Raw genomic sequence first — 57,671 nt, 5'->3', positions numbered from 1 at the left:
ACACCTACGACATCGGCACCAACTCCGCCGAGGGCCACAACTGGCTGATGCAGGCCGACAACCCGGAGTACACCGAGTCCTCGGCCGGCGAGTACGAGCGCAGCTACGACACCGAGGACGACGCCCTGGGCCACCAGCGCTCCGGCTTCCTGTGGACGGGCGCGCAGGCGGCGGGCAGGACGGTGCGCGACTTCGGGGAGTTCCACCAGTTCCTGGACAAGCCGGCCGACGCCACCTGGCAGAACCTGTACTGCGACTCCAAGGCGATGGACGAGACCGGACAGGACAGCGCCTACGCCCTGAAGTCCTCCTCGCCGATCCCCTCGCTGAACAGCGTCTCGGTGCCCGGCTTCCCCAGGTTCGACACCGACGTACCGGACCTGTACCGGTACCAGATCTGGAAGCAGGACTTCGAGCGGAACGGCCCGGCGAACCTCAACATGCTGTGGCTGTCCAGCGACCACACCGGCGGTCCGGCGAGCCCGGCCGCGCAGGTCGCCGACAACGACCTCGCGACCGGCAGGATCGTCGACGAGATCACCCACAGCGAGTACTGGAAGGACTCGGCGATCTTCGTCGTCGAGGACGACTCCCAGGCCGGTCTGGACCACGTGGACGGCCACCGGGCACCGATCCAGATCATCAGCCCCTGGGCGCAGCACGGCGCCGTGGACAGCCGCTACTACTCGCAGATCACCATGATCCGCACCATCGAGCAGATCCTCGGGATCAAGCCGATGAACCAGAAGGACAGCGCGGCCAGCCCGATGACCGGGGCCTTCACCGACCGGCCGGACTACACGCCGTTCACCGCGGTGCCCAACCGGACCTCGCTGACCGACGGTCTGAAGACGCCGCCCTCCTGCGGCCTCGACGTGCCCGGGGCGCAGGACCTGCGGGCGGCGGCGGTGCCGGCCACCACCGCGCCGCCGGCCGCGGAGCGGGCCGTCGCGGCCCAGTGGGACACCTGGAAGTCCCAGCAGAGGCTGACCGGCCCGAACGCGGCGCCGGACCGCGCCAACCCGGCGCAGATGGAGCACCTGGTCTGGTACCAGGCGCACAACTGGACCACGCCGTACCCGGGCGAGAACGCGATCCTCGCGCCGAACGACGTGCCCGGCGCGTTCCTGCCCCCGGCGGAGACCGACGGCTGATCCCGTTCCCGTTCCGGTTCCGGTTCCGGGCCCCGGGTCGCTTCGGCGCTCCGGGGCCCGTCCGTTGCCCGCCGGGCCCCGTCTGGACCTGCCGGACTGCGCACCCGGGGCGGTCGGCCCGAGGCTGGACACCGAGCCCGGTGACGGCGGACCACCGACCGGTGCGATCCTCCGCCGCCGTCGAGTCGAGGAGGAGACATGGCCGACCGGTCTGAGGGCAGGGGCCGCATCGTGGTCGGGGTGGACGGCTCGGAGTCGTCCGAGCGGGCGCTGCGCTGGGCGGTGCGCCAGGCGGAGCTCACCGGCAGCGCGGTGGTGGCGGTGATCGCCTGGGAGTACCCGACGTACCACGGGGCCCGGGGCTGGTTCCCCCCGGCGGCCACCGACGAGGCGGTGCTGGAGGGCCGGGCGCGCCAGGAGGTCGCCCGGGCCGTCGAGCAGGCGGTGGGAGCCACGCCGCCGGTCGAGGTGCGCACCGAGGTGCGCTACGGCACCCCGGCCGGGGCCCTGGTCGAGGCGGCCCGGGGAGCGGAGCTGCTGGTGGTCGGCAGTCGGGGGCTCGGGGGCTTCTCGGGGATGCTGCTGGGCTCGGTGGCCCAGCACTGCACCCGGCACGCCACCGTCCCGGTCGTGGTGGTCCGGGACGAGGAGAGGTGAGCGGCGCGGCGCCGGCCGCCGCCGTCAGGCGAACAGGACGGTGGACGGCGCCGGGACGGCCAGCGAGCCCGCCGGGCGGGGGACGCCGGTGGCGCCGTCCACGTCGAACCAGGTGACGTCACCCGAGCGCTTGTTCGCCACGTACAGCCGGGTGCCCGAGGGGTCCGGTACCAGGTCGCGCGGCCCGTGGCCGCCGCAGGGCACCGAGGCGACGACGTGGGCCCGCTCGCCCGTCCCGTCGAGGGCGAGCACCACGATGCTGTCGGTGCCACGCACCGCCACCCAGAGGAACCGGCCGTCGGAGGAGACCACCGGGGCCGACGGGGAGACCGGGCCGTCGGAGCCCTCGGCCCCCTCGGTTCCTCCGGTGAGCAGCGGGACCTCCGCGACCGGTTCGAGCGCCCCGGCCGCCGCGTCCCAGCGGCAGACCGTCACGACGGGGCGCAGCTCGCCGAGCACGTAGACGTGGCGGCCGGAGGGGTGGAAGGCCAGGTGCCGGGGGCCGGTGCCGGGCGGCAGCGCCGTCTCCGCGTGCACGGTCAGCGTGCCGGTCGCCGGGTCCAGGGCGCAGACCCGCACCGAGTCGGTGCCGAGGTCGACGCTGAGCACCCAGCGCCCCGACGGGTCGGGGAGCACCTGGTGGGCGTGCCCGGCCCGCTGGCGCTCCGGGTGCGGCCCGCTGCCCTCGTGGCGCAGCACCTGGCTCGGGGCCTGCGGGGCACCGTCGGCGGCGAGCGGCAGCACGCTGACGCTGCCGGAGCCGTAGTTGGCGGTCAGCAGGTGCCCCCGGGTGACGCTCAGGTGGGTGGGCTCGTCCCCGTTCACCGGCACCGGGTCGCCGAGCGGGCGGGGCACCGGGCCGGCGACGTCGTAGGCGGTGACCGCGCCCGGCGCCACCTCGGAGACCGCGTAGAGCACCGGACCGCCGTCGGCCCGCCCGAGGGCGAGGTAGGACGGGTTGGTGGCGGCGACGGTGCCGGCGGCGGTGAGCGCTCCGGTGCGCGGATCCACCGACGCGACCAGGATCCCGGGCCCGCCCGCCGAGGTGAACGACCCGATGAAGGCCCGTGCCACGTCGTCCCTGTCCACCACTGCAACCTCCACTGCTCCCGCCGGTACGCGGTCAGACGCTAGCAGCCGCGCCCGGCGGGGCCACGCGGGCACGGGGACGTGCGGGGCCGGAGCGTTTTTCACTGGAAAGCACCGCTGCCGCAGCGGCCGGATCGCGCGGCGGCGCCGTTCCCGGGAAGGTGGGACCCGTTGGCCGCGCGGCCGGGCACCGGCCGCCGGGGCGGGGAGGGCGCCGCATCGATCCGCACCGCCGCCGCGGTGGTGCGAGGGCAGGAAGGACGAGCCAGTGAAGGCCTTCGTGATGAAGGAGATCGGGCGGGTCGGCTTCCTGGAGAAGCCCGTCCCCCGGCCCGGCCCGAACGACGCCGTGGTGCGGACCACCAGGGCGCTCATCTGCACCTCGGACTCCCACACCGTCCGGGGCGGTATCGGCCCCCGGGAGGACCTGACCCTCGGGCACGAGGCGGTGGGCGTGGTGCACGAGGTCGGCGGCGAGGTGAGGGACTTCAAACCCGGCGACCGGGTGCTGGTCGGCGCCATCACGCCCGACTGGGGCGACCCGTCCTCCCAGAACGGCCACCCCTCGCAGTCCGGCGGGCCGCTCGGCGGCTTCAAGTTCGCGAACCTGAAGGACGGGGTCTTCGCCGAGTACTTCCACGTCAACGACGCCGACGCCAACCTCGCGAAGATCCCCGCGTCCATCTCCGACGCCGACGCGGTCTACTGCGCCGACATGCTCTCCACCGGCTTCATGGGCGCCGAGCACGGCAACATCCCGATCGGCGGGACGGTGGCCGTCGTCGCCCAGGGGCCGGTCGGCCTGATGGCGACGGCCGGTGCCCGGCTGCGCGGCGCCGGCCTGGTCATCGGCGTCGAGTCGGTGCCCAGCCGGCAGAAGCTCGCCCGGACGTACGGGGCGGACGAGATCGTGGACTTCACCAAGGAGGACGTGGTCGAGCGGATCACGGAGCTGACCGGGGGCCTGGGCGTCGACACCGCCATCGAGGCGCTCGGCGCGGACGCGACCTTCCAGACCTGCGTCAAGGTCACCAAACCCGGCGGCACCATCTCCAACACCGGCTACTTCGGCGAGGGCGAGTTCGTCCGCATCCCGCGCGTCGAGTGGGGCGTCGGCATGGCGGACAAGACGATCGCGACCGGGCTCTGTCCGGGCGGCCGGCTGCGGATGGAGCGGCTGCTCCGGGTGCTGGCGGGCGGACGCGTGGACCCCTCGCACCTGACCACCCACGAATTCCGATTCGACGACATGGAACGGGCCTTCGAGGTGTCGGACAAGAAGCTGGAGGACGTCGTGAAGGTGATGATCACCTTCTAGCGGGCCCGCTCCCGGCGACGTCCCGTCCGATCGACTCCCCTCCGGCACCGAGGAAACGAGGCGGCATGTACGACCCCGACCCACCGTTCCGGCCGGTCCGCAGGCGGCAGGGCTACCTCCCGCTGGAGGACCTCGGCCTGATCGGCAACGGCACCACCACCGCGCTGGTCGGCCTGGACGGCACCATCCCGTGGCTGTGCCTGCCCCGGTTCGACTCGGAGCCGCTGTTCTGCGGCCTGCTGGACCACGCGCGGGGCGGGCACTTCACCCTCGCGCCGGAGGACCTGGTGGAAGCCCGCCAGCGCTACGAGCCGGACACCGGCGTGCTGACCACCGAACTGCGCGGCCCCACCGGCCTGGTGCGGGTCACCGACGCGCTGACGGTGCGCTCCGGCGCCGACCTCACCGACGACTCCCCGGCCGACCGAGGCGAACTCGTCCGCTCGGCCGTGGTGCTGGACGGCACCGTCCGGCTCCGCGCGGAGCTGGAGCCCCGCGGCGGGGCCGGGGCGCAGGCCCTGTTCAGCGGACTGGAGGTGCGCCCGCACCGGCGCCCGGACCTGCGCCTCCACCTGCGCTCCAACCGTCCGCTGCCCGGCCTGCGCAGCACCCACGAACTGCGCCAGGGCGAACGCCTGGACCTGGTGCTGTCCTGGGGCCGCTTCCACCGGCACCACCGGTTCGACGCCGACGCGACCCTGAAGGGCACCGCCGAGGCCTGGCGCCGCTGGATGCGGCACTTCGACTACGCCGGCCCCGAGGAACCCCTGGTGCGGCGGGCCGCGATCACCCTCAAGCTCTGCGACGACTGGGCCAACGGCTCGCTGGTCGCGGCGCCCACCTCCTCACTGCCCGCGCCGGTCGGCGGCGTCCGCAACTGGGACTACCGCTACAGCTGGATCCGCGACGCGGCGTTCGCCGTGTTCGCGCTGCGCCGGATCGGCTTCCGCGGCGAGGCCGACGCCTTCCTCGGCTGGGTCCTGGACGCCTTCGAGGCCAGCCGGCGGCCCCGGATCATGTACGACCTGCGGGGCGGCCTGGTGCCGGACGAGATCGAGGACGGCGAGCTGGAGGGCTACCGGCGCTCCGCCCCGGTGCGCTGGGGCAACGGCGCGGCCGACCAGCGCCAGCACGACGTCTACGGCGAGATCCTGGACTGCGCCGACCAGTGGCTGCGGGCCGGCGGCGAGATCCAGCCGGGGCTGTGGGCCAGCCTGGCCGGCCTGGCCGACTCCGCCGAGCAGGCCTGGCGGCAGCCGGACCAGGGGATCTGGGAAGTGCGCAGCGAGGGCCGGGTGTTCACCTACTCGGCCGGGCTCTGCCAGGTCGCCCTGGACCGGGCCGCGCAGATCGGCGACCGGCTCGGGCTGCCGACCGGGACCGACCGGTGGCGGGCCTCGGCCGAGCGGCTGCGCCGGCTCATCCTGGAGCAGTCCTGGGACGAGGACGCGAAGACCCTCAGCGCCCACCTGGACGGCGGCGGCACGCTGGACGCGAGCCTGCTGGCGCTCCCGCTGCGCCAGGTGGTGCCGGCCGGCCACCCGCGGATGGTGGCGACCGCCAGGGCCGTCGCCGAGCGGCTGTCGGCGGGAGGCGGACTGCTCTACCGCTACCTGCACGAGGAGTCCCCGGACGGCCTGCCCGGCGACGAGGGCGCCTTCGTGCTGTGCAGCTTCTGGCTGGTCGACAACCTGATCGGCCAGGGCCGGATCGATGAGGCCGAGGAGCTGTACACCTCGCTGTGCTCCCGGGCGAGCCCGCTGGGGCTGATGTCCGAACAGATCGACCCGTCCACAGGAGAGTTCATGGGCAACTTCCCCCAGGCGTTCAGCCACATCGGGATCATCGCCGGCGGCGTGAGCCTGGCCCGGGCGAAGGCGGGTGGGCGGTCATGATCGAGCGACTCGCCGTACTCGGCGCGACGGGCGACCTCACCGCCCGCTTCCTGCTGCCGGCGCTGGCCGCCCTGCGGGCGGCGGGGCAGGTCGGCGACCACCTGGAGGTGACCGGGGCGAGCCGGGAGGACTGGCCCACCGAGCACTACCGGGAGTGGGCCGCCACCCAGCTGGAGCGGCACGGCGGTGACCACCCGGCGGCGGCCCGGGAGGCGGTGGTGGCCTCGCTGACCTACCTGCGGGCCGATGTCACCAGCCCCGCCGAGGTGGCCGCCGTGGTCGCCGGGGAGGGGCCGGTCGCCGTCTACCTCGCGCTGCCGCCGGCGCTCTTCCCGTCCGTGATCACCGCGCTGCACGCGGCGGGCCTGCCGGCCGGCAGCCGGATCGTGCTGGAGAAGCCCTTCGGCGAGGACCTGGCCGGCGCGCAGCGGCTGAACGGGCTGCTCGCCGACCTGCTGCCGGAGCAGGCGGTGTTCCGGGTCGACCACTTCCTGGCCATGGCGACCGTCCAGAACGTCCTGGGCAGCCGGCTGGCGAACCGGGTGCTGGAGCCGATCTGGAACAGCACCCACATCGAGCGGGTGGACATCGTCTGGGACGAGACCCTGGCGCTGGAAGGGCGGGCCGGGTACTACGACCACGTCGGCGCGCTCAAGGACATGGTGCAGAACCACCTCCTCCAGCTGCTCTGCCTGGTCGCCATGGAGCCGCCGATCACCCTCGGCGAACGGGACCTGCGGGACCGGAAGGTGGACGTGCTGCGCTCCGTGCGGCCGCTGGCCGAGCAGGACGCGGTGCGGCGCACCCGGCGGGCGCGCTACCTGCCCGGCCGGATCGGGGACCGGGAGGTGCCCGCGTACGTCGACGAGGAGGGGGTGGCCCCGAAACGCCGCACCGAGACCTTCGCCGAGGTGGAGCTGGAGCTGGACAGCTGGCGCTGGTCCGGGACGCTGTTCCGGCTGCGCAGCGGCAAGGCGCTCGGGACGGACCGCAAGGAGGTCGCGGTGCACTTCCGGCCGGTGCCCCACCTGCCGTTCGGCCACCACGGGGAGGCGCTGCCCAACGTGCTGCGCTTCGAGCTGGAGCCGGAGGGGCTGGTCCTGGACGTGACGGGCATCGGCGCCCGCGCCCACGAGCTGGCGCCGGTCTCGCTGACCGCGCGGATGGAACCGCAGGAGCTGCCCGCCTACGGCCGGCTGCTGCTGGACGTGCTGAACGGGGACCCGGCGCTGTCCATCCGGGGGGACGAGGCCGAGGAGGCGTGGCGGGTCCTGGAGCCGGTGCTGGCCGCCTGGGACCGGGACCTGGTGCCCCTGGAGGAGTACCCGGCGGGCTCGCAGGGGCCGCCGCCCCGGCAGCGGTAGGGGCGGCCGATGTCGCGCGGGACGGACCGTCCGTACGTCGTGGTGATGGGGGTCGCCGGCACCGGCAAGTCGACGGTGGCGCGGCTGCTCGCGGAGCGTCTCGCGGTCCCCTTCGCCGACGGGGACGACTTCCACCGGCCGGACTCCATCGCCCGGATGGCGGCCGGCATCCCGCTCGACGACGCCCGGCGCCAACCCTGGCTGCGGGCGATCGGGCGGTGGCTGCGTGATCGGGAGGCGGCGGGCACCGGCGGTGTGGTGACCTGCTCGGCGCTGAAGCGGCGCTACCGGGAAACCCTGCGGGAGTCCTCTCCGGACGCCTTCTTCCTGCACCTGACGGGTGACCACGACCTGCTGGCGGAGCGGCTCGGCGGGCGCACCGGCCACTTCATGCCGGTCTCGCTGCTGGACTCGCAGCTCGCGGCGCTGGAGGCGCTGGAGCCGGACGAGCGGGGCGCGGCGCTGGACGTCGGCCCGGCTCCCGAGCTGATCGTCGACGCGGCGACGGGGTTGCTGACGTCCGGGAGCTGATCCCACTCCTGTCGCTTTCCGGCACGGGAATCACAGCTGTCACAGGTGTCCGGGAAATCACTCGAACATTTCCACGAATGCCTGTTCGACATGTTCGGAAGATGTGAACGTCACAGTTTCGGCCAAAGAAATTCTCATCTTCCCCGGGTGCTCCAGGCGTGCTCAGGAGTCGCACCTGGGATTTTGTGGTTCCGATTACCTTGGAAGTCGTGGGCGGTCGCTTTCCGTTCAATCGGAAGGGGTTGCGATCGGCTGACCCGGCGGTGAAGACTGTTGCGCGTTCGCCGTCCTGGCGCTCGTCGTTCAGGCGTTCGGATGGCGCGGATTGTGCAAAAGGGGGAAGGACATGCCGGGGACGGCAGCCACGCAGGTCGGGGCCGGGACAGCGGCCGGTCGGCGGGGGTCGGGATTCTGTCCGGCCGCACCGGCGGGGTAGGCTTTTTCGACCGTTCGCGGGTCACCGTACGGCGTTCCCGGACCTGCCGAAGTTCGAACGGCGTGGAATTCCGGTCGCATTCGCACCGTCCGTTCCGGACGCGTGGGAGCGGGGTCGAACGGCTCCGTGCCGCCCGGCGCTCCGGTCGATTCCGTGCGCGCCGACCCCGCGCCGCACGACGACCATGACCGGGAATTCTCCCGTCGCGTCGTACTCCGATCCTCAATTCCGCCGCGGGCGCCCGCGCGCCGGCGGCACAGAACCAGTCAACGGGAGCTTCCGCCCATGCCGTACCCCAGCTCGGCGCCCGCCCGTGTGCGGGCGCCGCTCCTCCTCCTGCGCGACGAACTGCAGGAACGGCTCGACACGCTCGCGCGCGCCCACCGGGTGCCCGGTGCCCAACTGGTGCTGGACACCGGCTCGGAGACCGTCGCCCTGCACACCGGGGTGGCCGACACCGGCACCGGGGAGCACCTCCGCGCCGACACCGCCGTACCGGTGGGATCGCTCACCAAGCCCTACACGGCCGCGCTGGTGATGCTGCTCGCCGAGGACGGCGACCTCGACCTCGACGAACCGGCCGCCGAGCACCTGCCGGAACTCCGGCAGTTGCCCGAAGTAACGATTCGCCACCTCCTTGGCCACACCGGCGGACTGCCCACCGGACCTGACTCCGACGCCGCCGCCCGGACCACCGCGGCGCGCTACCTGGCCGCCGTGTGCACCGCCGAGGACGCCCTCTTCCCGCCCGGGACGGACTTCTCCTACTCCAACGCCGGCTACGTCGCCGCCGGGCGCCTGGTGGAGACGGTCACCGGGATGTCCTGGCACGAGGCGGTGCGCGCCCTGCTGCTCGAACCCTTCGGCACCGGGCCGGTGTTCGTCGACACGGCCGCCCCCGAGCGCCCCGTCGCCGCCGGACACGCGCTCAACGCGGCGACCGGCCGGGCCCGGGCGGTGCGGCAGAACCTGGCCCCGCTGGAGGCCCCGGCCGGTGCCCTGCTGGCGAGCGCCACCGACCTCGCGGCGCTCGGCGCCGCCCTGGCCGGCCGGGCCAAGGCGCTGCCCCCGGACCTCGCCGAGCAGATGCGCCGGCCCCAGCCCGGCGCCCGCCCGGGCGCGCTCGCCGACGGCTGGGGCGCCGGGGTCGCCCTCTACCGGCACGGCGGCCAGTGGTGGTGCGGCCACGACGGCAACGCCATGGGCACCTCCTGTCACCTGCGGGCCGACCCGGACAGCGGCCTGGTGGTGGCCTTCACCGGCAACGCCGGCGCCGCCACCGCGCTCTGGCGCGAACTCGCGGCCGAACTGGAGGAGTTGGCCGGAGTGCGGGTGCCCGCCGCGATCGCGCCGGTCGGCGCGGGCGAGAGCGTCGCACCGCCCGGATGCGCGGGAGAGTACCGCAACGGCTCCCTCCGCTACCGGGTCGAAGCGGCCGGCGACGGACCGGCCACCCTCTCCGTGGACGGCGACCCGCCGATCCCGCTGCGCTGCTACGCCGACCTCTCCTACGACCTGGTCGCCCCCGACACCGGCCGCCCCGAGCCGGGCGGGAGCTTCCGCCGGGACCCGGCCACCGGCCGGATCGACCGGGTGCAGGTCTCCGGACGCACGGCCCGGCGGACCGGCTCCGGCTGAGCCGTCCGCGCCCACCGCACCGCCGTCACATCCACTCCCCGGACCCGGGGGCCGGCCACCGCCCGCCCCGGCGTCCCGTCGTCGCCCCCATCGGAAGGACCTTCCGCCATGGCCGACCGGCCTGCCCAGTCCGTACGCCCGTCCGCTCCGCCGCAGGCCGGCGGCACCGCCGCGACGCCCGAGCGCCGGACGCTCGACGCGCTGTTCGCCGCCCAGGCGGCCCGCACCCCGCGCGCGCCCGCGGTGACCGACGGCCGGCGCACCTGGACCTACCGGGAGCTGGCCGAACGGGCCGACCGGCTGGCCCGTGACCTGAGGCGGCGCGGCGCCGGGCCGGAGCGCACGGTGGCGCTGGTCCTGCCGCGCTCGATGGAGCTGGTCGCCGCCGAGCTCGCCGTCGTCCGGGCCGGGGCCGCCTTCCTGCCCGTGGACCCGGCCTACCCCGCCGAGCGCCGGGCCCTGATGCTCACCGACGCCGCCCCCGCGATCGTCCTGGACGACCCGGCCGCCGTCCGCGAGGTCCTGGAGACGGCCGGGCCCGCCGACCCGGTCACCGCGGCCGGAGCCGACCCGGGCACCGAGGCCGCGGCGGGCCCGGACCACCCGGCGTACGTGATCTACACCTCGGGCTCCACCGGGACGCCCAAGGGCGTGGTGGTCACCCACCGGGGGATCGCCGGCTTCACCGAGGCGGCCGTCGAGAACTACGCGGTGCGGCCCGGCGACCGGGTCCTCCAGTTCTCCTCGCCCAGCTTCGACGCCTCCGTCCTGGAGCTGTTCGTCTCCGTCCTGACCGGCGCCACCCTGGTGATCCCGCCGGACGGCCCCTGGCTGGGCGAGGAACTCGCCGCCGTCCTGGACGAGCACCGCATCACCCACACCCTGATCCCGCCCGCCGCCCTGGCCACCGTGCCCGCCGGCGCGGGCCGCCACCTGCGCACCCTGATCGTCGGGGCCGAGGCCTGCCCCGCCGAGCTGGTCGACCGCTGGGCGCCCGGCCGGCGCATGATCAACTCCTACGGCCCCACCGAAGCCACCATCGTCGCCACCTGGACCGGCCCGCTCGCCGCCGGCACCGGCTCGCCCACCATCGGCGACGCCCTGCCGCACGCCCGGGTGCACGTGCTCGACGAGGCCATGCGGCCCCAGCCGCCCGGCACCGACGGCGAGCTGTACCTCGGCGGCGACGGCGTCGCCCGCGGCTACCTGCGCCGCCCCGGCCTGACCGCCGCGCGCTTCGTCGCCGACCCCTTCGGCCCGCCCGGCGCCCGGCTCTACCGCACCGGCGACCGGGCCCGGTGGAACGCCGACGGGGAACTGGAGTTCCTCGGCCGGCTCGACCGGCAGGTCAAGGTCCGCGGCTTCCGCATCGAGCCGGGCGAGGTCGAGGCCGCGCTGCGCGCCCACCCCGCCGTCGACCAGGCCGTCGTGGTGGTCCGCGAGGACGAACCCGGCCACGCCCGGCTGGTCGGCTACGCCACGCCCGCCGACCCGACGGCGGCCCCGGACCCGGCCGAGCTGCGCACCGCCCTGGCCGCCGCCCTGCCCGCCCACCTGGTGCCCGCCGCCGTCGTCGTCCTGGACGCGCTGCCGCTCACCCCGCAGCTCAAGGTCGACCAGCGGGCCCTGCCCGCGCCCGCCCGGCAGAGCGCCGCCGGACACCTCGCCCCGCGCACCGAGCGGGAACGCGCCCTGGCCGGCATCTGGGCCGAGGTCCTCGGCCTCGACGCGGTGGGCGCCGGCGACGACTTCTTCGACCTGGGCGGCGACTCCATCCTCGCCGCCCGCACCCTGGCCCGGATCACCGAGCGGCTGGGCGTCCGGCTCACCCTGCGGGACGTCTTCACCGCCCGCACCGTCGCCGACCTCGCCCCGCTGCTCGACCGGCCGCCCACCGCCGCGCCGCCGCAGCCGATCCCGCCCGCCCCGCGCGGCGAGCCGCTGCCGCTCTCCAGCGCCCAGCGCCGCCTCTGGTTCCTGGAGGACCTCGACCCCGGCGGCACCGAGAACAACACCGGCGTGGCGCTGCGGCTGCACGGCCCGGTGGACCAGGAGGCCCTCGGCCGAGCGCTGAACCGGCTCGCCGCCCGCCACGACTCGCTGCGCACCACCGTGGCCACCGCCGACGGGCAGCTCGTCCAGCACGTCGCCGAGCGGGCCGAACTGCCGCTGCGCACCGAGGACCTGGGCGCGCTGGCGCCCGAGGAGCGCGCCCAGGCCGCCGAACGCCTGCTGGCCGAAGAGCTGGAACGGCCCTACGACCTGGCCCGGGGCCCGCTCACCCGGGCACTGCTGATCCGGCTGGGCGCGGACGACCACCTGCTGCTGCTGGCCCAGCACCACATCGTCACCGACGGCTGGTCGGTGGGCGTGCTCACCCGCGAACTGGCCGCGCTGCACCGGGCGGAGACCACCGGCGAGCCCGACGCGCTGCCCGAACCCGCCCTCCAGTACCCCGACTTCGCCCGATGGGAACAGCACGGCCGAGCCGACCACGCGGCCGACCTCGGGTACTGGAAGCGCACCCTGGCCGGCCTGCCGACCCTGCGGCTGCCCACCGACCGCCCCCGGCCCGCCCAGCGCACCACCCACGGCGCGGCGCACCGCCACCACCTCCCGGCCGAGCTGGTGGACCGGCTGCGCCACCTCGCGGCGGGCCGCGGCACCACCGTCTTCACCCTCCTCGCCGGGGCGTCCGCGCTGCTGCTCTCCCGCTACTCCGGCCAGCGGGACGTGGCCTTCGGCACCGTCACCAACGGACGCGAGCGGCGGGACCTGGAGGAGGTGACCGGCTTCTTCGTCAACACCGTGGTGCTGCGCGGCGACGTGGACGAACGGGCCACCGTGGACGGCTTCGTGGAGAGCATGCGGGCCACCCTGCTGGACGCCTTCGCCCATGCCGGGGTGCCCTTCGACCGGGTGGTCGAGGAGCTGGCCCCGCCCCGCGACCCCAGCCGGACCCCGCTGGTCCAGGTCGCGGTCGTCCAGCAGACCCCCGCCGCCCCGGCGCCCGCCGGCGGCCTGCGCTTCGCGGACCACCCGCTGCCCCGCCCGGCCGCCCGCTTCGACCTGGTGCTGGAGTTCACCCCGTGGGAGGACCACGGCTGCACGCTGACCGTGGAGTACAACACCGACCTGTTCGACCGGCGGACGGTGGCCGCGCTGGCGGCCCACCTGCACCGGCTGCTGGCCGGGATGGCGGACGGGCCGCAGCGCACCCTCGCCGAACTGCCGATGATCCCGGAGGAGGAGCAGCGCGCGCTGCTCGACTCCTGGCGGGCGCCCGCGACCGGCGGCCGGGGCTACGTCCTCGACCGCGCCCTGCGCCCCCAACCCGTCGGTGTGCCGGGGGAGTTGTACCTCCCGAGTGAAGGCCCGGGGCGGGCGGGGGAGATCGCCGACCCGTACGGCGCGTCGGGGGAGCGGCTGTACCCGACCGGGGAACTGGTGCGGTGGACGGCCGACGGCGAGCTGGAGCACCTCGGGCCGGTGGCCGACCCGGACGAGGCGGCGCGGGCGCCGCGGCCCGACCCCGGGCCGGCCGTACCCGCCGTCGTCCGCCACGTCGCCCCCCGCACCCCCGCCGAGCGCGCGCTCGCCGGCATCTGGGCGGACGTCCTGCGGCTGGAGCGGGTCGGCGCGGACGACAACTTCTTCGACCTCGGCGGCGACTCCATCCTCGGCATCCAGGTGGTGGCCCGCTCCCGGCAGGCCGGACTGCCGGTGACCTCCCGGGACCTCTACCGGCACCAGACGGTCGCCGCCCTCGCCCGGGCCGCCGAGGACGCCGAGACCCCGGCGGCGCCCGCACCGGTCGCCGCGACCGGCGAGGCCGTGCCGACCCCGATCCAGCGCTGGTGGCTGGAACGGGCCGCCGGGCGGGCCGGGCACTTCGGCCAGGCGCTCTCCCTGCTGCTGCCCGAGGACCTGGACCGGGCGGCCCTGGAGGCGGCCCTCGGCGACCTGGTCGCCCACCACGACGCGCTGCGCTCGGCCTTCACCGGCCTCGACGGCGACGGCGCCGCCCGGTGGCGGATCGCCGAGCCCGGCCCCCGGACCGCCCTCACCCGGCACACCGGTCCGGACGGGGACACCCCGCACTTCGGCCCGTACGACCTGGGCGGCGGCGAGCCGCTGCTGCGCGCCGTGCTGCACGAGCGCGCCGAGGGGGCGGCGCCGGTCCTGCACCTGGCCGCCCACCACCTGGTGGTCGACGGGGTCTCCTGGCGGGTGCTGCTGGAGGACCTCGACACCGCCTACCGGGCCCGCCGCGACGGCCGCGACGGGGCCGGCGCCCTGCCGGCCAGGTCCACGCCGCTGCGCCAGTGGGCCGAGCGGCTGAGCGGCTTCGCCGCCGGGGGCGGCTTCGAGGACGAGAGCGCGTACTGGGCGCGGGCGATCCCGGCGCGGCCCGCCGCGGAGCCCTTCGCCGCCGAACCCGTCCCCGCCGAGCCCTTCGCCGCCGAGCCTGTCCCCGCTGAGCCCTTCGCCGCCGACCTCGCGGGCCCGAACAGCTACGCCACCGAAGCCTCCGTCACCGTCCGGCTGAGCGCCGCCGACACCGCCGCCCTGCTGCGCACCCTGCCCGACACCTACCGCACCCAGGCCAACGACGTGCTGCTCAGCGCCCTCGGCCGGGCCCTGTGCGGAGCGAGCGGGCTGGAGCACGTCGTGGTGGACGTCGAGGGGCACGGCCGCGAGGAGCTCTTCGCCGACCTCGACCTCAGCCGTACGGTCGGCTGGTTCACCACCCGCCACCCCGTCGCCCTGGCCGTGCCCGCCGGAGCCGACTGGGACACCGTCCTCAAGCGGGTCAAGGAGCAGCTGCGCGCCGTCCCCCGGCGCGGCCTCGGCTTCGAGGCGCTGAGCCACCTCGGCCGCCCCGGCACGGCGCCCGAGGCCTCGCCCGCCCGGATCAGCTTCAACTACCTGGGCCGGATCGCCCTCCCGGACGACCCGGACGGTCTGTTCCGCGGCACCTTCCGGCCGCTGGAACTGGACGCCGACCCGCGCACCGAGCGCCCCCACCCCCTGGAGGTGGTCGGCCGGCTCGACGGCGACGCGCTGGAGTTCACCTGGTTCCACTCCGCCGCCGTCCACCACGGCGCGACCGTCGAGGCACTGGCCCGGCGCTTCGCCGAGGAACTGGCCGACCTCGCCCGCCACGCGGCCCGCCCCGGCGCCGCCGGCCGCACCCCGTCGGACTTCCCGCTGGCCCGGCTCGACCAGGCGGCGGTGGACCGGATCACCGGCACGGACCCGGCCGCGGTCGAGGACGTGCTGCCGCTCACCCCGACCCAGTCCGGCATGCTCTTCCACGGCCTCGCCGAGGAGGACAGCGGCGCCTACTTCCAGCAGCTGGACTTCGTCCTGGACGGCGTGCCCGACCCGGCGCGCCTGGCCGCCGCCTGGCAGTGGGTCACCGACCGGACGGAACTGCTGCGCGCCCACGTCCGCTGGCAGCAGGTGCCCGAGCCGCTGCTGGTGGTGCACCGGCGGGCGGCCGTGCCGGTCAGCCACCTGGACTGGCGCGAACTGCCCGAGGAGGAGCGCCGCGACCGACTGGCCGAACTGCTGGACCGCGACCGGGCCCGGGGCCTGGACCTCGCGGCGGCCCCGCTCCAGCGGCTGGTGCTGATCCGGCTCCCGGAGGGCCGGGTGCGGGTGCTGTGGTCGTTCCACCACCTGATCCTGGACGGCTGGAGCCTGTTCCAGGTGCTCTCCGACGTCTTCGCCGTGCACGCCGCCCTCGGGCGCTCCGGGGCGGACGGCTCCTCGGTACCGGACGCCTCCTCGGTGCCGGAGGTGCCGGAGGTGCCGGACGTGCCGTACGGCACCGTGCCGGAGCGCCGGCCGTACCGCGAGTACCTGGCCTGGCTGGGCGAGCGCGACCACACGGAGGCGCAGCGGTACTGGGACGGCAGGCTCGCCGGACTCACCGAGGCGACGCCGCTGCCGTACGACCGCGAGCCGGTGGGCAACCACCGCGCGGAGTCGACCCGGGCCGTGCCGTTCACGCTGCCCGCCGCCGCCACCAAGGCGCTGGAGGACCTCGCGCGCGGCTCGGGGCTGACCCTCAACACCCTGGTCCAGGGCGCCTGGGCGCTGCTGCTGGGCCGCCAGGCCGGGCGGGCCGAGGTGGTGTTCGGCACCACCTCCTCCGGGCGGCCGCCCGAGCTGCCCGGCGTCGAGGCGATGACCGGCCTGTTCATCACCACCCTGCCGACCCGCACCACGGTGCCCGCCGAGGGCACCCTGCCGGACTGGCTGCGCGCGGTGCAGCGGGAGCAGAGCGAGGACCGGCGGTACGGCTTCGTCCCGCTGACCCGGATGCGGGCCGGCACCGGACTGCCCGAGCAGGGCGCCCTGTTCGACAGCCTGGTGGTCTTCGAGAACTACCCGGTCGACGAGGAGGCGGCGGGCGCGCACGGCCTGCGGCTGAGCGACCTGGACGGGATCGAGACCACCAACTACCCGCTCGCCCTGCTCGCCTACCCGGGCCCGGAGCTGTCCCTGCGGCTCTGCTACGACCCGAGGCTGTTCGACGAGTCCACCGTGCGGCGGCTGGCCCGGCAGCTCACCGCCGTGCTGGCCGGCCTGCCCGAGGGCGCCCACCGCCCGCCCGCGCGGCTGCCGCTGCTGACCGGGGAGGAGCGCCGCCGCGTCCTGGTCGACTGGAACGCCACCGCCGTCGAGCAGCCCGCCGCCGACATCGCCGAACTCTTCGCCGAGCAGGTGCTCCGCACCCCCGGCGCGGTCGCCCTGGAAGCCGCCTCGGAGCGTCTGACCTACCGCGAACTCGACGCCCTGGCAGCCGGGTTGGCCGGGCGGCTGGCCGCGCTCGGGGTCCGGGTGGAGCAGCCGGTCGGGGTGCTGATGGAGCGCTCCGTCGACCTGGTCGTCGCCCAGCTGGCGCTGGTGCGCACCGGCGGGGTCTACGTCCCGCTGGACGGGCGGGCGCCGCGCGAGCGGCTGCACCGGATGCTCACCGAGGCGGGCGCGGAGCTGCTGCTCACCGACGCCCACTGGGCCGGCACGGCGGCCGGACTGCGCGACGCGGGGCGGGTGGTGCGGGTCGACGAGCCGGACCGCCGGCCGCCGGGCGCGGCGGCCCCGGCGCCCGACGCGGCCCGTGGCGCGGTGCCTGTCGCGGCCCGTGTCGCGGCGCCTGTCGTGGCGCCTGTCGTGGCGCCTGTCGTGGCGCCTGTCGTGGCGCCTGTCGTGGCGGCCGTCCACCCCGACAACGTCCAGTACCTGATGTTCACCTCCGGCTCCACCGGCACCCCCAAGGGCGTCGCGGTGCGCCGCCGGGACGTCGCCGCGCTCGCCCTGGACCGCGCCTTCGCCGGCCACGACCGGGTGCTGGTGCACTCCCCGCACGCCTTCGACGCCGCCACCTACGAGCTGTGGGTGCCGCTGCTGCGCGGCGGCACCGCCGTCCTGGCCCCGCCGCGGGACCTGGACGCCGCCGCCGTCCGGCACGCCGTCACCGAGCGGGGCGTGCGCTGCCTGTGGCTGACCGCCGGGCTGTTCCGGCTGCTCGCCCAGGAGGACCCGGGCTGCCTGCGCGGCGTCCGGGAGGTGTGGACCGGCGGCGAGGCGGTGCCCGGCGCGGTCGTCCGCAAGGTCCTGGCGGCCTGCCCCGGCCTCACCGTGGTCGACGGCTACGGCCCGACCGAGACCACCACCTTCGCCACCCGGCGGGCCTTCCGCGCCGGTGACGAGCTGCCCGCCGTGCTGCCGATCGGCCGCCCGCTGGACAACACCCGGGCGTACGTCCTGGACGGCTCGCTCCAGCCGCAGCCCCCGGGCATCACCGGTGAGCTGTACCTCGCCGGAGCCGGGCTCGCCCGGGGCTACGCGGGCCGCCCCGGCGAGACCGCCGCCCGCTACCTCGCCGACCCGTTCGGCCCGCCCGGGGCCCGGATGTACCGCACCGGCGACACCGCCCGCTGGAGCGAGGACGGCGAACTCCACTTCGTCGGCCGCGCGGACGACCAGATCAAGATCCGCGGCTTCCGGATCGAGCCCGCCGAGATCGAGGCCCGGCTCACCGCCCACCCGGCCGTCGCCGAGGCGGTGGTCTCGCTGCACCAGGACGCGATAGGCAAGCGACTGCTTGCCTATCTGGTGCTGGCCGAGGCCGAGCCGCCCACCGCCGCCGACCTGCGCGCCCACCTGGCCGCCGACCTGCCCGACTACATGCTGCCCGCCGCCTTCGTCACCCTGCCCGAACTCCCGCTCACCGCCAACGGCAAGGTGGACCGCAGGCGGCTGCCCGCCCCCGAGCGGTCGGCGGGCAACGGCGACCGCCCCCACCGCGCCCCCGGCACCGAGCGCGAGCGCCTGCTCGCCGCGATCTGGGCGGAGCTGCTCGGGGTGGAGCGGGTCGGGCTGGACGACGACTTCTTCCTGCTCGGCGGCGACTCCATCCTGAGCATCCAGGTCGTCTCCCGGGCCCGCGCCGCGGGCCTCGCGCTCTCCCCGCGCGACCTGTTCCGCCACCCCACCGTCGCCGCGCTGGCCGCGGCCGCCGGCAGCGCCGTCACCGTGGCCGGCACCGAACCGGTCAGCGGTGACGTCGCCCTGACCCCGATCCAGCACTGGTTCCTCGACCCGAACCCGCCGTACGCCGGGCAGTTCGACCAGTCCGTCCTGGTGGAGGCCCCCGGCACCGTCGACCCCCAGGCGCTGCGCCGCGCCCTGGCCGCCCTGTGGGGCCACCACGACGCGCTGCGCTCCCGCTTCACACGGGCCGCGGACGGCACCTGGCGGCAGCACTGCGCCCCCGCCGACGAGGCCGCGCCCGAACTGCTGGAGGTCCGCGAGCCGGGCGCCCCGGAGGAGCCCGGGGACCGCGCGTACCGGCTGGACGGCGGCCCGCTGCTCACCGCCCGGCTGCTGACCGGCGGCGGCGCCCGGCCTGACCGGCTGCTGCTGGCCGTCCACCACCTGGCCGTCGACGGCGTCTCCTGGCGGGTGCTGCTGGAGGACCTGGAGACCGCCTACCGGCAGGCCGTCGAGGGCCGCCCACTGCGACTGCCCGCCCGCACCACCTCCGTCGGGGCGTGGGCGCGCCGGCTGGCCGAGCACACCGCCGCCGGCGGCTTCGCCGGGCAGCGCGACCACTGGGCGGCCGCCGCCCGGGCCTGCGCCGAGCCGCTGCCGGTGGACGGCGAGGGCGGCAACACCGCCGCCGACCTGCGCGAGGTGACCGTCCGGCTGGACCGCGACCGCACCGACGCGCTGCTGCGCCACGTCCCCGGGGTCTACCGCACCCGGATCGACGACGTGCTGCTCACCGCCCTCGGCCGGGTGCTCGCCGAGTGGACCGGGCGGTCCACCGTCGCCGTCGGCCTGGAGGGGCACGGCCGCGAGGACCGGCTGTTCGACGCCCTCGACCTGTCCCGTACCGTCGGCTGGTTCACCTCGCTCCACCCCGTCGCCCTCGACGTCCCGGCGGGCGACTGGGGCACCGCGCTGAAGGCCGTCAAGGAACAGCTGCGGGCGGTGCCGGACCGAGGCCTCGGCTACGGCGCGCTGCGCTACCTCGCCCGGGACGGGGCGCTCGCCGACGCGCCCGCCCCCGGCATCAGCTTCAACTACCTGGGCCGCTTCGACTGGTCCGCCGACGGGGCCGCCCTGGTCCGCGCCGTCCCCGGCGGCCTCGGCGGCACGGAGGCGCCCGGCACCGAGCGCCCGCACCTGCTGGACGTGGTCGCCCGGGTCGAGGACGGCAGGCTGGAGATCGGCTGGTACCACAGCGCCGGCCGGCACCGCCCGGAGACCGTCACCGGGCTCGCCGAGGCCATGCTGCGCGCGCTGGAGGAGATCGTCGCCCACTGCGCCGAGCCCGGCGCCGGCGGCCGCACCCCGTCGGACTTCCCGCTGGCCCGGCTCGACCAGGCGGCGGTGGACCGGGTCGCCGGGGACGGGCGCGGCGTCGCCGACGTCTACCCGCTGACGCCGATGCAGGCCGGGATGCTCTTCCACAGCCTGCTGGACCCGGACGGCGACACCTACGTCAACCAGGTGCGGCTGGTGCTCACCGGCGTCACCGACCCGCACGCGCTCGCCGAGGCCTGGCAGCGGACCGCCGACGCCAACGCCATCCTGCGCACCCGGCTCAGCTGGCAGGACGGCGCCGAACCGCTCCAGGTCGTCCAGCACCGGGCCGTCCTGCCGGTGGCCCACCACGACTGGACCGGCCGCCCCACCGAGCAGGTCGAACGGGACACCGCCCGGCTGCTCGCCGAGGACCGGGCCGCCGGGATCGACCTGGCGGGCGCCCCGCTGCTGCGGCTCACCCTGATCCGGCTGACCCCGACCAGCGTGCGGCTGGTGTGGACCTTCCACCACGTGCTGCTGGACGGCTGGAGCGCCGCCCAGGTCTTCGACGAGGTCTGCGAGCACTACGCCGCGCTGACCTCCGGCCGCCGGCCCGTCCCCGTCGAGCGGGCACCCTACGCCGACTACCTGCGCTGGCTGGCCGGCCAGGACCGGGCGGAGGTCGAACGCTACTGGCGCGCCGCCCTGGCCGGCTTCCCCGCCCCCACCGAACTGCCCCGGGACCGCCGCCCGGCCGGCGCCCACCGCGCCTCCTCCTCGGCCACGGTGCGGGTCGCCCTCGGCCCCGAGCTGTCCGAACGGCTGCGCACCACCGCCCGGCAGGCCGGGCTGACCGTCAACACCGTGCTCCAGGGCGCCTGGGCGCTGCTGCTCTCCCGCTACGGCGGCGGGGACGACGTGGTGTTCGGCACCATCGTCTCCGGCCGGCCCGCCGAACTGCCCGGCGTCACCTCGATGGTGGGGCTGTTCATCAACGCCCTGCCGACCCGGGTCCGGATCGACGGCCGGCGCCCGCTGCTGGACTGGCTGCGCGAGGTGCAGGACGCCCAGTCCGAGGCCCGGCGGCACGACGCCGTCTCGCTGGCCCAGCTCCAGAACTGGAGCGAACTGCCCGGCGGCACCGCCCTGTTCGACAGTATCGTGGTCTTCGAGAACTACCCCTTCGACGCCGACTCGCCGACCCGGTACGGCCTCGGCGTGGAGACCGAGAGCGTGCTGGAGCCGACCAGCTACCCGCTCAGCGTGGTGGTGGCCCCCGGCGCCGACATCGAGGTCAGCCTCGACCACGACCCGGCCGCCTTCGACGCCGCCACCGTCGAGGGACTGGGGGAGAGCCTGCGCACCCTGCTGGCGGGCATGGCGGCCGGCCTCGACCGGCCGGCGGGCGAACTGCCGCTGCTGGCGCCGGAAGCGGGACGCGACCTGCTGGAACGCCTCGCCGGCGCGAGGGTGACGCCGGGCTCCGGCGGTACCCTGCCCGAGGCCTTCGCCCGGCAGGCCGCCCGCACCCCCGACGCCCCGGCGGTCCGCTCCGGCCGCGACCTGCTGAGCTACCGGGAGCTGGACGAACGGTCCAACCGGCTGGCCCGGCTGCTGATCGAGGCCGGGGCCGGCCCCGAGCGCTTCGTCGCGCTCGCGCTGCCCCGCACCGCCGACCTGGCCGTCGCCCTGCTCGCGGTGCTCAAGAGCGGCGCCGGGTACCTGCCGGTCGACCCCGGGTACCCGGCCGAACGGATCGCCTACCTCTTCGAGGACGTCCGGCCCGACGCCGTGATCACCGACGCCGCCTCCCAGGAGCGGCTGCCGGACGGCCCGTTCACCCGGATCCTGCCGGACGACCCGGCCTGCCGGGACCGGCTGGCCGCCGCCCGCGCCGACGCCGTCCGCGACGAGGAGCGGCGCGCCGCCCTGCGGCCGGAGCACCCCGCGTACGTCATCCACACCTCCGGCTCCACCGGCCTCCCCAAGGGCGTCGTGGTCGCCCACGCCTCGGTGCTCGCCCTGACCGACTGGGCCGCCGCCGAGTTCGCCGGCCACGGCCTGGAGCACGTGGTCGCCGCCACCTCGCTCAACTTCGACGTGTCGGTGTTCGAGATCTTCGCGCCGCTGCTCTCCGGGGGCTGCGTGGAACTCGTGCGGGACCTGCTGGCCCTGGCCGAGCGCCCCGGAGCCTGGCAGGCCGGGCTGCTCAGCGCGGTGCCCTCGGCCCTCGGCGGGCTGCTCGCCGACGGCGCCGTGCGCCTCGCCGCCGACACCGTGGTCCTGGCGGGCGAGGGGTTGCCCGCCCGTACCGTGCGCCAGGTCCGCGAAGCCGTCCCCGGATGCCGGGTGCTGAACATCTACGGGCCCACCGAGGCCACCGTCTACGCCACCGCCCACCCCTGCGACCCGGCCGACCCGGACCGCGACCCGCCGATCGGCCGGCCGGTCGGCGGCGCCCGGGCCTACGTCCTGGACGAGCGGCTGCGCCCGGTGCCGGTCGGCGCGCCCGGGGAGCTGTACCTGGCCGGCACCGGCGTGGCGCGCGGCTATCTGCGCCGCCCCGGGCTGACCGCCGGGCGCTTCCTGCCCGACCCGTTCGGCCCGCCCGGAGCCCGGATGTACCGCACCGGCGACCGGGTGCGCTGGAGCGCCGACGGTGACCTCCACTACCTCGGCCGGGCCGACGACCAGGTCAAGGTGCGCGGCTTCCGGATCGAACTCGGCGAGGTCGAGGCCGCGCTGGCCCGGCACCCGCGGGTCGCGGCGGCCGCCGCCCGGGTGGTCGACCAGGACGGCCACAAGCGGCTGGTCGGCTACGCGGTGCCCCGCGAGGGCGCCCTGCCCGACCCGGCCGAGTGGCGGGCCTTCCTCGGTCGCACCCTCCCCGACCACCTGGTGCCCGCCCTGGTGGTGCCGCTGGAGCGGCTGCCGCTCGGCGCCACCGGCAAGCTCGACCGGCGCGCGCTGCCCGCACCGGTGTGGACCGCCACGGCCACCGGCGGCGACCGGCCGCCGCGCACCGAGGCCGAACACGCCCTGGCCGCGATCTGGCGCGAGGTGCTCGGCGTGCCCGAAGTCAGCGCGGACGACAACTACTTCGCGCTCGGCGGGGACTCCATCCTCGGCATCCAGGTCGTCTCGGCGGCCCGTCGGGCCGGTCTGGCGCTGACCCCCCGGCACCTGTTCGCCCACCAGACCCTGGCCGAACTCGCCCGCGCCGCCGAGCGGTCACCGCGCCCCGAACCCGCCGCCGAACAGGGCGCGGTGGTCGGCGAGGCCCCGCTCACCCCGGTCCAGCACTGGCTGCTGGACACCCTCGACGGGGACCCGGCCGCGCTCACCCAGTCCGTCTCCTTCACCCTCGCCCCCGACACCGAGGAGCGCACGCTGCGGGCCGCGCTGGCCGCCGTCCTGGAGCACCACGACGCGCTGCGGCTGCGCTTCGAACCGCTCGCCGACGGCCGGTGGCGCCAGCACGGCACCGCACCCGGCCAGGCGCCCGAACTGCGCCCGCACCACCTGCCCGCCGCCGAGGGCGAGGAGCGCGAGACGGTTCTGCGCCGGCTGTCCGACCGGCTCGCCGAAGGCTTCGACCTGGCCGCCGGACCGCTGCTGCGGGCCGCCCTCTGCCGCTTCGACGGCGAACCCCGCCCGGTGCTGCTGCTGGCCGCGCACCACCTGGTGGTCGACGCGGTGTCCTGGCGGATCCTGCTGGAGGACCTGGAGCGCGCCCACCGCGCGCTGCGCGCCGGCGAGCGGCCCGACCTCGGCGCCAAGAGCAGCTCCTTCCGGGCCTGGGCCGAACGGCTCGCCGGGCACACCGCCTCCGGCGGCTTCGACGACGAACTCCCCTACTGGCAGGGGCTGGTGGACGAAGGCCTGCCCGTCGACCTGGACGGCGCCAACACCGCCGACACCGAGGAGTCGCTGACCTTCACCCTCGGCGCCGAGGACACCCGCCGACTGCTCCAGGACGTCCCGGAGGCCTACCGCACCCGGGTCAACGACGTCCTGCTCTGCGCCCTCGGCCGGGTGCTGGCCCGTTGGACCGGACGGGACCGGGTCGTCGTCGCCCTGGAGGGCCACGGCCGGGAGGAACTCTTCGACGGCCTCGACCTGTCCCGCACCGTCGGCTGGTTCACCACGCTCCACCCCGTCGCCCTGGACGTGCCCCGGGACGCCGACACCGGCACCGCCCTGAAGGCCGTCAAGGAGGGCCTGCGGGCCGTCCCGCACGGCGGCCTCGGCCACGGCGCCCTGCGCCACCTGCGGCCCGCCCCGGAGCTGGAGCTGCCGCAGCTCGGCTTCAACTACCTGGGCCGGCAGGACCGGACCGCCACCCCCGGCGGCCTGCTGCACGCCCCGGCCGGCCCGCTCGCCGGCGGCATGGACCGCACCGCCCGGCGCCCGCACCTGCTGGACGTGCTCGGCGTCGTCGCCGAGGGCCGGCTCTCCTTCACCTGGTCCTACTCCCACGCGGTGCACCACCGCGGCACGGTCGCCCGGCTGGCCGCCGAACTGCTGGACGAGCTGCGGGAGATCGTCCGCCACTGCGCCGAACCCGGCGCCGGCGGCCGCACCCCGTCGGACTTCCCGCTGGCCGGCCTCGACCAGGCGGCCGTCGACCGGCTGGCCGGCACCGGACGGGAGGTGACGGAGATCCAGCCGCTCACCCCCACCCAGACCGGCATGGTGCTGCACGGCCTGGACGAGGCCGAACACGGCCTGTACGTCGAGCAGATCACCTTCGTCCTGGACGGCGCCCGGGACGCCGGACTGCTGGCCGCCGCCTGGCAGCACGTCGTGGACCGCACCCCGGTGCTGCGCACCTCGGTGGTCCTGCGCCAGGTGCCGGTGCCGCTCCAGGTGGTCCACCGGGAGGCGGCGCTCCCGGTCGCCGAGCACGACTGGAGCCCCCTGACCGCGCCCGAGCGCGAAGCCCGGCTGGAGGAACTGCTCGCCGAGCAGCGGGCCCGCCCGCTGCCGCTGGACCGGGCGCCGCTGCTGAAGCTCGACCTGGTCCGGCTCGGCCCGGACGCGGTGCGGGTGGTCTGGGCCTTCCACCACGTGCTGCTGGACGGCTGGAGCGTCTTCCACGTCCTCGCCGACGTGCTGGCCGCCCACGCCGCGCTCGCCCGCGGCGAGCGGCCCGCCCTGCCCGAGCGCCGGCCCTTCGCCGACTACGTCGGCTGGCTCGCCGCCCGCGACACCGGCGCGGCCGTCGAGCACTGGCGCGCCGCGCTGGCCGACCTCGCCGCCCCCACCGCGCTGCCCTACGACCGCCGGCCCGCCCAGGGCGACACCGCCCGCTCCGGGACCTGGCTCTCGCACCGGCTGGACGAGGCCGCCACCGAGCGGATCCAGGAGTTCGCCCGCCGCCACCGGCTCACCCTCAACACCGTGGTGCAGGGCGCCTGGGCGCTGCTGCTGTCCCGCTGGAGCGGGGAGGAGCGGGTCTGCTTCGGCACCACCGTCTCCGGGCGGCCCGCCGACCTTCCCGGCTCCGACGGCATCGTCGGCCTGTTCATCACCACCCTGCCCGCCCGGGTCGCCGTCGACGGCCGGCAGCCGTGCGCCGACTGGCTGCGCACCCTCCAGGAGGAGCAGGCCGAGGACCGCCGGTTCGACCACCTGCCGCTGGCGCGGATGCACGGGCTCAGCCGACTCCCGCCGGGCACCGAGCTGTTCGACAGCCTGGTGGTCTTCGAGAACTACCCGGTCGGCGACGCCACCGCCGGTGCCCACGGCCTGCTGGTGCGCGAACTGGACGCCCGGGAGGCGACCAACTACCCGCTCACCGTGGTCGTCTCGCCGGGCGAGCGGCTCGCCGTGGAACTCGGCCACGACCCCCGCTTCCTCGACCGGGAGACCGCCGAAGGGCTGGCCGCCCAACTGCTGCACACCCTGTCCGCACTGGCCGACTCGGACGGCGGAGCCCGGCTGGACGAGCTGGACCTGCTGCCGCCCGGCGAACGGCAGCGGCTGCTGCGCGGCCCGGCCCGCCCGGCGCTCGCCCCGCCGCCCCCGGCCACCCTGCCCGCCCTGGTCGAGGCCGCCGCGGACCGGTGGCCCCGGGCCGTCGCCCTGAGCGCCGCCGGACGGGATCTCACCTACGCCGAGGCCGAGGCCCACGCCAACCGCCTCGCCCACCGGATGATCGCGCGCGGCGCCGGCCCCGGGCGGACCGTCGCCCTGCTGCTGCCCCGCTCGGCCGACATGGTGCTCGCCGAACTGGCGGTGGCCAAGACCGGCGCCGCCTTCCTGCCCGTCGACCCGCACTACCCCGAGCAGCGGATCGAGGCGATGCTGCGCGACGCGGCCCCCGCGCTGACCCTGGACGCCAAGGAGGTGGCGGACCTGCTGGCCGCCGATCCGCACGGCGCACCCGGCCACCGCCCCACCGACGCCGACCGCACCCGCCCGCTGGACGTGGACGACCCCGCCTACGTCATCTTCACCTCCGGCTCCACCGGCACCCCCAAGGGCGTCGTGGTCACCCACCGCGGCCTGGCCGGCTTCGCCGCCGCCGAGGCCGAGCACTACCGAGTGGCCCCGGGAGACCGGGTGTTGGCCTTCGCCACCCCCAGCTTCGACGCCTCGGTGCTGGAACTGTGCCTGGCCCTGCCGCACGGCGCCCGGCTGGTGGTGCCCGAGCCCGGACCGCTGCTCGGCGCCCGGCTGGCCGAACTGCTCCGGGACCAGCGGATCACCCACACCCTGCTGCCGCCCGCCGCGCTGGCCACCCTGCCGGCCGACACCCCCGGCAGCCTGCCCGCGCTGAAGACCCTGATCGTCGGCGCCGAGGCCTGCGGCGCCGACCTGGTCGCCCGCTGGGCCCCGCACCACCGGATGGTCAACTCCTACGGGCCCACCGAGGCCACCGTGGTCGCCACCTGGTCGGCGCCGCTGACCGCGGACGGCACCGCCCCGCCGATCGGCCGCCCGCTGCCCGGCACCGGCGCGTACGTCCTGGACGCCCGGCTGCGGCCGGTGCCCGACGGCGTCCCCGGCGAGCTGTGGCTGAGCGGACCGGCCCTGGCCCGCGGCTACCTCGGCCGCCCCGGCCTGACCGCCACCCGGTTCACCGCCGACCCGTACGGGCCGCCCGGCGGCCGGATGTACCGCACCGGGGACCTGGTGCGCCGCGACCGTCATGGCGAACTGCACTACCTGGGCCGCGCCGACCACCAGCTGAAGCTGCGCGGCCACCGGATCGAGGCGGGCGAGGTGGAAGCGGTGCTGGTGCGCCACCCGGCCGTGCTGGACGCCGTGGTGAGCGTCCGGGAGGACGAGCCCGGGCTGCCCCGGCTGGTCGCCCACCTGCTCGCCGCCCCCGGCGCCGAACCGCCGACCGGCGCCGAGCTGCGCGCCCTGGCCGCCCGCTCGCTGCCCGGCCACATGGTGCCCTCGGCCTTCGCCGTGCTCGACTGCTTCCCGCTCACCGCGAGCGGCAAGACCGACCGCGCGGCACTGCCCGCCCCGGGCCCGGGCGAGTCCGAGCCCGCCGAACGGGTGGCGCCCCGCACACCCACCGAGGAGGCCGTGGCGGAGATCTGGGCCGAGACCCTGCACACCGCCGTCGGCGCCACCGACGACTTCTTCCAGCTGGGCGGCGACTCGATGCGGGCCCTGCTGATCGCCTCCCGGGCCAACGACGCCTTCGGCGTCACCCTCACCCCCCGCGACGTGCTGGTCTCCCGCACCGTGGCCGCCCTGGCGGACCTGGTGGAGGACCTGGTGCTGAGCGAACTCGAAGCCGCCGCGCTGGACGGCCCCGACGAAGCCGCCGCCGCGCTGGACGGCCCCGACGATGACGAACGCTGAGGAACCGACCATGACGCCTGAGACGCCTTCGAAGCGGGACCGCGCCGCCGCGCTGCCCGCCGACCTGCGCGAGGCCCTGCGGCAGCGGCTGGCCGGCAAGGCCGGCGGCACGCGGGCGGCCGCCGAACGGGCCATCCCGCGCGCCGACCGCGACCGGCCGCTGCCGCCCTCCTTCGTCCAGCAGCGGCTCTGGTTCCTGGACCGGCTGCGGCCCGGCGACCCGCGCTACAACAGCGCCGTCGCCCTGCGGTTCACCGGAGAGCTGGACCGCGCGGCGCTCACCGCCGCGCTCACCGCCGTGGTGGCGCGCCACGAGGCGCTGCGCACCACCTTCGCCGAGGACGACGGCCGGCCGGTGCAGACCGTACGGCCGGCCGGGCCGGTGGCGCTGCCGCTCCGGGAGCAGGCCGCGGGGGAGGGCCTGGACGCGATCCTGCTCCACGAGTACTCCCGCCCCTTCGACCTCGGACAGGGGCCGCTGCTGCGCGCCCTGCTGGTGGCCGAGCCGTCGGGCGGCCACGTGCTTCAGCTGACGGCCCATCACATCGTCACCGACGGCTGGTCGATGGGCGTCGTCCTGGACGAACTGTGCACCGCCTACGACGCCCTGGCCCGCGGCGCTGAGCCCGACCTGCCCGAAGTCGCCGCCCAGTACCCGGACTTCGCGCTCTGGCAGCGCGATCGGCTGTCCGGCGCCCGACTGGAGGGCCAACTCGCCCACTGGCGGGAGAAGCTGGCCGGCGCGGCGCCGACCGAGCTGCCGCTGGACCACCCCCGGCGCGGCGAGGAGGCCGGCCCCGGCGCCCTGCACACCTTCACCGTCCCCGCGCCGCTCACCGCCCGGCTGCGCGCCCTCGCGGCCGAGCGGCAGGGCACCCTCAACACCGCGCTGGTGGCCGGCACCCAGGCGCTGCTGGCCCGCTGGTCCGGGCAGCCGGACGTCACCGTCGGCTCGCTGCTGGCCGGGCGCACCCGCACCGAGCTGGAACGGGCCGTCGGCTGCTTCGTCAACACCGTGGTGCTGCGCACCCGGGTCGAGCCCGGGGCGTCCTTCCGCGAACTGCTCGCGGCCGCCACCGAGACCGGCAACGACGCCCTGGCACACGGCGAGACGCCCTTCGAGCGGCTGGTCGAGGCGGTCGGCGCGCCCCGCGAGGCCGGCCGCAACCCGCTGTTCGACGTCCTGGTGCTGCTGCACCCCGCCCCACCCGCGGCCGGCGCCCCGCACGGACTCGCCGCCGCCCCGGTCACCGTGCCCCGGCAGGCCGCCACCTTCGACCTCAGCATGGAGTTCGTCCCCGACGGCGAGGCGCTCACCGGCGTCCTGGAGTACCGCGCCGACCTGTTCGACGCGCCGACCGCCCGCCGGACGGCCGAACAACTGCTGCGGCTGCTGGAGGGCGCCGCCGCCGAGCCGGACCGGCCGCTCGCCACCCTGCCGCTGCTCTCCGACCGGGAGACGGCACAGGTCACCCGGGACTGGAACGCCACCGCGCTGCCCGTCGAGCCGGTCGGACACACCGAACTGTTCCGCCGCCGGGCCGCCTCGACCCCGGACGCCCTCGCGCTGGTCGCGGGGGAGGAGCGGCTCGACTACGCGGCCCTGGACGCCCGCGCCGAACGGCTCGCCCGCCGGCTCCGCGCCCTCGGCGCCGGCCCGGAGCGGCTGGTCGCCCTGCGGCTGCCGCGCACCGCCGACCTGGTGGTGGCGGTCCTCGCCGTCTGGAAGGCCGGCGCCGGCTACCTCCCGCTGGACCCGGCGCTGCCCGAGGAACGCGTCCGCTACCTGCTGGCGGACGCCCGCCCGGCCCTGGTGCTGGACGAGGAGACGCTGCGCGCCCTGCCGGAGGCCTCCGACGAGGGGGGCCCGCTCCCCGCGCCGGACCTCGACACCACCGCGTACGTGCTCCACACCTCCGGCTCCACCGGCCGCCCCAAGGGCGTCACCGTCCCGCACCGCGCCCTGGCCCACCTGCTCGCCGCCCACCGGGCGGGCTTCGTCGCCGACGCCGGCGGCCCGCTGAACGTCGCGCTGACCGCCTCCTTCTCCTTCGACACCTCACTGGAGGGCGTGCTGCTGCTGGCCGACGGCCACCCGCTGCACCTGGTCGACGAGACCACCCGGATGGACCCGGCCGCCCTGGTCGAGTACGTGGTGCGCCACCGGATCGACTTCCTCGACCTCACCCCCTCCTACCTGCGCCAACTGCTGCCCGCCGGGCTGCTCGACGACCCCCGCCACCGCCCCCGGGTGCTGATGCTCGGCGGCGAGGCCGTCACGCCCCGGCTCTGGCGCGAGCTCGCCGCCCGCCCCGGGGTGGCCGCCTACAACTACTACGGCCCCACCGAGTGCACCGTCGACGCGCTGGCCTGCCGGATCGACGGCGGGGACCGGCCGCTGGTCGGCCGCCCGCTGCCCAACGTCCGTGCCTACGTCCTGGACGGCCGGCTCCAGCCGGTGCCGCCCGGGGTGAGCGGCGAACTCCACCTGGCCGGTGAACAGGTCGCCCGCGGCTACGCCGGCCGCCCGGGCCTGACCGCCGCCCGCTTCACCGCCGACCCGTACGGCCCGCCCGGCACCCGGATGTACCGCACCGGCGACCTCGCCCGGTGGACCGCCGACGGGCGCCTGGAGTACCTCGGGCGCGCCGACGACCAGGTCAAGGTGCGCGGCCACCGGATCGAGCCCGGCGAGATCGAGGCCGCCCTGCTCGACCTGCCGGAGGTCGCCGCGGCCGCCGTCGTCGCCGTCCCCGACGCCCACGGCCACCACCGGCTGGCCGCCTACCTGGCCTTCGCCGAGGGCGCCGCCCGCCCCGCCGCCGACCTGCGCGCCGCGCTGCGCCGGGTACTGCCCGACCACCTGGTGCCGTCCTCCTTCACCGTGCTCGACGCGCTGCCGCTCACCACCAGCGGCAAGCTGGACCGCCGAGCCCTGCCCGCCCCCGAAGCGGACGTCCGGACAGGGGAGTTCGTTGCCCCCCGGACCCCCGGGGAGGAGGCCCTCGCCGCCATCTGGGCCGAGGTGCTCGGCGTGCCCCGGGTCGGCGTCACCGACAACTTCTTCGAACTCGGCGGCGACTCGATCCTGAGCATCCAGGCCGTCTCCCGGGCCCGCGCGGCGGGCCTGCGGATCGGCTCCCAGGACGTCTTCCGCCACCAGACCGTCGCCGACCTGGCCGCCGCGGCCCGCACCGCCGAGGCGCCCGCCGCCTCCGAACCGCGCCACCGGGAGGGGCCCGCCCCGCTCACCCCCGTCCAGGAGTGGTTCTTCGCCGCCCACGGCCCGCTGCGGCACTTCACCATGTCGCTGCTGCTCGACCTGCCGCACGGGCTGGACGAAGCGGCCCTGGACCGCGCGCTGGGCGCGGTGGTGGCCGCCCACCCGGCGCTGCGCACCCGCTACACCCGCACCGGGGCCGACTGGCGTCAGGAGCCGGTCGCCGACGCGGGCGCACCGCTGCATCGGCTCGATCCCGGCGGCGACCGCGAGCGCGCCGCCGAGGCCGCCCGCGCCGAGCTGGATCCGGCCACCGGCGCCCTGCTGCGCGCCGTCCTCTTCCGCACCGAGGACGCCGGGGACACCGGGGGCGCCGGGGACACCGGGAACGCCGGGGGCGCCGGGGCCCGGCCCCAGCTGTTCCTGACCGCCCACCACCTCGCCGTGGACAGCGTCTCCTGGCGCGTGCTGCTCGCCGAGCTGGCGCAGGCCTACCGGCAGGCCGCGGCGGGCGAGACCCCCGACCCGGCCCCCGAGCCCACCGCGTTCACCGACTGGGCCCACCGGCTCGCCGAGTTCGTCCGGGCCGGCGGCCTGGACGAGGACCTGGCGTACTGGACCGCCGAGACCGGCACCCCCGCCGAGCCGCTGCCCGTCGACCTCCCCGGCACGCCCACGGCCGGCTCGGTGCGCACCCTGCGCAGCCGGCTGGACCGGGCCACCACCGAGGCGTTGCTGCGCAAGGTCCCCGAGGTCTACCGCACCCAGGTCAACGACGTGCTGCTCAGCGCGCTGGGCCGGGCCCTCGCCGACTGGACCGGCACCGGCCGGGTCACCGTCGCCCTGGAGGGCCACGGCCGCGAGGAGCTGTTCGACGGCCTCGACCTCTCCCGGACGGTCGGCTGGTTCACCACCCAGTACCCCGTCACCCTCACCCCGGTCGGCCCGGCCGACTCCCCGGACTGGGCCGCCACCCTCAAGCAGGTCAAGGAGCGGCTGCGCGCCGTGCCCCGGCGCGGCCTCGGCTACGAGGCCCTCGCCCGGCTCGGCTCGCCCGCTCCCGGTGCCGAGGCCCTGCGGGACGTCCCGCTGCCCCAGGTCAGCTTCAACTACCACGGCCAGTGGAGCGCCCCCGAGGGCGGCGACTTCGCCCCCGCCGGGGAGGCCCTGGGCCGGGACCTCGCCCCGGACGAGCCGCTGGACCACCTGCTGGACGTCGCCGCGGTGGTCGCCGACGGCGAGCTGGAACTCACCTGGCACTACAGCGACCAGGTCCACCGGGCCGACACCGTGCGGGAGTTGGCCGAGGCCATGACCGCCGCCCTGCGCGCCGTCGTCGCGCACTGCGCCCGCCCCGGCGCCGGCGGCCGCACCCCCTCCGACTTCCCGCTGGCCGGCCTCGACCAGGCCGCGCTGGACCGCCTGGTCGGCGACGGCCGGGAGGTCGCGGACCTGCTGCCGCTCACCCCGCTCCAGGAGGGCATGCTCTTCCACCGCCTGGTCGGCGGCCCCGACGACGTCTACCTGGACCAGGCCGCCCTGCTGCTGGACGGCGTCGCCGACCCGCAGGCCCTCGCCCTGGCCTGGCAGCGGGTCGCCGACCACACCCCGGCGCTGCGCACCTCGGTGGTCTGGGAGGACGTCCCCGCCCCGCTCCAGGTGGTGCGCCGGGGCGTCCGGCTGCCCGTCACCCACCTCGACCTGCGGGCCGTCGAGCCGGCCGAGCGGGCCGAACGGCTGGCCGAACTGAGCGCCGAGGACCTCGCCCGGGGCCTGGACATCGCCAGCGCCCCGCTCACCCGGCTCACCCTGGTCCGGCTGCCCGAGGCCCGGCTCCAACTGCTGTGGACCTCCCACCACCTGATCCTGGACGGCTGGAGCCTCGCCCAGGTGCTCAGCGACGTCTTCGAGGAGTACGCGGCGCTCACCACCGGCGGCGCGCCCGCCCCGGCGGTGCGCCGGCCCTTCGCCGACTACGTGCGCTGGCTGACCGAGCAGGACGCCGAAGCCGCCCGCGCCCACTGGCGGTCCGTCCTGGACGGCTTCGCCACCGCCACCCCGCTGCCCGTCGACCGGGTCCGGCGCGAGGCCCACCGCGCCCGCTCGGCCGGCAGCCACACCGCCGCGCTGTCCGAGCAGGTCTCCGAGCGGCTCGCCCGCACCGCCCGGCAGTCCGGGCTGACCCTCGGCACCGTGGTGCAGGGCGCCTGGGCGCTGCTGCTCTCCCGCTACAGCGGCGAGCCGGACGTCCTGTTCGGCACCACCGTCTCCGGGCGGCCCGAGGAGCTGCCCGGCGTCGAGTCGATGATCGGCATGTTCATCAACACCCTGCCGACCAGGGTCCGGGTGGACGGCTCCCGCACCGCCGCCGACTGGCTGCGGGAGCTCCAGGAGGCCCAGGCCGAGGCCCGCCGCCACTCGGCGGTCTCGCTCGCCGAACTCACCGGGTTCAGCGACGTCCCGGCCGGCAGCGCGCTGTTCGACAGCATCGTCGCCTTCGAGAACTACCCCTTCGACGACGCCCGCGCCGCCGGCACCGGGGTGCGCCTGGTGGAGGTCTCCTCGCGGGACGCCACCAGCTTCCCGCTCGTGCTGCGCGCCTACCAGGGCGGGCAGCTCGGCTTCGACCTCGCCTACGACCCCGGGCTGTTCGACGCCGCCACCGTCCGCGCCCTCGCCGAACGGCTCCGCCTGGTGCTCACCGAGCTGGCCGCCGGATTGGACCGGCCGCTGCGCGCCCTGGCCTGGACCACCGAGGAGGAGCGGCGCCGGCTGCTGGTCGACTGGAACGGCACCGCCCAGGGCCGGCCCGAGCACGCCCTGGTCGACCTGTTCGAGGCGCAGGCCGCCCGCACCCCGCACGCCGAGGCCGTCACCTGCGGCGGGGAGCGCCTCGACTACGCCGAGCTGGACGCCCGGGCCGGCCGGCTCGCCCACCGGCTGGCCGAGTTCGGCGCCGGGCCCGAGCGGTACGTCGCCCTCGCGCTGCCGCGCACCGCCGAGCTGGTGGTGGCCGTGCTCGCCGTCCTCAAGACCGGCGCGGCCTACCTGCCGCTGGACCCGGGCCTGCCCGCCGAACGCCGGGAGGAACTGCTGCGCGACGCCGCCCCGGTGGCCCTGGTCACCGGGGAGGAGCCGGCCGGCGTGGGCGTCCCCGTCCTCGCCCTGGCCGATCCCGGGGTGCGCGCCGACCTCGCCCGCCGCCCGGCAGGACCGCTCGGCCCCGAGTGCCGCCCGCTGCCGGACAGCCCCGCCTACGCCATCTTCACCTCGGGCTCGACCGGCCGCCCCAAGGGCGTGGTGGTGCCGCACGCCAACGTGGTCCGGCTGTTCGAGCAGACCCGGGAGCGGTTCGGCTTCGGCGCCGAGGACGTCTGGACGCTGTTCCACTCCTACACCTTCGACTTCTCGGTCTGGGAGCTGTGGGGCCCGCTGCTGCACGGCGGCCGGCTCGTGGTCGTCCCCGACTCCACCGCCCGCTCCCCGGAGGACTTCCTGCGGCTGCTCGTCGAGGAGCAGGTCACCGTCCTCAACCAGACCCCGTCCGCGTTCCACCAGCTGGCCCGCGCCGACGCCGAACACCCGGAGCTGTCAAGCCGGTTGGCGCTGCGCACGGTGGTCTTCGGGGGTGAGGCGCTGGACGTCACCCGGCTCGCCGACTGGTACCGGCGCCACCCCGAGGACGCGCCGCGCCTGGTGAACATGTACGGCATCACCGAGACCACCGTGCACGTCACCCACCTCGAGCTGGACCGCGCGACCGCCGCCGACGCCGGCCCCGGCCCGAGCCCGATCGGCACCGGCATCGCCGACCTGCGGCTGTACCTGCTCGACGACGACCTCGCCCCGGTGCCCCCGGGCGCCGTCGGCGAACTGTACGTGGCCGGCGAGGGCCTGGCCCGCGGCTACCTCAACCGGCCCGGCCTGACCGCCACCCGCTTCCCCGCCGACCCGTTCGGCGCCCCCGGCACCCGGATGTACCGCACCGGCGACCGGGCCCGCCGCCAGGCCGACGGCACCCTGCGCTACCTGGGTCGCGCCGACCAGCAGGTCAAGATCCGCGGCTACCGGATCGAACCCGGCGAGATCGAGGCCGCCCTCCAGACCCACCCGGGCGTGGGCCTGGCCACCGTCGGCGTCCACCAGGACGCCGCCGGCACCCGCCGGCTGGTCGCCCACGTGGTCGGCGAGGGCGCCGGGCAGCCCCCGTCCGCCGCCGAGCTGCGCGCCCACCTGGAACAGCTGCTGCCCGCCTACCTGGTGCCCGCCGCCTACGTCCCGCTGGCCGCGCTGCCGCTCACCCCCAACGGCAAGCTCGACCGGCGCGCCCTGCCGCTGCCCGGCCCCGACGGCTTCGCGGCCGGCCGCGAGCGGACCGCGCCCCGCACCCGCGCCGAACGGCTGGTCGCCGAGGCCTGGACGGAGGTCCTGGACGCCGGGGAGATCGGCGCCGAGGACGACTTCTTCGCCATCGGCGGGGACTCCATCCTCGCCGTACGGGTCACCGCCCGGCTGCGCGCCGCCTTCGGCTCCGCCGACCTGTCGCCCCGGCTGCTGTTCACCCACCCCGTGCTCGCCGACCTGGCCGAGGCACTCGGCACCCCCGGCGGGGGCACGGCGGCGGCCGTCATCCCCACCGCCGACCCGGCCGCCGAGCCGCCGCTCTCCCACGCCCAGCAGCGGCTCTGGTTCCTCGACCGGTTCGAGCCCGGCAGCACCGAGTACAGCTCGCTGTCCGTGCTGCGGCTGCGCGGCGCCCTCGACCGGGCCGCGCTGGCCGGCGCCCTGGACGCGCTGGTCGAGCGGCACGAGGCGCTGCGGACCACCTACGCCGAACGGGACGGCCGGGCCCGGCAGGTGGTCCGCCCGCCCGAGCCCGTCGAGCTGCCCTGCGAGGACGTCGCCCCGGCCGGCCTGGACGCCCTGGTGGAGCGGATCGCCGCCACCCCCTTCGACCTCGAAGCCGGCCCGGTGCTGCGCGCCCGCCTGGCCCGTACGGCCGCCGACGAGCACGTGCTGGTGCTGGCCGTGCACCACATCGCCACCGACGGCTGGTCGATGGGCGTGCTGGGCCGCGACCTGGGCGAGCTGTACGCCGCCGCCGTCGAGGGCCGCCGGCCGGAGCTGCCCGCGCTGCCCGTCCGGTACACCGACTACGCGGCCTGGCAGCGCACCCGCACCGCCGACGCCGAGGCCGACCTCGACCACTGGCGCCGGACCCTGGCGGGCCTCGCCCCGCTGGAGCTGCCCACCGACCGGCCGCGCCCGGCGGTGCGGAGCCGGGAGGGCGCGCTGGTCACCTTCACCCTGCCCGCCGGGCTGACCGCCCGGCTGCGCGAGCGCGGCCGGGAGGCCGACGGCACCCTCTACACCGTCCTGCTGGCCGCCTGCCAGCTGCTGCTGGCCCGCTGGTCCGGGCAGCGCGACCTCGCGGTGGGCACCGTCACCTCCGGCCGCGAGCAGGGCGAACTCCACGACGTGGTCGGCATGTTCGTCAACACCCTGGTGCTGCGCGGCGACATCCGACCCGAACTGTCCTTCCACGAACTGCTGACCGCCGCCCAGCGCACCGTACTGGCGGCCCTGGCCCACCAGGAGGTGCCCTTCGAACGGCTGGTGGACGCCCTCCAGCCGGAGCGCGACACCAGCCGCACCCCGCTGTTCCAGGTCATGGTGGCGCTGCACAACCTCGGCGCCGAGGCACCCCGGCTGCCCGGCCTGACGGTGGAACCGGTCACCCCGCCGGTCCGCAACGCCACCTTCGACCTGTCCTTCGACTTCGCCGAGCACGACGGCGGCCTGACCGGCTACCTGGAGTACAGCACCGGCCTGTTCGACGAGCGCACCGCCCGACGGCTGGCCGACGCGCTGGGCACCCTGCTGGCGGCCGCCGCCGAGGCGCCGCACACGCCCGTCGGGGCGCTGCCGCTGATGACCGAGGACGAGCGGCGGGAGGTGCTGCGGCAGGGCCGGGGCGAGCCGCAGACCGCGCCGGACACCACCTTCACCGCCCTGTTCGAGGCGCAGGCCGCCCGCACCCCCGGGGCCACCGCGCTGGTCGCCCGGGACGCCACCCTGGACTTCGCCGCCCTCAACGCCCGGGCCAACCGGCTCGCCCGCCACCTGGCCGCCCTCGGCGCCGGACCGGAGCAGGTGGTCGCCGTCCGGCTGCCGCGCACCTCCGACCTGATCGTCGCCCTGCTCGCGGTGCTCAAGGCCGGCGCCGCCCTCCAGTTCGTCGACCCGGACCTGCCCGAGGAGCGGGCCGCCCTGCTGCTCGACGACACCCGGCCCCGCACGGTGCTGACCGAGCGGGCCCTCGACGAGGTGCCCTGGGACGACCTGCCGGGCCACGACCTGACCGACGCCGAGCGCACGGCCCCGCTGCTGCCGGCGCACGCCGCGTACCTCATCCACACCTCGGGATCGACCGGCCGCCCCAAGGGCGTGCTCGTCGAGCACCGCCAGCTGGTCAACCTCTGCCACGACCACCGGGCGGGGGTGCTCGCGCCGCACACCGCCGACGGCCGCCGGCTGCGGGTCGCGCTCAGCGCCTCCCTCTCCTTCGACACCAGCTGGGAGGCCCCGCTGCTGCTGGCGTTCGGTCAGGAGCTCCACCTGATCGACGAGGAGGTCCGGCTGGACCCGCAGGCCTTCCGCGCGCGGATCGTCGACCGGCGGATCGACGTCGTCAACGTGACCCCCTCCCTGCTGCGCGAACTCACCGCCGCCGGACTGCTCGCCCCCGCTCCGCACCACCCGCGCGTCCTGCTGCTCGGCGGCGAGGCCGTCCCCGCCGCCACCTGGCGTGAACTCTGCACCGCCCAGGCCGAGTTCGGAGTCACCACCTACAACCTGTACGGGCCCACCGAGTGCACCGTCGACGCCGCCTACGCCCGCTGCGCCGACCACCCGGAACGCCCGGTGATCGGCCGGCCGGGGCGCGGCACCCGCGCCTACGTGCTGGACGGCGCGCTGCGCCCGGTGCCGCCCGGCATGCCGGGAGAGCTGTACCTGGCCGGTGCGCAGGTCGCCCGCGGCTACCTCGACCGGCCCGGACTGACCGCCACCCGCTTCCTCGCCGACCCGTACGGCGACCCGGGCACCCGGATGTACCGCACCGGTGACCTCGCCCGCTGGGACGCGGAGGGACAACTGGAGTTCCTCGGCCGGGCCGACGCCCAGGTCAAGATCCGCGGCTTCCGGATCGAGCCCGGCGAGGTGGAGGCCGCGCTGCTGACCCACCCCGACGTCGCCGACTGCGCCGTCGCCGCCCGCGAACAGGGCGGCCGGACCCTGCTGGTCGGCTACCCGGTACCGGCCGGCCGCCGGGTGCCACCCGCCGAGGAACTGCGGGCCTGGCTGCGCCGCACCCTGCCCGACCACCTGGTGCCCACCGCGTACGTCCCGCTGGCCCGCATCCCGCGCACCACCAGCGGCAAGACCGACCGGCGCGCCCTGCCCGCCCCGTCGGCCCAGCCGGACCGCACCACCCCGTACGTCGCCCCGCGCCCCGGCACCGAGCAGCGGCTCGCCGCGATCTGGGCCGAGGTGCTGGGCGTGGAGCGGATCGGCACCCGGGACAACTTCTTCGCGCTCGGCGGCGACTCCATCCTCAGCATCCAGATCGTCTCCCGGGCCCGCGCCGCCGGACTCTCCCTCACCACCAAGGACGTCTTCCGCTACCAGAACATCGCCGAACTCGCCCTGACCGCAGGCGAGGTGGCCGATGCCCCGGAGACCTCCGGGGCCGAGCCCGGCGAGGCGCCGCTCACCCCGATCCAGCACTGGTACCTCGACGGCCGCCGCCCCGGCGACGCGCTGCGCTTCACCATGACCCAGCGGTTCGCGCTGGCCCCGGACACCGACCCGGCCGCCCTGCGGCGGGCGGTGCTCGCCCTGGCGGAGCGCCACCCGGCGCTGCGCACCCGGTTCCGCCACGGCGCCTCCGGCTGGCACCAGGAGGTCCGGGACCACGCGCCGGACGGCGTCTTCAGCCACCACCCGGCCGCCGCCGAGGCGCGGGTGCAGCACCTCGCCGAGGAGGCCCAGCGTTCCCTCGACCCGGTCGAGGGCCGGGTGCTGCGCGCCCTGCACGTCGCGGGCGACGCCGGACAGCCCGGCCAACTCGTGCTCACCGTCCACCACCTGGCCGTGGACGGCGTCTCCTGGCGGATCCTGCTGGCCGACCTCGAAGCGGCCTACCGCGCCGCCCGCACCGGCGCCCCCGCCAGGCTGCCGGAGCCGGGCACCTCCTACGCCCGGTGGGCCACCCGGCTGGAGCGCCACACCCGCTCCGGCGCCCTGGACGGCGACACCGCCTACTGGTCCCGCGCCGGCGAGGCCCCGGCCGAGCTGCCCGCCGGGCGGCCCGGGACCAACACCCACGGCACCGCCGCCACCCTCACCGTCACCCTGGACGAACGCACCACCGAGGCGCTGCTGCGCCGGGTCCCGGCCGTCTACCGCACCCAGGTCAACGACGTCCTGCTCAGCGCCCTGGGCCGCACCCTGGCCCGCTGGTGCGGCCGGGACACCGTGCTGATCGGGGTGGAGGGCCACGGCCGGGAGGACCTGTTCGCCGACCAGGACCTGTCCCGGACGGTCGGCTGGTTCACCGCCGAGTTCCCGCTCGCCCTGCGGGTGGCCCCCGAGGCCGGCTGGCACGACACCCTTCGCTCGGTCAAGGAGCAGCTGCGCGCCGTCCCGCTGCGCGGCCTCAGCCACGGCGCGCTGCGCCACCTGCGCCCCGGCGCCCTGCCGCGGGACGCGGCGGCCCCGCAGGTCGGCTTCAACTACCACGGCCAGTGGGACGCCCGTAGCGGCGGCGCGGACGGGCTGCTGCGCGGCCCGCTGCCCCCGGCCGGGCGGGACACCGACCCGGACGAGCCCCGCCCCTACCTGCTGGACGTCATCGGGGCGGTCCAGGACGGCCGGCTCGAACTGGGCTGGACCTACCCCGCGGCCGTCTACGACGAGGCCACCGTCCGCACCCTCGCCGAGCAGACCCTCCAGGCGCTGCGCGAGCTGGCCGAGCACTGCGCGAGCCCCGGCGCCGGCGGGCGCACCCCGTCGGACTTCCCGCTGGCCGGCCTCGACCAGGAGCGGCTGGACCGCCTGGTCGGCGACGGCCGGGACACCGAGGACGTCCTGCCGCTGACCCCGCTCCAGTCCGGCATGCTCTTCCACGGGCTGGTCGACCAGGACGGCGCCTACGTCGACCGGATCGCCGTCCGGCTGGCCGGCGTCGCCGACCCGGAGGCCTTCGCCGCGGCCTGGCAGCAGGTCGCCGACCGCACCCCGGCGCTGCGCACCGCCGTGCACTGGCGCGGCCTGCCGCATCCCGTCCAGCTGGTCGCCCGGCACGCCGCGCTGCCCGTCCGCCACCTGGACTGGCGCGCACTGCCGCCCGAGCGGCGCGCCGCCGAGACCGAGCGGCTGCTCGCCGAGGAGCGGGCCACCGGGCTGGACCTGGGCACCGCGCCGCTCACCCGGCTGGTACTGGCCGCGCTGCCCGACGGCGAGGTGCTGCTGCTCTGGTCCACCCATCACCTGATCCTGGACGGCTGGAGCACCGGCCAGCTGCTCACCGAGGTGTGCGAGGAGTACGCGGCGCGCACCGGCGGGCCGCAGGCGCCCCGGCCGGTCCGGCGGCCGTTCGCGGACTTCCTGGCCTGGCTGGGCGAGCAGGACGGGCGGGCGGCCGAGGAGCACTGGGGCACCGCGCTGGCCGGGTTCACCGAGCGGACCGCGCTGCCCTACGACCGCCGGCCCGCCGGCGCCCACCGGGCCCGCGCCACCGCCGCCGTCCACCGCGCCCTGGACGAGGGGCTCTCCGTCCGGCTGCGGGAGAACGCGGCCACCGCCGGGCTGACCGTCAACACCCTGGTGGAGGGCGCCTGGGCGCTGCTGCTGGCCCGCTACGCCGGCGTCGAGGACGTGGTCTTCGGTACCACCGTCTCCGGACGTCCGGCCGAACTGCCCGGCGTCGAGACGATGATCGGCCTGTTCATCAACACCGTGCCGTGCCGGGTGCGGATATCGAGCGGCGGCGGCGCGCGGGCCTGGCTGCGCGACCTCCAGGACCGGCAGAGCGACGGCCGCGGGCACGACCACCTGGCGCTGCCCCGGATCCAGGGCCTGAGCGAACTGCCCGCCGGGGAGCCCCTGTTCGACAGCATGCTGGTGTTCGAGAACTACCCCGTCGACGAGTCGGCCGCCGACCGCACCGGGGTCCGGGTGGTCGAGGTGCGCGCCGACGACGCCACCACCTTCCCCTGGTGCCTGCGCGCCCACCTCAGCGGACAGCTCGCCTTCGACCTCGCGTACGACCCGGAACTGTTCGACGAGCGGACGGCCCGGGACGCCGCCGACCGCCTCGCCCGGCTGCTCGCCGCCCTCGCCGACGGCCTGGACGGCGACCTCGCCGCCCTGGACCCGCTCACCCCCGCCGACCGCGAACTCCTCGCCTCCTGGGACACCACCGCCCGCCCGGCGGCGCCGAGCAGCCCGCTGCGGATCTTCGCCGAACGGGTCCGCAGCGCCCCCGACGCCCCCGCCGTGCGCGACGGCGAACGGGAACTGACGTACCGCGCGCTCGACGACTGGTCCGACCGGCTCGCGGCCCGGCTGCTGGCCGACGGACTGGCGCCCGAGGGCCGGGTCGCGCTGGTGATGGAGCGGAGCGCCGAACTGGTCGTCGCCCAGCTCGCCGTGCTCAAGGCGGGCGGCGCCTACCTGCCCGTCGACCTGCGGGCCCCCGAGGAGCGCCGCCGCACCCTGCTCGACCGGGCCGGCACGGCCGCCTCGCTCACCGCCGCGCAGGTCGCCGCCGAGCAGGTCGCCGCCGCCCGGGAGGACGCTGCCCGGGAGGACGCCGCCCGGGACGACGCGGCCACCCCGGACCGGCCGGCCGCGGACCCGGACCGACTCGCCTACGTGATGTACACCTCCGGCTCCACCGGCGAGCCCAAGGCCGTCGCCGTGCGGCACCGCGACGTGGCCTCGCTCGCCACCGACAGCCGCTTCGCCGACGACCGCTGCGCCCGGGTGCTGCTGCACTCCCCGGTCGCCTTCGACGCCGCCACCTTCGAGGTGTGGGCGCCGCTGCTGAACGGCGGCTGCGTGCTCGTCGCCCCCGACGGGCCGGTGGACGCGGCGCTGCTGCGCCGGCTCGCCGGACCGGACGGGCCCACCGCGCTCTGGCTCACCGCCGGGCTGTTCCGGCTGCTCGCCCAGGACGCCCCGGACTGCTTCACCGGCCTGCGCACCCTGTGGACCGGCGGGGACGTGGTGCCCGCCGCCGCCGTGCGCCGGGTGCTGGCGGCCTGCCCCGGGCTGACCGTGGTGGACGGCTACGGGCCCACCGAGACCACCACCTTCGCCACCGCCCACGCCCTCCCGGACGCCGCGGCGGTGCCCGACACCGTCCCGATCGGCCGGCCGCTGGACGACCGCCGGGTGCACGTCCTGGACCGGCGGCTGCGGCCCGTCCCGCCCGGCTGCGTCGGCGAGCTGTACCTGGCCGGCGAGGGCGTGGCCCGCGGCTACCTGGGCCGCCCCGGCGCCACCGCCGCCCGCTTCCTCGCCGACCCGTCCGGCCCGCCCGGCTCCCGGATGTACCGCACCGGGGACCTCGCCCGCCGCCGCCCCGAAGGCACCGTCGAGTTCCTCGGCCGCGCCGACGACCAGGCGAAGATCCGCGGCTTCCGGGTCGAGCCCGCCGAGGTGGAGGCCGCCCTGGCCGCCCACCCGCTGGTCACCGACGTCGCCGTGGTCGTCCGCGAGGACCGGCCCGGCGCCCGTCGGCTGGTCGCCTACCCGGTCGGCGCCGCCGACCCCGAGGAGCTGCGGGCCTTCGCCGCCCGGGCCCTGCCCGACTACCTCGTCCCGGCCGCCTTCGTCCCGCTCGACGCCCTCCCGCTGAGCCGCAACGGCAAGGTCGACCGCGCCGCGCTCCCGGCGCCGGAGCCCGGTGGCGAGCGCCGCGAGCGGGTCGAGCCGCGCACCGACGCCGAACGCCGCACCACCGAGGTGTTCGCCGAGGTGCTCGGCATCCGCCCGCCCGGCACCGACCGGAGCTTCTTCGAACTCGGCGGCGACTCCATCCTCAGCATCCGGCTCGCCGCCCGCCTCGCCGAGGCCTTCGGCACCGACCTCGGCCCCCGCGCCGTCTTCGACCACCCCACCCCGGCCGGCCTGGCCCGGCTGCTCACCTCGGAGCCGGGCACCCCGGCGCGTCCGCCCGTCCTGCCGGTGCCCCGGGAAGGCGCGGCCCCGATGTCCTACGCCCAGCAACGCCTCTGGTTCCTGGAGGAGTTCGCGCCCGGCGGCGCCGAGTACGTCACCGCGCTCGCGCTGCGGCTGCGCGGCGCCCTCGACCCCGGCGCGCTCGGCGCGGCCCTGAACGCCCTGGTGGCCCGGCACGAGGCGCTGCGCACCACCTTCGACAGCGTCGACGGCCACGGCGTCCAGCTCGTCCACCCGCCGACGGCCGTGCCGCTCCCGCCGCACGACCTCGCCGGACAGCCCGAACAGGCCCTGAACGAACTGCTCGCCGCCGAGCGCGCCCGCCCCTTCGACCTGCGCCGGGGACCGCTGCTGCGCACCGCGCTGGCCCGACTGGCCGACGGGGAGCACGTGCTGGCGCTGACCCTGCACCACATCGTCACCGACGGCTGGTCCACCGGTGTACTGCTCTCCGACCTGGCCCACCTCTACCGGGCCGAACTCGGCACCACGCGGGCCCCGTTGGCGCCACTGCCGGTGCAGTACGCCGACTACGCGCACTGGCAGCGCACCACCGGCGCCCCCGCCGAGGAACAACTCGACTACTGGAAGCACCAGTTGGACGGCGTCGTCCCGCTGCGGCTGCCCACCGACCGGCCCCGGCCCGCGGTGCGCACCAGCAACGGCGCCACCGCCCGGCTGGAGCTGCCCGCCGAGGCCGCCCGCCGGCTCGCCCGGGTCGGCCGGGAGCGCGGCGCCACCCTGTTCGCCACCCTGGTCGCCGCCGCCCAGGCCTACCTGGCCCGGCTCGGCGGGGACACCGACATCGCCGTCGGCACCGTCACCTCCGGCCGTGACCGGGCCGAGGTCCAACAGCTCGTCGGGTTCTTCGTCAACACCCTGGTGCTGCGCTCCAGGGTCGAGCCCGAGCGGCCCTTCACCCTCCTCCTCGGTGAGGTGCGGCAGACCGTCCTGGACGCCTTCGCCCACCAGGACGTGCCCTTCGAGAAGGTGGTGGACGCCGTCCAGCCGGAGCGCGACACCAGCCGCGGCCCGCTCTTCCAGGTCCTGGTCGTGCTCCAGAACACCCCGGCCGCCGAACTCGACCTGCCGGGCCTGGACGTGAGCGACGTCGAGACCGACAACACCCGGACCGCCTTCGACCTGGTGCTGGAGTTCGCCGAGACCGACGGCGGCGCGCTGCACGGCCTGCTCACCTACAACACCGACCTGTTCGACCCGGCCACCGTCGAGCGGATGGCCGGCCAGCTCGCGGCCCTGCTCACCGCCGTCGGCCAGGACCCGGAGCGCGCCGTCGGCGCCCTGCCGCTGGCCGGTCCGGACGCGCCGGCCGTCGAGCCGGGCGGCGCCTTCCGCCCGGTGCCCGAGGCGACCCTGCCCCAACTGTTCGAACGCCAGGCCGCCCGCACCCCGGAGGCGCCGGCCCTGCTCGACGGCGCGCGGCAGCTGAGCTACGCCGAACTGGACCGGGCCGCCAACCGGCTGGCCCACCACCTGATCGGGCGGGGCGTCGGACCGGAGCGGCTGGTCGCCCTCGCGCTGCCCCGCTCGGCGGCCATGGTGGTCGCCCAGCTCGCCGTCGCCAAGGCCGGCGGCGCCTTCCTCCCGGTCGACCCGGACTACCCGGCGCCCCGGCGCGAGTTCATGGTCCGCGACGCCGGCGCCCACCTGGTGCTCGACGACCCGGCCCTGGTCTGGGCCGCCGCCGGGCCGGACACCGCGCCCACCGACACCGACCGGGCCGCCGCGCTCACCCCCGCCCACCCGGCGTACGTCATCTACACCTCCGGCTCCACCGGCACCCCCAAGGGCGTCCTGGTGACCCACCGCGGACTCGCCGTCTTCGCCGCGGCCGCCGCCGAACAGTACGCCGTCGGCCCCGGCGACCGGGTGCTCCAGTTCGCCTCGCCCAGCTTCGACGCCTCCGTGCTGGAGCTGTGCGCCTCCCTGCTCTCCGGGGCGGCGCTGGTCACCGGCGAGGAGGGCCCGCTGGTCGGCGAGCGGCTCGCCGAGGTGCTGTCCGCCCGCCGGATCAGCCACACCCTGATCCCCCCGGCGGCGCTCGCCACCATGGAGCCGGAGACCGCCGCCGCGCTGCCCGACCTGCGCACCCTGATCGTCGGCGCCGAGGCCTGCCCGGCCGACCTGGTCGACACCTGGGCCCCCGGCCGCCGGATGATCAACTCCTACGGCCCGACCGAGGCCACCGTGGTCGCCAGCTGGACCGGCCCGCTGGCCCCCGGCACCGGCACCCCCGCCATCGGCCACCCCAGCGGCGCCACCCGCGCGTACGTCCTGGACACCGCCCTGCGGCCGGTGCCGCCCGGCGTCACCGGGGAGCTCTACCTGGCCGGCCCCGGCCTCGCCCGCGGCTACCTCGGCCGCCCCGGCCTCACCGCCCAGCGCTTCCTCGCCGACCCGCACGGCGCCCCGGGCACCCGGATGTACCGCACCGGCGACCTCGCCCGCCGGGACGCCGACGGCCGGCTCCGCTTCGCCGGACGCGCCGACGAACAGATCAAGCTGCGCGGCTTCCGGATCGAACCCGGCGAGATCGAGAGCGCGCTGCGCCGCAGCCCGCTGGTGCGCGACGCCGTCGTCACCGTCCGTCCCGACGGGCCCGGCGGCGGCCGGCTGGTCGCCTACGTCGTCCCCGCGGACGCCACCGAGGGCGCGCCCGCCCTCGACCTGCGCCTCCACCTGGCCGAGTCGCTGCCCCCGCACCTCGTTCCCGCGGCCTTCGTCCCGCTCGACCGGCTGCCGCTCACCCCCAACGGCAAGACCGACCGGCGGGCCCTGCCCGACCCCGGGCCCGTCCAGGCGACGGCCGCCCCCGGCCGGGCGCCGCGGACCGACACCGAACGCCGCATCGCGCGGATCTGGGCCGACGTCCTCGGCCTCGAACAGGTCGGCGCCGAGGACAACTTCTTCCTGCTCGGCGGCGACTCCATCCTCAGCATGCAGGTGGTCTCCCGGCTGCGCCGGGACGGCCTGCACCTGGCGACCCGGGACCTCTTCAGCCACCAGACCGTGGCCGAACTCGCCACCGTCGTGCGCACCGCCACCGAACGCGCCGACGACGGCCCGGTGACCGGGGACGTCCCGCTCACCCCCATCCAGGAGTGGTTCCTGACCACCCCGCGCGCCGCCCACCACCACTTCAACCAGTCCACCCTGCTCGAACTCGCCGCCGACCCCGACCCGCGGGCGCTGGCCGCCGCACTGGCCGCCCTGCTGGAACACCACGACGGCCTGCGGATGCGCTTCACCCACGACGAGAGCGGCTGGCACCAGTTCAACCCGCCGCCCGCCCCCGCCGAGGACCTCCTGCTCCGCTACGACCTGACCGGTCAGTCCGCCGAGACCGCCGGCCTCGCCATGGCCAAGGCCGCCGACGAACTCCACGCCGGCTTCGACCTGGCCACCGGCCCGCTGCTGCGCGCCGCCCTGTTCACCGGCCACCCGGAACACCCCGCGCTGCTGCTCCTGGTCGCCCACCACCTGGTCGTCGACGCCGTCTCCTGGCGGGTGCTGCGCGACGACCTGGAGAGCGCCCACCACCAGGCCGTCCGGGGCGAGGCGATCACCCTGGGGGAGCGCGGCACCTCCTTCCGGGACTGGGCGCACCGGCTCTCCGCGCACGTCGCCGAGGGCGGGCTCGACCACGAACTCCCGTACTGGGAGCAGGCGGTGAGCGCCCGGGCGGCCCTGCCAGGCGGCCGTCCCGCGCCCGGTGAGGACCCCGCGGGCGACGATCCGAGGGGTGAGAGCGTCACCGTCGAACTCGACGAGGCGGACACCGAGGCGCTGCTGCGCGCCGCCCCCGCCGCCTACCGCACCCGGGTCAACGACGTGCTGCTCGCCGCCCTCGCACTCGCCCTGGCCCGCTGGAGCGGACAGCCGCGGATCGGCCTGGACCTGGAGGGCCACGGCCGGGAGGACCTGCTGGAGAGCGTCGACCTGACCCGGACGGTCGGCTGGTTCACCACCGTCCACCCCGTCACCTTCGACGTCCCCGACCCGGAGGACCTCGGCCCCGACCGCGACTGGCGCGCCCTGGTGAAGTCCGTCCGCCGCCAGCTGCGCGCGGTGCCAGGCAACGGGCTGGGCTTCGGCGCGCTGCGCACCTTCGGTACCCCCGAGGTCCGCGAACGGCTCGCCGCCGCGGGCCACGGCCGGATCGTCTTCAACTACCTCGGCCAGTGGGACGCCAGGCCCGAGACCGCCGGCCACGGCCTGGTCCGCGCCGAACTCGGCTCCTACGGCCAGGACCACGACCCCAGGGACGGCGGCTCCCACCCACTGGAGGTGGTCGGTGCGGCCCAGCACGGGCGCCTGACCTTCACCTGGCACCACCGGCCCGCCGTCCACGGCACCGAGGCCGTGCGCCGGGCGGCCGAGGAGTTCGCCGAGGCCCTGCGGCGGATCGCCCGGCACGCCCGGGAAGGACGGTGACCGGACCCGACCACGGCCCCGGACCCGACCACGACCGCGACCGCGTACCGAAGAACCGACGATGACGAAGGAGCCCGACATGGACGAGAACACCCGCTACCAGGTGCTGCGCAACGACGAGGAGCAGTACTCCCTGTGGCCCGCCGACCTGGAGGTACCGGCCGGCTGGCAGCCCGTCGGCACCGAGGGCACCGAGGCCGAATGCACCGCGTACGTCGACGAGGTGTGGACGGACATGCGCCCGAAGAGCCTGCGCGAGCGCATGGAGAACGCCGGAGCCTGACCGGCCGTGGGACGGCGGCCGGCCGCGCGCACGCCGGCCGGCCCCGTCCCGGCCGCCGCACCACCGAACCACCATGAACCCGAGGAGAGCACCATGACCCCTCCGCTGCGTACCCAGCACCTGGAGTTCATCCCCTACCGCCCCGAGGACGAGGACCACTTCGTCGCCCTGCTCCGCGACGCGGACGTGTGCCGCTGGATGGGCCAGGACCTCGTGGCCGAACCGGACATCCGCGCGCTGTTCCGCGTCATCCTGTCCGACGTCTACCCGCAGGACCTCTTCGACGTCTGGGGCCTGTGGCTGGACGGCGCGTACGCGGGCCACGCCGAGGTCAAGCGCGCCGGGAACGTCGACGGCCACGAGCTGGTCACCGCGCTGGCCCCGGCGTTCTGGGGCCGTGGCCTGGGCACCGAGGTGGTGCTCGGCCTGGTCCGCTACGCCGGCGAGGAGCTGGGGCTCAAGGAGGTCTACGGGATGGTCGGAGCGGAGAACACCCCGAGCCTGGCGATGTGCCGCCGGCTGGGCTTCCGTCCCGTGCGCGACGTCGTCGCCGACGACGGCTCGGTGACCAGGCTGTTCGCCGTCTCCACCGCCGACTGGGTCTGACCCGTCACCCCGCCCGCCCGTGGCGCGTCCGTACGCGTCGCGGGCGGGCGGTCCCGTGCCCGGCCGGTCAGGCCGCCGCCCCGACCAGCGGCCGGTGGCAGGCCACCGTGCGGCCGGGGGCCACCTCGCGCGGCTCGGGGACCTCGGTGGCGCAGCGGGCGTCGGCCAGCGGGCAGCGGGTGCGGAAACGGCAGCCGCTGGGCGGGGCGAGGGGCGAGGGAGGGTCGGCGGGGAGCAAGCCGGTGTCGCGCAGCGGGCGGCCGGGTTCCGGGACGGCGGCGAGCAGCGCCGCGGTGTACGGGTGGGCCGGGGCGGCGAGGACGGCCTCGGTGGGGCCGCGCTCGCAGACGCGGCCGAGCTGGAGCACGGCCACCTCGTCGCTCACCGCGCGGACCACCCCGAGGTCGTGGGAGATGAACAGGCCGGCCAGCCCGCGTTCCTCGGTGAGCCCGCGCAGCAGGTTGAGCACGGTGGCCTGGGCCGAGACGTCGAGGGCGGAGACCGCCTCGTCGGCGATCAGGACGTGCGGTTCGGCGGCCAGCGCCCGGGCGATGGCGACCCGCTGGGCCTGCCCGCCGGAGAGCTGGTGGGGGCGGCGGTCGCCGAACAGGGCGGGCGGCAGGCCGACGGCCTCCAGCTGGCGGGTGACGACCTCCTCGCGGTCGCGGGCCGGGTCGGGGTGGGCGTCGAGGGGCTCGGCGACCAGGTCGCGGACCCGGCGGTGGGGGTTGAGGGAGGAGAGCGGGTCCTGGAAGACCATCTGCACCCGGGGGCGGAGCGCGCGCAGGGCCCGCGGCGAGAGGGTGGCGAGGTCGGTGCCGTCGAGGGTGACGGTGCCGGCGGTGGGCGGCGGCAGCCGTAGCAGGGCCTTGGCGATGCTGCTCTTGCCGGAGCCGGACTCGCCGACCAGGGCGAGGGTGCGGCGCGGGTACAGGGCGAGGTCGACGTCGCTGACGGCGTGCAGCGGGCCGGAGCGGGTGCGGTGGACGACACTGAGGCCGGTGGCCTCCAGGACGGGCCGGCCGGCGCCCGCGGCGTCCGGGGCGGCTTCGGGGGCGGTGGTCATGCCGCGGGCTCCAGTTCCTCGGGGGCGGGGGTGTCGGCCTCGGTGAGCGGGAAGTGGCAGTCGGCGGTGTGGCCGTCCGCCGCCGTGTGGGTGGGCGGGGCGGTCGTGGTGCACAGCTCCGTCGCCCGCTCGCAGCGCGGGGCGAAGGGGCAGCCGACGGCGGGCCGGCTGAGGTCGGGCGGTGAGCCGGGGATCGCGGGCAGGGTGCGCCGCAGCGGGCCGGTGACCCGGGGCACGGAGCGCAGCAGGGCCGCGGTGTACGGGTGCCGGGGGTGGGCGGTGACGGCCTCGGTGGGGCCGGTCTCCACGATCCGGCCGCCGTACATGACGGCGATCCGGCGGGCCCGCCCGTACAGCAGGCCGATGTCGTGGGTGATCAGCAGGGTGGCGAGGCCGCGGCTGAGCCGGTGCTGGTCGAGCAGGTCGAGGACGGTGCGCTGGACGGTCACGTCGAGGGCGGTGGTCGGCTCGTCGGCGAGCAGCAGGGCGGGTTCGCCGGCCAGGGCGGCGGCGATGCCGACCCGCTGGCGCAGGCCGCCGGAGAGCTCGTGGGGGTGGGCACGGGCCCGCCGGGCGGGGTCGGGGACGTCGACCGAGGCGAGCAGCTCGGTGGCGGTGCGCAGCCGTTCGCGGCGGGAGAGCCGGCGTCGGTTGGTGAGCGACTCGGTGACCTGGTCGGCGATCCGCACCACCGGGTTGAGCGAGGTCATCGGGTCCTGGTGGACCATGGCGATGCCGGTGCCGAGCAGTTCGGCCCGGCGGGCGGCGGTGGCGGCGAGCAGGTCCTCGCCGTTCAGCCGGATCTCGCCGGTGGCGACGGTCCTGGTGGTGCGGGACTCGACGCCGAGCACGGTGCGGGCGAGGACGGACTTGCCGGAGCCGGACTCGCCGACCACGCCGAGGCACTCGCCGGCCGCGATGCGGAGGCTGACGCCGTGCAGGACGTGCAGGGTCCGCCCGTCGGGGGTGTGCAGGACGGTGTCCAGCGAGCGGACGTCGAGGACGGGGGCGGAGGTCATCCGCGCGCTCCCTTCGCAGCGGCGGGACCACCCGAACGCAGGTGCTCCCCGAGGTAGTTGAGGGCGAGGACGGTCAGGCAGAGCACCGCCGCGGGGGCCAGCGAGATCCACGGCGCGCTGCCGAGCGCGGTGCGGCCCTCGGCGATGATGCCGCCCCAGGAGGGCTCCGGCGGGCGCAGCCCGAAGCCGAGGAAGCTGAGCGAGCCCTCGGCGACGATGGCGGCCGTGGTGGCGGTGAAGGCGAAGGTGACGGCGGCCGGGGCGACGTGCGGCACGATCTCGCGGCGCAGCACGCGCAGCGGGGCGGTGCCGAGCATCCGGGCGGCCTGGACGAAGCCGCGCTCGCTGAGCGAGAGCACGATGGCGCGCACCACCCGGGTGAAGTGCGGGACGGTGAACAGGCCGATCAGGGTGCCGATCACGGTGAGGCTGGGTCCGCGCAGCGAGACCGCGATCATCACCAGGATCAGGCTGGGCACGGACATCAGCAGGTCGATCACGAAGCCGATCACCTTGTCGACCGGGCCGCGGAACCAGCCGGCGGCCAGGCCGAGGGCGCCGCCGCCGAGCAGCCCGACCAGGATGGTCAGGGCGGCGACGGTGAAGGAGGCGCGGGCGCCGGCGACGGTGCGTTGCAGGACGTCGCGTCCGGCGGCGTCGGTGCCCAGCCAGTGCCCGGCGCCGGGGGCGGCGGAGGGGTGGGCGAAGTCGCCGTGCAGCGGGTCGAAGCCGGGCAGCAGGGGCAGCAGCAGGGCGGCGAGCGCGACCACGGCCAGCCAGCCGGCTGCGGCGAGCACGCCGGCGGGCGGCCGGCGGCGGGCGGCCCGTACGGGCATCGTCACGGCGGTGGTCCCGGCGGTGGTCTCAGCGGTGCTCATGGGCGATCCTCGGGTCGATCGTGCGGTACAGCAGGTCGACCGCGAAGGTGGCCGCGACCACGCCGACGGCGCTGACCACCACCACGGCCTGGACGACGGGGAAGTCCCGGCCGGCGATGGCGCCGGAGACGAGGCTGCCGACGCCGGGCACCGCGAACAGCGACTCGACCAGCACCGAGCCGCCCAGCGAGGTCCCGATGCCGATCCCGAGGAGGGTGACCAGCGGCAGGCTGGAGGGCCGCAGCGCGCGGCGCAGCAGCAGCCGGGTGGTGCCCATGCCGCGGCTGCGAGCGGCGGCGATGTACGGCTGGTCGAGGGTGTCGAGCAGCTGTCCGCGCAGGGTGCGGGTGAACACGGCGGCCTCGGTGAGGCCGAGGGTGAGCGCGGGCAGCACCAGGTGGCGCAGGTTCTCGGCCGGGTCCTCGGTGAACGGGGTCCAGCCGGTGGCGGGCAGGACGCGCAGCTGGACGGCGGCGATCCAGATCAGCAGCAGGCCGAGGGCGAACCCGGGGACGGCGAGCCAGCCGAAGGTGCCGGCGGTGGCGATCCTGTCGAAGGTGCCGCCGGGCCGCCAGGCGGAGAGCAGGGCGACGGGTACGGCGATGCAGAGCGCGACCAGCTGGGCGGCGAGGAACAGTTCGAGGGTGACCGGGATGCGGTTGCCCAGTTCGGTGGTGACGGCGGCGCCGGTGGACAGCGAGTGGCCGAGGTCGCCGTGCAGGGCGTCGGCGATCCACTGCCAGGTGGCGGCGAGGACGTTGCGGTCCAGGCCGAGTCCGGCCTCGTACGCGGAGATCTGCTCGGGGGTGGCGGTCGGGCCGAGGGCGGCGACGGCGGGTGAGCCGGGCATCAGGTGGGGCAGGGTGAGCGCGGCGAGGGCGACCAGCAGCAGGGCGGCCGCGGCGCGGCCGACCTGCCCGCCGTACCGCAGGGCGGTCCGGGTGCCGGAGGTCATCGCTTCACCCACAGGGCGGCGGGGGAGACGTTGAGGACGGTGCGCTTGGACAGGTCGGGCAGGCCGCCGACCTTGGCGTCGGCGAGGTAGCCGACGGTGTTCTCGGTGAGGAAGGCCATCGGCACCTCGCCGACGACCCGCTGGGCGGCCTGCTGGTAGGCGGCCGACCGCTTGGCGGCGTCGGTCGAGGCGCGGCCCTCGGTGATCGCCTTCTCGGCCTCCGGGTCGGACCAACTGGTGAAGTTGTAGGGCGCGTTCGTCGGGTAGAGGCTGCTGAGCGCGGTGTCGGTGTCGCCGAACAGGCTGGTGACGAAGTCCATCACCTGGAACTTGCGCTGGAGCATCGCGGTGCCCAGGCCCGCCGGGTCGAGCGGCTTGATGGTCATCTTGATCCCGGCCTCGCCGAGCATCTGCTGGAGCACGGTGGCGCGCTGCTGGCCCTCGGGGCGGCTGTCGACGAGGTACTCGAAGGAGAGGTCGGGGTGGCCGGCCTCGGCGAGCAGGGCGCGGGCCTTGGCCACGTCGCGGGCCGGGTACCCGGCGGTGGTGCGGTACGGGGAGCGGGAGCCGATCGGGCCGTCCGAGACCTTGCCCTGGTCGAGGTAGACGACCTTCTCCAGGGCCTCGCGGTCGATCGCGTACCGCACCGCCTGACGGACCCGCACGTCGTCGAAGGGCGCGGCCTTGGTGTTGAACAGGACGGTGCTGGTGGAGCCGGGCCCGGTGGCGGCGCGCAGCCCGTCGGCGGCGGCCTGCTTGAGCTGGCTGGGCGTCTCGGTCCAGATCAGGTCGGTGTCGCCGGAGCGCAGCGACTGGTAACGGCTGTCGGTGTCCGGCAGCACCCGGTAGACGAGCTTGTCGGCGTGGCCCTTGGCGCCCCAGTACGCGGGGTTGCGGGTGAGGGTGACGGAGACTCCGGGCTGCACGCTCTCGACCGTGTAGGGGCCGGAGCCGACGGCGGGGGCGTCGGCGGCCGGGGCCTCGGAGACGTAGCCGAGGGAGCGGGTGAACAGGTTCGGGAAGGCGGCGTCGGGTGCCTTGAGGGTGAAGGTGACGGTGGTCGGTCCGGTGACGGCGGTGCCGGCGATGGTGGCCGCGTCGACGGCGCAGCCGCACTTGCTCTCCGGTTTGGCGAGCCGGGCCACGTGGTCGGCGACGGCCTGGGCGTCCAGCGGCTTGCCGTCGCTGAACTTCACGCCCTCGTGCAGGTCGAGGGTCCAGACGGTGGCGTCCGCGTTGGGGGTGAAGGACTTGGCGAGGTGGGGCTGGACGGCGCCGTTGTCGCCGTTGACCATCAGCGGGTCGTAGAGGGCGTTGGCGAGGACCATCATCGGCATCGAGGTCAGGGTGGCGTCGGCGGGGTCGAGCTTGGTGAACGGCCGGTCCAGGCCGATCTTGAGGGTGCCGCCGTCCACGGCCGGCCCGTCGCTCGCCGCGCCGGCGGTGTTCCCGGCCGCGGCGCCGCCGGACAGCGCGTCGTCGGAGGCGGAGCAGGCGGTGAGGGCGAGCGCGGCGGTCAGGGCCGCCGATGCCAGGAGGTAGTGGCGCTTCATGGTTCCTCGGTTCGGGGGAGTGGGGGCGGCCAGGGGGAGTGGCCGCCGACGCCCCACACCATTCCGGAAGTGGCAGTACTGCCAAAAGGCAGTTGTGCAAACTTCAGATGACGAAGATCGGAAGAGTCGGCTCTCGCCTTGAGCGAGCACGGCCGGACGTGATTCGGTAATGACAGCCGCCCCCTCGGCGGCGGCCACACCCACTCAACTCACCGAGAGGAAACGGAAGAACGATGCAGGGGACGGACACCGTGACGGAGCCGGGCATGCGCGACCGCAAGAAGGCGCGCACCCGCGACAGCATCCGCACCGCGGCGCTCGACCTCTTCGAGGAGCAGGGCTACGAGCGCACCACCGTGGACCAGATCTGCCGCCGCGCCGACGTCGCCCACCGCACCTTCTTCCGCTACTACCCGGCCAAGGAGGCCCTGCTGTTCGGCTGGGACTTCGGCCACGTCGTGCTCGACGTGTTCGCCGCCGCCCCCGCCGAGCTCCCGCTCTGGGCCGCGCTCGAACACGCCCTGGCCGTCACCGGCGGCCGGCTGGAGGAGCCCGTCGAGCACACCGAGCGCCGCCGCCGGCTGCGCCGGGGCCTGCTCGACCTCCACTCGGTGCACAACTACGCCCTGGTCGTCATCGACGCCTTCACCGAACGCACCGTCACCATCGCCGCGGAGCGGCTCGGCGCCGATCCGGCCGCCGACCTGCGCCCGGTGGCGTTCGGCGCGCTGTTCGGCGGCATCGTGCGGCGCCACATCCTGGTCGGTCAGGAGAGCGGTGGCACATTGGCCGACTGGGTCAAGGCCTACCGGGACGTGCTCGTCACCGCGGGCTGACCCCTCTTCTCCCCCTCTCCCGGGCGCGCCGCAGGCCGTCCGTACGGCACCGCACGCCGTTTTCCTCCCCCTGCGCGGTCCGCCGCGCGCTTGTGCCACACCCTTCGCAATTCCTGAAAGGCCCCCCGCATGTCCCTGGTCAACTTCCGCGACCCCGCCACCCTCACCGACCCCGACGGCCGGTGGATCCGCCCCGGTGCCCTGTTCCGCTCCGCCCAGCCCTTCAGCGCCGCCGACGAGGCCGTCGTCGCCCAGCTGCGCGAGCACGGCATCACCACCATCGTCGACCTCCGGGGCGAGGCCGAGAGCAGCCCCGAGGACTGGGCCGCCGTCGAGACGGCCGGCCTCACCGTGGTCGCCGCCCGGATCGAGCCGACCAACGACGAACTGGCCGAGGCCATGCGGACCATGACCACCGCCGAGGACCTGGGCGCCTTCTACCTGCTGATGGCCGAGTCCGCGCCGCAGGCCGTCGCCGCCGCCGTCGAGGCCACCGTCCGCCCCGGCGGGGCGCTGGTCCACTGCGCCGCCGGCAAGGACCGCACCGGGCTGCTCACCGCACTGCTGCTGGAACTGGTCGGGGTGCCCGCCGAGGAGATCGTCACCGACTACGCCCGCACCAACGAGGCGATCCAGCAGATCTGGGCGGGCCTGGCCGACCGCAACCGCGCCGCCCTCAACGAGGTCGAGGCCGGCCGCATGGTCGTCCCCGCGCCGCTGCTGGAGGCCCCCGCCGGAGCGATGAGCAGCTTCCTCGCCGCGGTCCACGCCAAGTACGGCGACGCCGCCGGCTTCCTGGCCGCCTGCGGAGTCACCGCCGGGACCATCGAGGCCTTCCGCGCCAAGGCCGCCGCCCCGGACGCCGCGTCGGCCACCGCCCGCGCCGAGGCCGCCGGGGTGACGGCATGACGACGCCCCTGCTGCGGCACACCGACGGCACCCCGTTCCGCGACCTCAACCACAACGGCACCATGGAGCCCTACGAGGACCCGCGGCTGCCCGTCGAGGAGCGGGTCGAGGACCTGCTCGCCCGGATGACGGTGGAGGAGAAGGCCGCGCAGATGCTGCACGGCCGGATGCTCCCCGGCCACCAGGGCCCCTTCCCGTCCGGCGACCACCTCATCACCGAGCGCGGTCTCACCGCCTTCGGCATGATGGCCGTCCCCGACGCCCGCACCATGGCCGAGTGGAACAACCACGTCCAGGACCTCGCGGCGGCCGCCCGCCTCGGCATCCCGGTCACCCTCGCCTCCGACCCCCGGCACGGCTTCACCACCAACCCCGCCACCGCCTTCTCCGGCGGAGGCTTCAGCACCGGGCCCGAACCGATCGGCCTGGCCGCCACCGACGACGCCGAACTGGTGCGCCGCTACGCCGACCTGATCCGCCGGGAGCTGTGCGCCGTCGGCATCCGGGTCGCCATCCACCCGATGGCCGACCTCGCCACCGAGCCCCGCTGGGCCCGGATCAGCGGCACCTTCGGGGAGGACCCGGAGCGCGCCTCGCGCATGATCACCGCCTACATCGAGGGACTCCAGGGCGAGCGGATCGGCCCGGACAGCGTCGCCTGCATGACCAAGCACTTCCCCGGCGGCGGCCCGCAGGCCGGCGGCGAGGACTCGCACTTCGCCGCCGGACGCCGACTGGCCTACCCCGGCGGCGAGTTCGAGACCCACCTGCGCCCCTTCGAGGCCGCCTTCGCCGCGGGCACCGCGCAGATCATGCCCGCCTACGCGATCCCCTCCGGCAGCGGCCTCACCGAGGTGGGTGCCAACTTCAACCGGGACGTCATCACCGGCCTGCTGCGCGGAAAGTACGGCTTCGACGGCGTGGTGTGCACCGACTTCAACGCCATCACCGGGATGGAGATCCCCGGCCTGGTCGCGCTGCCGCCGCGGCACTGGGGCGTCGAGGAGCTGTCCGTCGCCGAGCAGGTGGTGCTCACCCTGGAGGCGGGCGCCGACCAGCTCGGCGGTGAGACCGACCCGGAGCTGATCCTCGGCGCCGTGCGCTCCGGCGCGGTGACCGAGGCCCGGCTCGACGAGTCGGTGCGCCGCATCCTGCGCGACAAGTTCCGCCTCGGGCTGTTCGACGACCCGTACGTCGACCCGGACGCGGCCGCCGAACTGGTCGGCACCCCGGACGGCCGGGCGCTCGGCGTCGAGGCCCAGCGTCGCTCCCTGGTCCACCTGGCGGGCAGCCCGCGGAACGGAACACGGCTGTACGTCGAGGGCGTCGACCCGGCCGTCGCCGCCGGGTACGGCACCGTCGTCGAGGACCCGGCGCGGGCCGACCTCGCCGTCGTCCGCCTCGCCACCCCGTACGAGCGGCGCGAGGGGATGCTGGAGCGGCACTTCCACGGCGGCTCGCTGGAGTTCGAGCCGGCCGAGGTCGACCGGGTCGCCGCGCTGGCGGCCGTCGTGCCCACGGTGGTCGTCGCCCAGCTGGAGCGGCCCGCCGTGCTCACCCCGATCGCCCCGCACGCGGCCCTGCTGATCGGGGAGTTCGGCGCGGCGGACGAGGTGGTGCTGGACGCCGCCCTCGGCCGCGGCCCGATGACCGGGAGCCTCCCGTTCGACCTGCCGGTCTCGGACGCCGCCGTCGCCGAGTCCCGCGAGGACGTCCCCTTCGACACCCGCGCGCCGTTGTTCCGGTTCGGCCACCGGGTCGCCGACGGGAACTGAGGAGCACCGGGGGTCGTCGACCCGGGGCCCGGGACCCGGCGGGGGCCGGGCCCCGGGGCGCCCGGGCCCGGCAGAAGGCCGGCCCCGCGCCCCCCGGGAACCCCCCGCCCGGGGGGGCGGGGGGCGCCGC

At 76.3% G+C, this 57,671-nt stretch carries 20 protein-coding genes (1 of these 20 only partly in view); 14 read left to right on the top strand and 6 right to left on the bottom strand.

Going from position 1 to position 57,671, the window contains the following annotated elements; genetic code table 11:
• On the top strand, positions 1-1,154 hold the 3' portion of the coding sequence (locus tag ACFRAR_RS06040) for an alkaline phosphatase family protein (protein WP_380695263.1). It extends 1,585 nt beyond the left edge of the window; 1,154 of the gene's 2,739 nt are visible here — the last part of the coding sequence; its start codon lies beyond the left edge, outside the window; the stop codon is at positions 1,152-1,154.
• A gap of 198 nt (positions 1,155-1,352) precedes the next feature.
• The gene (locus ACFRAR_RS06035) at positions 1,353-1,811 is read left to right on the top strand and encodes a universal stress protein (RefSeq protein WP_380695261.1); all 459 of its coding nucleotides are present in this window, start codon (positions 1,353-1,355) and stop codon (positions 1,809-1,811) included.
• Between the two features lie 24 nt (positions 1,812-1,835).
• Here ACFRAR_RS06035 and ACFRAR_RS06030 read toward each other — a convergent pair whose 3' ends face one another.
• Positions 1,836-2,903 (bottom strand): lactonase family protein, encoded by a 1,068-nt coding sequence (locus ACFRAR_RS06030; RefSeq protein ID WP_380695259.1) that lies wholly within the window; start codon positions 2,901-2,903, stop codon positions 1,836-1,838.
• A 265-nt stretch (positions 2,904-3,168) separates the two neighbouring features.
• On the opposite strand from ACFRAR_RS06030, the gene ACFRAR_RS06025 reads away from it, so the two are divergent.
• The 9 genes from ACFRAR_RS06025 to ACFRAR_RS05985 all read left to right on the top strand — a co-directional run bounded on the left by ACFRAR_RS06025 (position 3,169) and on the right by ACFRAR_RS05985 (position 48,550).
• On the top strand, positions 3,169-4,218 hold the full coding sequence (locus ACFRAR_RS06025; protein ID WP_380695255.1) for an NAD(P)-dependent alcohol dehydrogenase: 1,050 nt from the start codon (positions 3,169-3,171) through the stop codon (positions 4,216-4,218).
• A 65-nt stretch (positions 4,219-4,283) separates the two neighbouring features.
• Positions 4,284-6,113, top strand: coding sequence for a glycoside hydrolase family 15 protein (locus ACFRAR_RS06020; protein WP_380695253.1), 1,830 nt, complete (start codon positions 4,284-4,286; stop codon positions 6,111-6,113).
• Positions 6,110-7,477, top strand: a complete 1,368-nt coding sequence (locus tag ACFRAR_RS06015) for a glucose-6-phosphate dehydrogenase (protein WP_380695251.1) — start codon at positions 6,110-6,112, stop codon at positions 7,475-7,477. Before ACFRAR_RS06020 ends, ACFRAR_RS06015 begins: the two co-directional genes overlap by 4 nt.
• Positions 7,478-7,486: 9 nt before the next feature.
• Positions 7,487-8,008 (top strand): gluconokinase, encoded by a 522-nt coding sequence (locus ACFRAR_RS06010; protein WP_380695249.1) that lies wholly within the window; start codon positions 7,487-7,489, stop codon positions 8,006-8,008.
• Between the two features lie 721 nt (positions 8,009-8,729).
• The gene (locus tag ACFRAR_RS06005; RefSeq protein ID WP_380695247.1) at positions 8,730-10,082 is read left to right on the top strand and encodes a serine hydrolase domain-containing protein; all 1,353 of its coding nucleotides are present in this window, start codon (positions 8,730-8,732) and stop codon (positions 10,080-10,082) included.
• 108 nt (positions 10,083-10,190) lie between these two features.
• Positions 10,191-27,737 (top strand): non-ribosomal peptide synthase/polyketide synthase, encoded by a 17,547-nt coding sequence (locus tag ACFRAR_RS06000; protein ID WP_380695245.1) that lies wholly within the window; start codon positions 10,191-10,193, stop codon positions 27,735-27,737.
• A 10-nt stretch (positions 27,738-27,747) separates the two neighbouring features.
• A complete protein-coding gene (locus ACFRAR_RS05995) occupies positions 27,748-47,661 on the top strand; it encodes a non-ribosomal peptide synthase/polyketide synthase (RefSeq protein ID WP_380695243.1) in 19,914 nt (6,637 codons plus the stop codon).
• A 79-nt stretch (positions 47,662-47,740) separates the two neighbouring features.
• Positions 47,741-47,944 carry an MbtH family NRPS accessory protein gene (locus tag ACFRAR_RS05990; RefSeq protein ID WP_363384014.1) on the top strand — a complete coding sequence of 68 codons (204 nt, stop codon included), beginning with the start codon at positions 47,741-47,743 and terminating at the stop codon, positions 47,942-47,944.
• A 93-nt stretch (positions 47,945-48,037) separates the two neighbouring features.
• On the top strand, positions 48,038-48,550 hold the full coding sequence (locus tag ACFRAR_RS05985) for a GNAT family N-acetyltransferase (protein WP_380695240.1): 513 nt from the start codon (positions 48,038-48,040) through the stop codon (positions 48,548-48,550).
• 67 nt (positions 48,551-48,617) lie between these two features.
• On the opposite strand, the gene ACFRAR_RS05980 is transcribed toward ACFRAR_RS05985, so the two are convergent.
• Genes ACFRAR_RS05980 through ACFRAR_RS05960 form a run of 5 tightly spaced genes read right to left on the bottom strand, consistent with a single transcriptional unit; the run spans position 48,618 to position 54,021 of the window.
• Entirely contained in the window at positions 48,618-49,616 is a 999-nt protein-coding gene (locus ACFRAR_RS05980) for an ABC transporter ATP-binding protein (protein ID WP_380695238.1), read from the bottom strand.
• Positions 49,613-50,635 carry an ABC transporter ATP-binding protein gene (locus tag ACFRAR_RS05975; protein WP_380695236.1) on the bottom strand — a complete coding sequence of 341 codons (1,023 nt, stop codon included), beginning with the start codon at positions 50,633-50,635 and terminating at the stop codon, positions 49,613-49,615. The genes ACFRAR_RS05980 and ACFRAR_RS05975 overlap by 4 nt, the downstream gene beginning before the upstream one ends.
• Positions 50,632-51,513 (bottom strand): ABC transporter permease, encoded by an 882-nt coding sequence (locus ACFRAR_RS05970; protein WP_380695234.1) that lies wholly within the window; start codon positions 51,511-51,513, stop codon positions 50,632-50,634. Before ACFRAR_RS05970 ends, ACFRAR_RS05975 begins: the two co-directional genes overlap by 4 nt.
• Positions 51,500-52,468, bottom strand: coding sequence for an ABC transporter permease (locus ACFRAR_RS05965; protein WP_380695232.1), 969 nt, complete (start codon positions 52,466-52,468; stop codon positions 51,500-51,502). The genes ACFRAR_RS05970 and ACFRAR_RS05965 overlap by 14 nt, the downstream gene beginning before the upstream one ends.
• Positions 52,465-54,021 carry an ABC transporter substrate-binding protein gene (locus tag ACFRAR_RS05960; RefSeq protein ID WP_380695230.1) on the bottom strand — a complete coding sequence of 519 codons (1,557 nt, stop codon included), beginning with the start codon at positions 54,019-54,021 and terminating at the stop codon, positions 52,465-52,467. Before ACFRAR_RS05960 ends, ACFRAR_RS05965 begins: the two co-directional genes overlap by 4 nt.
• Positions 54,022-54,287: 266 nt before the next feature.
• Between ACFRAR_RS05960 and ACFRAR_RS05955 the strand changes: the two genes are divergently transcribed.
• From ACFRAR_RS05955 to ACFRAR_RS05945, 3 genes are all read left to right on the top strand, one after another.
• Positions 54,288-54,857 (top strand): TetR family transcriptional regulator, encoded by a 570-nt coding sequence (locus ACFRAR_RS05955; RefSeq protein ID WP_380695228.1) that lies wholly within the window; start codon positions 54,288-54,290, stop codon positions 54,855-54,857.
• A 129-nt stretch (positions 54,858-54,986) separates the two neighbouring features.
• A complete protein-coding gene (locus tag ACFRAR_RS05950; RefSeq protein WP_380695227.1) occupies positions 54,987-55,766 on the top strand; it encodes a tyrosine-protein phosphatase in 780 nt (259 codons plus the stop codon).
• Complete coding sequence (locus ACFRAR_RS05945) at positions 55,763-57,541, top strand: glycoside hydrolase family 3 protein (protein ID WP_380695226.1); 1,779 nt, start codon at positions 55,763-55,765, stop codon at positions 57,539-57,541. The genes ACFRAR_RS05950 and ACFRAR_RS05945 overlap by 4 nt, the downstream gene beginning before the upstream one ends.
• Positions 57,542-57,671 lie beyond the last annotated feature (130 nt).

Origin of the sequence: Kitasatospora sp. NPDC056651, assembly GCF_042792155.1 — a bacterium.
Taxonomy (GTDB): domain Bacteria; phylum Actinomycetota; class Actinomycetes; order Streptomycetales; family Streptomycetaceae; genus Kitasatospora.
The sequence above is the reverse complement of the archived record's forward strand: the minus strand, read 5'-3'. Positions and strand labels throughout refer to the sequence as shown.

Excerpts from the sequence above, each read along its gene's own strand:
- ACFRAR_RS06035 (WP_380695261.1), top strand. The coding sequence starts at position 1,353 with ATGGCCGACCGGTCTGAGGGCAGGGGCCGCATCGTGGTCGGGGTGGAC.
- ACFRAR_RS06020 (WP_380695253.1), top strand. The coding sequence starts at position 4,284 with ATGTACGACCCCGACCCACCGTTCCGGCCGGTCCGCAGGCGGCAGGGC.
- ACFRAR_RS06015 (WP_380695251.1), top strand. The coding sequence starts at position 6,110 with ATGATCGAGCGACTCGCCGTACTCGGCGCGACGGGCGACCTCACCGCC.
- ACFRAR_RS06010 (WP_380695249.1), top strand. The coding sequence starts at position 7,487 with ATGTCGCGCGGGACGGACCGTCCGTACGTCGTGGTGATGGGGGTCGCC.
- ACFRAR_RS06005 (WP_380695247.1), top strand. The coding sequence starts at position 8,730 with ATGCCGTACCCCAGCTCGGCGCCCGCCCGTGTGCGGGCGCCGCTCCTC.
- ACFRAR_RS06000 (WP_380695245.1), top strand. The coding sequence starts at position 10,191 with ATGGCCGACCGGCCTGCCCAGTCCGTACGCCCGTCCGCTCCGCCGCAG.
- ACFRAR_RS05995 (WP_380695243.1), top strand. The coding sequence starts at position 27,748 with ATGACGCCTGAGACGCCTTCGAAGCGGGACCGCGCCGCCGCGCTGCCC.
- ACFRAR_RS05990 (WP_363384014.1), top strand. The coding sequence starts at position 47,741 with ATGGACGAGAACACCCGCTACCAGGTGCTGCGCAACGACGAGGAGCAG.
- ACFRAR_RS05985 (WP_380695240.1), top strand. The coding sequence starts at position 48,038 with ATGACCCCTCCGCTGCGTACCCAGCACCTGGAGTTCATCCCCTACCGC.
- ACFRAR_RS05980 (WP_380695238.1), bottom strand. The coding sequence starts at position 49,616 with ATGACCACCGCCCCCGAAGCCGCCCCGGACGCCGCGGGCGCCGGCCGG.
- ACFRAR_RS05975 (WP_380695236.1), bottom strand. The coding sequence starts at position 50,635 with ATGACCTCCGCCCCCGTCCTCGACGTCCGCTCGCTGGACACCGTCCTG.
- ACFRAR_RS05970 (WP_380695234.1), bottom strand. The coding sequence starts at position 51,513 with ATGAGCACCGCTGAGACCACCGCCGGGACCACCGCCGTGACGATGCCC.
- ACFRAR_RS05965 (WP_380695232.1), bottom strand. The coding sequence starts at position 52,468 with ATGACCTCCGGCACCCGGACCGCCCTGCGGTACGGCGGGCAGGTCGGC.
- ACFRAR_RS05960 (WP_380695230.1), bottom strand. The coding sequence starts at position 54,021 with ATGAAGCGCCACTACCTCCTGGCATCGGCGGCCCTGACCGCCGCGCTC.
- ACFRAR_RS05955 (WP_380695228.1), top strand. The coding sequence starts at position 54,288 with ATGCGCGACCGCAAGAAGGCGCGCACCCGCGACAGCATCCGCACCGCG.
- ACFRAR_RS05950 (WP_380695227.1), top strand. The coding sequence starts at position 54,987 with ATGTCCCTGGTCAACTTCCGCGACCCCGCCACCCTCACCGACCCCGAC.
- ACFRAR_RS05945 (WP_380695226.1), top strand. The coding sequence starts at position 55,763 with ATGACGACGCCCCTGCTGCGGCACACCGACGGCACCCCGTTCCGCGAC.